Source organism: Rhizobium sp. 01N447_2 (assembly GCF_056399245.1).
Genome location: NZ_JBFTQY010000002.1, coordinates 168,350 through 222,245 on the forward strand (window position 1 = coordinate 168,350; position 53,896 = coordinate 222,245).

General features: G+C 61.2%; 62 protein-coding genes, 1 tRNA gene and 2 pseudogenes (2 of these 65 cut by a window edge). 39 read left to right on the plus strand and 26 right to left on the minus strand.

Annotation, left to right across the window (positions count from 1 at the left end):
• From AC1ECN_RS02155 to truA, 6 genes are all read left to right on the plus strand, one after another.
• On the plus strand, positions 1–400 hold the 3' portion of the coding sequence (locus AC1ECN_RS02155) for a globin-coupled sensor protein (protein WP_130671839.1). 1,097 nt of this gene lie to the left of the window's left edge; the window shows 400 of its 1,497 coding nt (coding positions 1,098–1,497); the start codon falls outside the window, past its left edge; its stop codon occupies positions 398–400.
• Positions 401–497: 97 nt separating this feature from the next.
• Complete coding sequence (def, locus tag AC1ECN_RS02160) at positions 498–1,013, plus strand: peptide deformylase (RefSeq protein WP_020397424.1); 516 nt, start codon at positions 498–500, stop codon at positions 1,011–1,013.
• Between the two features lie 64 nt (positions 1,014–1,077).
• Positions 1,078–1,362: a plasmid stabilization protein gene (locus AC1ECN_RS02165; protein ID WP_018070090.1), complete on the plus strand. Its 285-nt coding sequence runs from the start codon at positions 1,078–1,080 to the stop codon at positions 1,360–1,362.
• Complete coding sequence (locus AC1ECN_RS02170; RefSeq protein ID WP_033179430.1) at positions 1,359–1,781, plus strand: type II toxin-antitoxin system VapC family toxin; 423 nt, start codon at positions 1,359–1,361, stop codon at positions 1,779–1,781. Before AC1ECN_RS02165 ends, AC1ECN_RS02170 begins: the two co-directional genes overlap by 4 nt.
• Before the next feature lie 20 nt (positions 1,782–1,801).
• Positions 1,802–2,737, plus strand: a complete 936-nt coding sequence (fmt, locus tag AC1ECN_RS02175) for a methionyl-tRNA formyltransferase (protein ID WP_130671840.1) — start codon at positions 1,802–1,804, stop codon at positions 2,735–2,737.
• A complete protein-coding gene (gene truA, locus AC1ECN_RS02180) occupies positions 2,737–3,561 on the plus strand; it encodes a tRNA pseudouridine(38-40) synthase TruA (RefSeq protein ID WP_130671841.1) in 825 nt (274 codons plus the stop codon). The genes fmt and truA overlap by 1 nt, the downstream gene beginning before the upstream one ends.
• Here truA and AC1ECN_RS02185 read toward each other — a convergent pair whose 3' ends face one another.
• From AC1ECN_RS02185 to dapD, 3 genes are all read right to left on the minus strand, one after another.
• A complete protein-coding gene (locus tag AC1ECN_RS02185) occupies positions 3,562–4,158 on the minus strand; it encodes a hypothetical protein (protein ID WP_130671842.1) in 597 nt (198 codons plus the stop codon).
• Positions 4,145–5,338 carry a succinyl-diaminopimelate desuccinylase gene (gene dapE / locus AC1ECN_RS02190; RefSeq protein WP_130671843.1) on the minus strand — a complete coding sequence of 398 codons (1,194 nt, stop codon included), beginning with the start codon at positions 5,336–5,338 and terminating at the stop codon, positions 4,145–4,147. Before dapE ends, AC1ECN_RS02185 begins: the two co-directional genes overlap by 14 nt.
• 101 nt (positions 5,339–5,439) lie before the next feature.
• On the minus strand, positions 5,440–6,300 hold the full coding sequence (gene dapD / locus AC1ECN_RS02195; RefSeq protein ID WP_130671844.1) for a 2,3,4,5-tetrahydropyridine-2,6-dicarboxylate N-succinyltransferase: 861 nt from the start codon (positions 6,298–6,300) through the stop codon (positions 5,440–5,442).
• Between the two features lie 194 nt (positions 6,301–6,494).
• Between dapD and AC1ECN_RS02200 the strand changes: the two genes are divergently transcribed.
• A complete protein-coding gene (locus AC1ECN_RS02200; RefSeq protein WP_024323867.1) occupies positions 6,495–7,361 on the plus strand; it encodes an LOG family protein in 867 nt (288 codons plus the stop codon).
• Between the two features lie 90 nt (positions 7,362–7,451).
• Here the strand turns inward: AC1ECN_RS02200 and AC1ECN_RS02205 are convergent, their stop codons facing one another.
• Positions 7,452–8,087 carry an EF-hand domain-containing protein gene (locus tag AC1ECN_RS02205; protein ID WP_130671845.1) on the minus strand — a complete coding sequence of 212 codons (636 nt, stop codon included), beginning with the start codon at positions 8,085–8,087 and terminating at the stop codon, positions 7,452–7,454.
• Between the two features lie 104 nt (positions 8,088–8,191).
• Positions 8,192–8,899: a pyrimidine 5'-nucleotidase gene (locus tag AC1ECN_RS02210; protein ID WP_018068721.1), complete on the minus strand. Its 708-nt coding sequence runs from the start codon at positions 8,897–8,899 to the stop codon at positions 8,192–8,194.
• A 189-nt stretch (positions 8,900–9,088) separates the two neighbouring features.
• Between AC1ECN_RS02210 and bchE the strand changes: the two genes are divergently transcribed.
• Genes bchE through AC1ECN_RS02225 form a run of 3 tightly spaced genes read left to right on the plus strand, consistent with a single transcriptional unit; the run spans position 9,089 to position 12,529 of the window.
• Positions 9,089–10,618: a magnesium-protoporphyrin IX monomethyl ester anaerobic oxidative cyclase gene (bchE, locus tag AC1ECN_RS02215; protein ID WP_130671846.1), complete on the plus strand. Its 1,530-nt coding sequence runs from the start codon at positions 9,089–9,091 to the stop codon at positions 10,616–10,618.
• 55 nt (positions 10,619–10,673) lie between these two features.
• Positions 10,674–11,762, plus strand: a complete 1,089-nt coding sequence (locus AC1ECN_RS02220) for a bifunctional transcriptional activator/DNA repair enzyme AdaA (RefSeq protein WP_477952053.1) — start codon at positions 10,674–10,676, stop codon at positions 11,760–11,762.
• Positions 11,759–12,529, plus strand: a complete 771-nt coding sequence (locus AC1ECN_RS02225; protein WP_027689526.1) for an isocitrate lyase/PEP mutase family protein — start codon at positions 11,759–11,761, stop codon at positions 12,527–12,529. Before AC1ECN_RS02220 ends, AC1ECN_RS02225 begins: the two co-directional genes overlap by 4 nt.
• A gap of 67 nt (positions 12,530–12,596) precedes the next feature.
• On the opposite strand, the gene AC1ECN_RS02230 is transcribed toward AC1ECN_RS02225, so the two are convergent.
• A complete protein-coding gene (locus AC1ECN_RS02230; protein WP_018068725.1) occupies positions 12,597–13,745 on the minus strand; it encodes an alpha-hydroxy acid oxidase in 1,149 nt (382 codons plus the stop codon).
• Positions 13,746–13,813: 68 nt separating this feature from the next.
• Positions 13,814–14,701: an acetylglutamate kinase gene (gene argB, locus AC1ECN_RS02235; protein WP_018068726.1), complete on the minus strand. Its 888-nt coding sequence runs from the start codon at positions 14,699–14,701 to the stop codon at positions 13,814–13,816.
• A 143-nt stretch (positions 14,702–14,844) separates the two neighbouring features.
• Between argB and AC1ECN_RS02240 the strand changes: the two genes are divergently transcribed.
• The 3 genes from AC1ECN_RS02240 to AC1ECN_RS02250 all read left to right on the plus strand — a co-directional run bounded on the left by AC1ECN_RS02240 (position 14,845) and on the right by AC1ECN_RS02250 (position 16,763).
• Positions 14,845–15,384, plus strand: coding sequence for a sigma-70 family RNA polymerase sigma factor (locus tag AC1ECN_RS02240; protein ID WP_018068727.1), 540 nt, complete (start codon positions 14,845–14,847; stop codon positions 15,382–15,384).
• Entirely contained in the window at positions 15,381–16,100 is a 720-nt protein-coding gene (locus tag AC1ECN_RS02245) for an anti-sigma factor (protein WP_024323872.1), read from the plus strand. Before AC1ECN_RS02240 ends, AC1ECN_RS02245 begins: the two co-directional genes overlap by 4 nt.
• Before the next feature lie 108 nt (positions 16,101–16,208).
• Positions 16,209–16,763, plus strand: coding sequence for a fasciclin domain-containing protein (locus AC1ECN_RS02250; protein ID WP_477952057.1), 555 nt, complete (start codon positions 16,209–16,211; stop codon positions 16,761–16,763).
• A gap of 172 nt (positions 16,764–16,935) precedes the next feature.
• Here the strand turns inward: AC1ECN_RS02250 and AC1ECN_RS02255 are convergent, their stop codons facing one another.
• The 7 genes from AC1ECN_RS02255 to rpmH form a co-directional block, all read right to left on the minus strand.
• A complete protein-coding gene (locus AC1ECN_RS02255) occupies positions 16,936–18,012 on the minus strand; it encodes a sensor histidine kinase (RefSeq protein WP_130656308.1) in 1,077 nt (358 codons plus the stop codon).
• Between the two features lie 242 nt (positions 18,013–18,254).
• Entirely contained in the window at positions 18,255–18,479 is a 225-nt protein-coding gene (locus AC1ECN_RS02260) for a hypothetical protein (protein WP_018485371.1), read from the minus strand.
• 132 nt (positions 18,480–18,611) lie between these two features.
• Positions 18,612–18,821 (minus strand): cold-shock protein, encoded by a 210-nt coding sequence (locus AC1ECN_RS02265; protein WP_018244551.1) that lies wholly within the window; start codon positions 18,819–18,821, stop codon positions 18,612–18,614.
• A gap of 267 nt (positions 18,822–19,088) precedes the next feature.
• Positions 19,089–19,742: a ribosome biogenesis GTP-binding protein YihA/YsxC gene (yihA, locus tag AC1ECN_RS02270; RefSeq protein WP_130671848.1), complete on the minus strand. Its 654-nt coding sequence runs from the start codon at positions 19,740–19,742 to the stop codon at positions 19,089–19,091.
• Positions 19,743–19,881: 139 nt separating this feature from the next.
• Positions 19,882–21,675 carry a membrane protein insertase YidC gene (yidC, locus tag AC1ECN_RS02275; RefSeq protein WP_130671849.1) on the minus strand — a complete coding sequence of 598 codons (1,794 nt, stop codon included), beginning with the start codon at positions 21,673–21,675 and terminating at the stop codon, positions 19,882–19,884.
• On the minus strand, positions 21,675–22,076 hold the full coding sequence (rnpA, locus tag AC1ECN_RS02280) for a ribonuclease P protein component (RefSeq protein WP_064245136.1): 402 nt from the start codon (positions 22,074–22,076) through the stop codon (positions 21,675–21,677). Before rnpA ends, yidC begins: the two co-directional genes overlap by 1 nt.
• 21 nt (positions 22,077–22,097) lie before the next feature.
• Complete coding sequence (gene rpmH / locus AC1ECN_RS02285) at positions 22,098–22,232, minus strand: 50S ribosomal protein L34 (RefSeq protein WP_003545006.1); 135 nt, start codon at positions 22,230–22,232, stop codon at positions 22,098–22,100.
• Positions 22,233–22,651: 419 nt separating this feature from the next.
• Here rpmH and AC1ECN_RS02290 point away from each other — a divergent pair, with 419 nt between their 5' ends.
• The 3 genes from AC1ECN_RS02290 (at position 22,652) to AC1ECN_RS02300 (ending at position 26,527) form a co-directional block, all read left to right on the plus strand.
• The gene (locus AC1ECN_RS02290) at positions 22,652–24,649 is read left to right on the plus strand and encodes a methyl-accepting chemotaxis protein (RefSeq protein ID WP_130660792.1); all 1,998 of its coding nucleotides are present in this window, start codon (positions 22,652–22,654) and stop codon (positions 24,647–24,649) included.
• Positions 24,650–24,807: 158 nt separating this feature from the next.
• The gene (locus AC1ECN_RS02295) at positions 24,808–26,328 is read left to right on the plus strand and encodes an ATP-binding protein (protein WP_130656305.1); all 1,521 of its coding nucleotides are present in this window, start codon (positions 24,808–24,810) and stop codon (positions 26,326–26,328) included.
• A 122-nt stretch (positions 26,329–26,450) separates the two neighbouring features.
• Positions 26,451–26,527 (plus strand) — tRNA-Arg (locus AC1ECN_RS02300).
• 86 nt (positions 26,528–26,613) lie between these two features.
• Here the strand turns inward: AC1ECN_RS02300 and AC1ECN_RS02305 are convergent.
• Complete coding sequence (locus AC1ECN_RS02305) at positions 26,614–26,859, minus strand: DUF982 domain-containing protein (protein WP_012755837.1); 246 nt, start codon at positions 26,857–26,859, stop codon at positions 26,614–26,616.
• Positions 26,860–27,028: 169 nt separating this feature from the next.
• Complete coding sequence (locus AC1ECN_RS02310; RefSeq protein WP_130671850.1) at positions 27,029–27,550, minus strand: hypothetical protein; 522 nt, start codon at positions 27,548–27,550, stop codon at positions 27,029–27,031.
• 217 nt (positions 27,551–27,767) lie between these two features.
• Here AC1ECN_RS02310 and AC1ECN_RS02315 point away from each other — a divergent pair, with 217 nt between their 5' ends.
• The 4 genes from AC1ECN_RS02315 (at position 27,768) to AC1ECN_RS02330 (ending at position 29,781) form a co-directional block, all read left to right on the plus strand.
• A complete protein-coding gene (locus tag AC1ECN_RS02315; RefSeq protein WP_130671851.1) occupies positions 27,768–28,568 on the plus strand; it encodes a hypothetical protein in 801 nt (266 codons plus the stop codon).
• Positions 28,565–29,122 carry a tetratricopeptide repeat protein gene (locus AC1ECN_RS02320; RefSeq protein WP_130663977.1) on the plus strand — a complete coding sequence of 186 codons (558 nt, stop codon included), beginning with the start codon at positions 28,565–28,567 and terminating at the stop codon, positions 29,120–29,122. Before AC1ECN_RS02315 ends, AC1ECN_RS02320 begins: the two co-directional genes overlap by 4 nt.
• A gap of 147 nt (positions 29,123–29,269) precedes the next feature.
• Entirely contained in the window at positions 29,270–29,452 is a 183-nt protein-coding gene (locus tag AC1ECN_RS02325; protein WP_017958768.1) for a hypothetical protein, read from the plus strand.
• 32 nt (positions 29,453–29,484) lie between these two features.
• Entirely contained in the window at positions 29,485–29,781 is a 297-nt protein-coding gene (locus AC1ECN_RS02330; RefSeq protein WP_130660799.1) for a hypothetical protein, read from the plus strand.
• 24 nt (positions 29,782–29,805) lie between these two features.
• Here the strand turns inward: AC1ECN_RS02330 and AC1ECN_RS02335 are convergent, their stop codons facing one another.
• Positions 29,806–31,299 carry a hypothetical protein gene (locus AC1ECN_RS02335; protein WP_477952065.1) on the minus strand — a complete coding sequence of 498 codons (1,494 nt, stop codon included), beginning with the start codon at positions 31,297–31,299 and terminating at the stop codon, positions 29,806–29,808.
• A gap of 195 nt (positions 31,300–31,494) precedes the next feature.
• Positions 31,495–31,977, minus strand: a pseudogene (locus AC1ECN_RS02340) (hypothetical protein).
• A gap of 211 nt (positions 31,978–32,188) precedes the next feature.
• On the opposite strand from AC1ECN_RS02340, the gene AC1ECN_RS02345 reads away from it, so the two are divergent.
• Entirely contained in the window at positions 32,189–32,776 is a 588-nt protein-coding gene (locus tag AC1ECN_RS02345) for a hypothetical protein (RefSeq protein WP_130663979.1), read from the plus strand.
• Positions 32,777–32,865: 89 nt separating this feature from the next.
• On the opposite strand, the pseudogene AC1ECN_RS02350 reads toward AC1ECN_RS02345, so the two are convergent.
• Positions 32,866–33,183, minus strand: a pseudogene (locus AC1ECN_RS02350) (class I SAM-dependent methyltransferase); the annotation flags it as partial.
• Between the two features lie 113 nt (positions 33,184–33,296).
• Between AC1ECN_RS02350 and AC1ECN_RS02355 the strand changes: the two are divergent.
• The 6 genes from AC1ECN_RS02355 (at position 33,297) to AC1ECN_RS02380 (ending at position 37,485) form a co-directional block, all read left to right on the plus strand.
• The gene (locus AC1ECN_RS02355) at positions 33,297–33,617 is read left to right on the plus strand and encodes a hypothetical protein (protein WP_130656298.1); all 321 of its coding nucleotides are present in this window, start codon (positions 33,297–33,299) and stop codon (positions 33,615–33,617) included.
• Positions 33,618–33,808: 191 nt separating this feature from the next.
• Positions 33,809–34,180 carry a cell surface protein gene (locus tag AC1ECN_RS02360; RefSeq protein ID WP_130656297.1) on the plus strand — a complete coding sequence of 124 codons (372 nt, stop codon included), beginning with the start codon at positions 33,809–33,811 and terminating at the stop codon, positions 34,178–34,180.
• Between the two features lie 154 nt (positions 34,181–34,334).
• Positions 34,335–34,637 (plus strand): hypothetical protein, encoded by a 303-nt coding sequence (locus AC1ECN_RS02365; protein WP_130671852.1) that lies wholly within the window; start codon positions 34,335–34,337, stop codon positions 34,635–34,637.
• A gap of 331 nt (positions 34,638–34,968) precedes the next feature.
• The gene (locus AC1ECN_RS02370) at positions 34,969–35,640 is read left to right on the plus strand and encodes a class I SAM-dependent methyltransferase (protein WP_018495639.1); all 672 of its coding nucleotides are present in this window, start codon (positions 34,969–34,971) and stop codon (positions 35,638–35,640) included.
• 19 nt (positions 35,641–35,659) lie between these two features.
• Positions 35,660–36,295, plus strand: a complete 636-nt coding sequence (locus tag AC1ECN_RS02375; RefSeq protein WP_018068749.1) for a TetR family transcriptional regulator — start codon at positions 35,660–35,662, stop codon at positions 36,293–36,295.
• 308 nt (positions 36,296–36,603) lie between these two features.
• On the plus strand, positions 36,604–37,485 hold the full coding sequence (locus AC1ECN_RS02380) for an aldo/keto reductase (RefSeq protein WP_477952069.1): 882 nt from the start codon (positions 36,604–36,606) through the stop codon (positions 37,483–37,485).
• A gap of 630 nt (positions 37,486–38,115) precedes the next feature.
• Here AC1ECN_RS02380 and AC1ECN_RS02385 read toward each other — a convergent pair.
• Positions 38,116–38,499, minus strand: coding sequence for a hypothetical protein (locus AC1ECN_RS02385; protein WP_130671853.1), 384 nt, complete (start codon positions 38,497–38,499; stop codon positions 38,116–38,118).
• Positions 38,500–38,698: 199 nt separating this feature from the next.
• Here AC1ECN_RS02385 and AC1ECN_RS02390 point away from each other — a divergent pair, with 199 nt between their 5' ends.
• From AC1ECN_RS02390 to AC1ECN_RS02410, 5 genes are all read left to right on the plus strand, one after another.
• On the plus strand, positions 38,699–39,976 hold the full coding sequence (locus AC1ECN_RS02390) for an alpha/beta hydrolase (protein WP_477952072.1): 1,278 nt from the start codon (positions 38,699–38,701) through the stop codon (positions 39,974–39,976).
• 183 nt (positions 39,977–40,159) lie between these two features.
• Positions 40,160–41,410 (plus strand): NAD(P)/FAD-dependent oxidoreductase, encoded by a 1,251-nt coding sequence (locus AC1ECN_RS02395; RefSeq protein ID WP_075225646.1) that lies wholly within the window; start codon positions 40,160–40,162, stop codon positions 41,408–41,410.
• Between the two features lie 9 nt (positions 41,411–41,419).
• On the plus strand, positions 41,420–42,130 hold the full coding sequence (locus AC1ECN_RS02400; RefSeq protein WP_018068755.1) for an SDR family oxidoreductase: 711 nt from the start codon (positions 41,420–41,422) through the stop codon (positions 42,128–42,130).
• 15 nt (positions 42,131–42,145) lie between these two features.
• Positions 42,146–43,183 carry a 4-hydroxyproline epimerase gene (locus AC1ECN_RS02405; protein ID WP_130660807.1) on the plus strand — a complete coding sequence of 346 codons (1,038 nt, stop codon included), beginning with the start codon at positions 42,146–42,148 and terminating at the stop codon, positions 43,181–43,183.
• Between the two features lie 313 nt (positions 43,184–43,496).
• Complete coding sequence (locus AC1ECN_RS02410) at positions 43,497–43,850, plus strand: ADP-ribosylation/crystallin J1 (RefSeq protein ID WP_130671854.1); 354 nt, start codon at positions 43,497–43,499, stop codon at positions 43,848–43,850.
• Between the two features lie 316 nt (positions 43,851–44,166).
• Here AC1ECN_RS02410 and AC1ECN_RS02415 read toward each other — a convergent pair whose 3' ends face one another.
• Positions 44,167–44,835: a TetR/AcrR family transcriptional regulator gene (locus AC1ECN_RS02415; protein WP_477952075.1), complete on the minus strand. Its 669-nt coding sequence runs from the start codon at positions 44,833–44,835 to the stop codon at positions 44,167–44,169.
• An 81-nt stretch (positions 44,836–44,916) separates the two neighbouring features.
• Between AC1ECN_RS02415 and AC1ECN_RS02420 the strand changes: the two genes are divergently transcribed.
• Positions 44,917–45,657 (plus strand): SDR family NAD(P)-dependent oxidoreductase, encoded by a 741-nt coding sequence (locus AC1ECN_RS02420; RefSeq protein ID WP_024323893.1) that lies wholly within the window; start codon positions 44,917–44,919, stop codon positions 45,655–45,657.
• A gap of 75 nt (positions 45,658–45,732) precedes the next feature.
• Here AC1ECN_RS02420 and AC1ECN_RS02425 read toward each other — a convergent pair whose 3' ends face one another.
• Genes AC1ECN_RS02425 through AC1ECN_RS02435 form a run of 3 tightly spaced genes read right to left on the minus strand, consistent with a single transcriptional unit; the run spans position 45,733 to position 47,046 of the window.
• The gene (locus AC1ECN_RS02425; RefSeq protein WP_024323892.1) at positions 45,733–46,113 is read right to left on the minus strand and encodes a TfoX/Sxy family protein; all 381 of its coding nucleotides are present in this window, start codon (positions 46,111–46,113) and stop codon (positions 45,733–45,735) included.
• Positions 46,106–46,468 (minus strand): nuclear transport factor 2 family protein, encoded by a 363-nt coding sequence (locus AC1ECN_RS02430; protein WP_024323891.1) that lies wholly within the window; start codon positions 46,466–46,468, stop codon positions 46,106–46,108. The genes AC1ECN_RS02425 and AC1ECN_RS02430 overlap by 8 nt, the downstream gene beginning before the upstream one ends.
• The gene (locus AC1ECN_RS02435; RefSeq protein WP_024323890.1) at positions 46,465–47,046 is read right to left on the minus strand and encodes a TetR/AcrR family transcriptional regulator; all 582 of its coding nucleotides are present in this window, start codon (positions 47,044–47,046) and stop codon (positions 46,465–46,467) included. The genes AC1ECN_RS02430 and AC1ECN_RS02435 overlap by 4 nt, the downstream gene beginning before the upstream one ends.
• Positions 47,047–47,202: 156 nt before the next feature.
• Here AC1ECN_RS02435 and AC1ECN_RS02440 point away from each other — a divergent pair, with 156 nt between their 5' ends.
• The 5 genes from AC1ECN_RS02440 to AC1ECN_RS02460 all read left to right on the plus strand — a co-directional run bounded on the left by AC1ECN_RS02440 (position 47,203) and on the right by AC1ECN_RS02460 (position 51,167).
• Positions 47,203–47,364 carry a hypothetical protein gene (locus AC1ECN_RS02440; RefSeq protein ID WP_018068765.1) on the plus strand — a complete coding sequence of 54 codons (162 nt, stop codon included), beginning with the start codon at positions 47,203–47,205 and terminating at the stop codon, positions 47,362–47,364.
• 92 nt (positions 47,365–47,456) lie between these two features.
• Positions 47,457–48,320 (plus strand): alpha/beta fold hydrolase, encoded by an 864-nt coding sequence (locus AC1ECN_RS02445; RefSeq protein WP_018496517.1) that lies wholly within the window; start codon positions 47,457–47,459, stop codon positions 48,318–48,320.
• Positions 48,321–48,351: 31 nt separating this feature from the next.
• Positions 48,352–49,356, plus strand: coding sequence for an NADP-dependent oxidoreductase (locus AC1ECN_RS02450; RefSeq protein WP_130660810.1), 1,005 nt, complete (start codon positions 48,352–48,354; stop codon positions 49,354–49,356).
• Between the two features lie 291 nt (positions 49,357–49,647).
• Complete coding sequence (locus AC1ECN_RS02455; RefSeq protein WP_226306916.1) at positions 49,648–50,046, plus strand: DUF2147 domain-containing protein; 399 nt, start codon at positions 49,648–49,650, stop codon at positions 50,044–50,046.
• 26 nt (positions 50,047–50,072) lie between these two features.
• On the plus strand, positions 50,073–51,167 hold the full coding sequence (locus tag AC1ECN_RS02460; RefSeq protein ID WP_018496514.1) for an alkene reductase: 1,095 nt from the start codon (positions 50,073–50,075) through the stop codon (positions 51,165–51,167).
• A 26-nt stretch (positions 51,168–51,193) separates the two neighbouring features.
• Here the strand turns inward: AC1ECN_RS02460 and AC1ECN_RS02465 are convergent, their stop codons facing one another.
• A complete protein-coding gene (locus AC1ECN_RS02465) occupies positions 51,194–51,775 on the minus strand; it encodes a TetR/AcrR family transcriptional regulator (protein ID WP_477952081.1) in 582 nt (193 codons plus the stop codon).
• Between the two features lie 185 nt (positions 51,776–51,960).
• On the opposite strand from AC1ECN_RS02465, the gene AC1ECN_RS02470 reads away from it, so the two are divergent.
• Positions 51,961–52,863 (plus strand): alpha/beta fold hydrolase, encoded by a 903-nt coding sequence (locus tag AC1ECN_RS02470; RefSeq protein ID WP_075225655.1) that lies wholly within the window; start codon positions 51,961–51,963, stop codon positions 52,861–52,863.
• Positions 52,864–52,941: 78 nt separating this feature from the next.
• Here AC1ECN_RS02470 and AC1ECN_RS02475 read toward each other — a convergent pair whose 3' ends face one another.
• Positions 52,942–53,896 carry the 3' portion of a putative bifunctional diguanylate cyclase/phosphodiesterase gene (locus AC1ECN_RS02475; protein ID WP_130660812.1) on the minus strand. The gene runs 593 nt beyond the window's last position, so the window shows 955 of its 1,548 coding nt (coding positions 594–1,548); its start codon lies beyond the right edge, outside the window; the stop codon is at positions 52,942–52,944.

Consider the following 53,896-nt stretch of genomic DNA (forward strand, 5'->3'; position numbering starts at 1 on the left):
CGCCCAGGAAGTCCGCCAGCTCGCCCAGCGCACCGCGGAAGCGGCCAAGGAGATCAAGAACCTGATCTCTCAGAGTTCGATCCAGGTCAATCAGGGCGTCGGCATCGTCTCCAGCACCGGTGAGGCGCTGAACGATATGATCAGCCGCATCGATATCATCAACCGTTTCGTCGCCGATATCGCCGCCGCCGCCCGCGATCAGGCGACCGGCGTCAACGAGGTCAGCGTCGCCGTCCGCAACATGGGTGTGATCACCCAGCAGAATTCGGACATGGTCGAGCACTCATCGGCGGAAACCCGCCGCCTCAAGGACGAGGTGGAGAGCCTGATCGAGCTGCTGCGGCGCTTCCGGGCCCGGCCGGAGGGCCGTTCCGCCAGTGCTGCCCGCCGGGCGGCCTGAGGCGAATATGGCGAAATTCCAGGCGGCGATGCAAAAAAGCGTATTCCCCGCCTGCCGGATAATTCCATAGTCGGAAAAGATGGGTTATGGGAACGCCATGACCATCAAGCCACTCATCATTCTTCCCGATCCCGTTCTCCGCCAGCTGTCCAAGCCGATCGAGCGGGTGGACTCCGACCTGCAGCGTCTTGCCGACGATATGCTGGAAACCATGTACGACGCGCCGGGCATCGGCCTTGCCGCCATCCAGATCGGCGTGCCGCGCCGCATGCTCGTCATCGACATTTCGCGCGAGGGCGAGGAAAAACAGCCGCAGGTCTTCATCAACCCGGAGATCGTCAAATCCTCCGACGAGCGCTCCGTCTATGAGGAAGGCTGCCTTTCGATTCCGGATTATTATGCCGAGGTCGAGCGCCCGGCCGTTGTCTCGGTCAAATATCTCGACCGCAACGGCAAGGAACAGACCGTGGAAGCCGACGGACTACTCGCCACCTGCCTGCAGCACGAGATCGACCACCTGAACGGCGTGCTGTTCATCGATTACATCTCGCGGCTGAAGCGGGAGATGGTGATCAAGAAATTCACCAAGGCGGCGAAGTCCAAGGCGCTCTGACGCTACGTTGAAAATTCACCGGCGAGGCACTATGATATCACTGATATCATAGTGGAGGCGCCATATGGGTGACTTTCTGATCAGAAACATTTCCGAAGCAATGAAGCGAGACATTGCGGAATCGGCGCAGCGGAGCGGAAACAGCCTTTCCGACGAGGCCAAGGAGCTTTTGCGGGACGCGCTGAAAAGAAAAACCGAAGCAAAGCCCGAGACTTTGTCGGCGTATGAAGCAATACGCGCCGCTTTCGTCAGCGAAAACGCAGTTGACGATGAATTCGCTGCAATCATGGACGAAATCGAGGCCGCGCGGAAAAAGGATTTCGGCCGGCCGTTCGAGGATTTCGAATGATCGTTCTCGATACGAATGTGATTTCCGAGTTCGCCAAGCCATTGCCGAGTGAAAAGGTGAAGGCTTGGATATTGCGGCAGGATGGCTCGAGAATCTGGCTTTGCACGGTTGGCTTGATGGAGCAGATTTACGGAGCCGAAAGGGTTTTCTTGAAGACAGGATCAGACCGCTTCTTTCGCGCGATCGAGAATTTGGTGAAAGGCCAGTTTCGCGATCGTATCGCCGGCTGGGATTTGGAAACGGCTATGGCAACCGGTCGCTTGCGGGCGAAACGCGAAAGCATAGGGCGGCCGATTTCTGTCCAGGATGCCATGATTGCCGCCATCTGCCTTGCAAACGGCGCGACGCTTGCGACCCGCAACACTCGAGATTTCGAGGGGCTTGATCTCAAGCTCGTAAACCCGTTTGAAGACGGTTGATCCTCAATTGGCGAGATAAAATGTCTCTTCGCATCATCTTCATGGGAACCCCGGAGTTCTCAGTTCCGACCCTGCGCCTGCTCGTCGATGCCGGGCACAGGATCGTTGCGGTCTATACGCAGCCGCCGCGGCCGGGCGGGCGGCGCGGGCTCGATCTGCAGAAATCGCCGGTGCATCAGGCGGCCGAACTGCTTGGCCTGCCGGTCTTCACCCCGGTCAATTTCAAGGACCCGGAGGAACGCGAGAGGTTTCGTGGCCTGAATGCCGATGTCGGCGTCGTCGTTGCCTACGGGCTGCTGCTGCCGGAAGCAATTTTGAACGGCACCCGGGATGGCTGTTACAATGGCCATGCCTCGCTGTTGCCGCGCTGGCGTGGCGCGGCCCCCATCCAGCGGGCGATCATGGCTGGCGACGCAAAGACCGGCATGATGGTGATGAAGATGGACAAGGGTCTGGATACCGGCGCCGTCGCACTGACCCGCGAGGTCGAGATCGGCCCGGACATGACTGCTGGCGAGCTGCACGACCGGCTGATGTTGGTCGGCGCCAAGGCGATGGCGGAGGCCATGGTGAAACTCGAGATGAACGACCTGCCGCTGACGCCGCAGCCGGAAGACGGCGTGCTTTATGCCGCCAAGATCGACAAGGCCGAGACGCGCATCGATTTTTCCAGGGATGCCAAGGACGTGCACAATCACATCCGCGGCCTGGCGCCGTTTCCGGGGGCCTGGTTCGAGCTCGAAATCGGCGGCAAGCCGGAGCGGGTGAAGGTGCTGGCGTCCGAACTGGCTGAAGGGCAGGGTGCGGCCGGGCAATTGCTGACAGATGATCTCGTGGTCGCCTGCGGCTCGGGCGCGGTGCGGCCCACCAGGCTGCAGAAGGCCGGCGGCAAGCCGCTGATGGCGGCGGATTTCCTCAGGGGCACGCCGCTTGCGGCGGGCATGAGGCTTAGCTGATGCCGCGTTTCCGCATGACCGTCGAATATGACGGCGGCCCCTATGTCGGCTGGCAGCGGCAGGAGAACGGCCCCTCGGTACAGGGCGCGATCGAAGCCGCAGTGTTTTCCCTGACCGGCGAGACAGTGTCGGTCCGCGGCGCCGGACGCACCGATTCCGGCGTCCACGCCATGGGGCAGGTGATCCATGCCGATCTTTCGAAGGAGTGGTCGCCCTACCAACTGCAGAATGCCTTGAATGCGCATCTGAGGCTTGCCGGCGAGCGCGTCTCCATTCTCGACGTCGAGGCGGCTCCCGATTTTTTCGATGCGCGTTTTTCGGCGCTGCGGCGCCATTACCTCTATCGCATCGTCAGCCGCCGGGCGCCGCTGGCGCTTCAAGCCGGCAAGGCCTGGTGGGTGCCGAAGGTGCTCGACCACGAGGTCATGCACGCTGCCGCCCAGAGGCTGGTCGGCAGGCACGATTTTTCCACCTTCCGCGCCGCCCATTGCCAGGCAAATAGCCCGGTGCGCACGCTCGACCGGCTGGATGTGACGCGCAATGGCGAGCTGATCGAGATCCGCGCCACGGCGCAGAGTTTTCTCCACAACCAGATCCGTTCCTTCGCCGGCACGCTGAAGCTCGCCGGCGAAGGCAAGTGGACGCCTGATGATGTCGAGGCAGCGCTTCAGGCGCGCGACCGCAAGGCCTGCGGCCCGGTGGCGCCGCCGGACGGGCTCTATTTCATGCAGGTGGATTATCCCGATGTCATCATCGACCGCCGCAGACCGGTCACCGATAACGATGACGGCGCCGATGAAAGTGACGATCTGTCGTCGGCTTGATCAGGCAGGATAGATGCCGAGGAAGTGCTGCAGATATTCCGAAAGGATCATCGATGGCACGAGCAGCACCAGTGTGAGCGCTCCGACCATCAGCGCGTGACCGTGGCAGATCATCCGGAGGATGCGCGCCAGCACGAAGACCTGCGCCAGCATGAAGGCGAGCAGCAGCAGCGAGACGAGGCCGACGGAGCCGGGCAGGAAGAACACCAGCGCCAGCAGCAGCCCGTTGATATAGGAGAGCGGCACGCCGAGCCAGTTGATGCTGACGACGACAGGGGCGAAACGCTCGCCCATGCGAAAAGCAAGCAGCAGCAGCCCGGCAAAGACCAGCGGCACAAACCAGTTGGCGAGTTCGACGAGGCCGAGCCTGAAATAGAAGGCAAAGTCGACATCGGCTTCCGGCGGCATCGAGCGCAGGAAGGCCTGTCGCCACCAGAGCCAGGAAATGCCCATCGGCGGCAGGCACCAGGCCATCGCCCAGAACGAGCGGTTGACGCCGCGCTCGGACATGTCGAGGTAGCGGAAGCCGCGCGGATCCAGCCGGATCAGCAGCCAGAGGCCGGCCAGGTAATATTGAACCTCCCTAAAGCCCGGCATTGGCGAACCAGCGGGCGATGAAGGTTTCGTAGATCGCCGTCAGCGTCTCCAGATCGGCGACAGCGACGCGCTCGTCGACCATGTGCATCGTCTGGCCGACGAGGCCGAACTCGACGACCGGGCAATAATCCTTGATGAAGCGCGCATCCGATGTGCCGCCGGTGGTCGAAAGCCGCGGCGATTGGCCGGAAATGCTTTCGACGGCTGAAGACAGCGAGGCGATCAGCGCATTGTTGCGCGTCAGGAAAACATGGCTCGGCCGATCGGCCCAGACGATATCGTATTTCACCGGGTCGCGGCCCGGCCGCAGCGCGCCGTCCCGGGCAGCGGCGTCAAGACGGCGCAGGATTTCGGCACGCAGTGTTTCGACGGTCCAACTGTCGTTGAAGCGGATGTTGAAACTCGCCGACGCCTTGGCCGGAATGACATTGGTCGCCGGGTTGCCGACATCGACCGTGGTCACTTCGAGGTTCGACGGCTGGAAATCGTCGGTGCCGCCGTCAAACGGCGGGTCCATCAGCGCCTGAGTCAGCTGCAGCATGCCGCGCACCGGATTGTCGGCAAGGTGCGGATAGGCGGCATGGCCCTGCACGCCGTGCACGGTGATCCTGCCCGACAGCGAGCCGCGTCGCCCGATCTTGATCATGTCGCCGAGCCTGTCCGGATTGGTTGGCTCCCCGACCAGGCAGGCATCCCAGCGCTCGCCGCGTTCGGCTGCCCATTGCAGCAGTTTGATCGTGCCGTTGATCGCCGGACCTTCTTCGTCGCCGGTAATCAGGAAGGAAATCGAGCCCTTGGGCTGCCCGTTTTTCTCGATATGGCGAGCGACCGCGGCGACGAAACAGGCGATGCCGCCCTTCATGTCGACGGCGCCGCGGCCGAAAAGTTCGCCCTTCGAAATCTCGGCCTCAAAGGGCGGATGCGTCCAGGCGGCTTCGTCGCCGACCGGCACGACATCGGTATGGCCGGCAAACATCAGGTGCGGGCCGTCTTTGCCGAGGCGGGCATAGAGGTTTTCGATGTCAGGTGTTCCCTCTTCGCTCGCCTTCACTCTGTCGACCGTAAAGCCGAGCGGCGCAAGCATTGCCTCCAGCGCCGACAGCGCGCCGCCTTCGGCGGGCGTCACGGACGGGCAGCGAATCAGCGTCTGAAGATTGGCGACGGGGTCGGTAGCGGTCATGGCGGTCGAACTATCCGGCGGGAATGGCAAAGACATGGCAAGGCGGGGCCGCCTCGCGTAAAAAGACGCCGTCTGTTTACCGGATCAACGTCCCGGTGTCATCAATCTCTGAGCAGCTCGTTAATGCCGGTCTTCGAGCGGGTCTTTTCATCGACGCGCTTGACGATGACGGCGCAGTAGAGATGCGGCGCCGGCTGGCCGTTGCCCATCGTCGCATTGCCCGACGGCATCGAGCCGGCGACGACGACGGAATAGGGCGGCACTTCGCCGTAGGTCACCTCGCCAGTGGCGCGGTCGACGATCTTGGTCGACTTGCCGATAAAGACGCCCATGCCGAGCACCGAGCCTTCGCGGATGATGCAGCCTTCGACCACCTCGGAACGGGCGCCGATGAAGCAATTGTCCTCGATGATCGTCGGGCCTGCCTGCATCGGCTCCAAGACGCCGCCAATGCCGACGCCGCCGGAGAGATGCACATGCTTGCCGATCTGCGCGCAGGAGCCGACTGTTGCCCAGGTATCGACCATCGTGCCTTCGCCGACATAGGCGCCGAGATTGACGAAGGAAGGCATCAGGATGGCGTTCGGGGCGATGTAAGCCGAGCGGCGCACGACGCAGTTCGGCACGGCGCGGAAGCCGGCGGCGCGGAAGTGGTTCTCGCCCCAGTTTTCGAATTTCGAAGGAACCTTGTCCCACCAGGTGGAATTGCCCGAGCCGCCCTCGACCACGTCCATGTCGTTGAGGCGGAAGGACAAGAGCACAGCCTTCTTCAGCCACTGATTGACCGTCCAGGCGCCGTCGGAGCTGCGTTCGGCGACGCGGACCTTGCCGGCATCGAGCAAATCGAGCGCTGATTCGACCGCATCGCGAACCTCGCCCTTCGTCGACGTGTTCACATTGTCGCGATTGTCGAAGGCGGCTTCGATGATCTTTTCGAGGGATGCGAGGTCGGTGGCGCTCATGAGAATTCCTTAAACTTCGATCTTTATCGTGGAGACGGCGGGGTCTCCGGAATTGCGGTTGGCGGGGGTCAATCCTGCTCTACAGTATGAACCCGTAGAACGGAATGATTTTTCCGACAAGATCATATCTGGATTCAAGGCGTTATAGCGACATATCCGGTTTCGAAGCCGGCAATACTGAAAGGCATTTCGACATGGCGAAGGGACGAAACGGCGGTTCGCGGCGCAAGGATGGCGTATGGGACCCGCTGAAGAGCAGCTCGACCGACAGGCAGCGCGCCGAAGCCGTGCCGAAGACGCCGCAGACGCTATCGCCTGCCTACCGCCTTGCGTATGTCGACGAGGATTTCCTCTGCCGCGAGGAATTGCGGCCGATCCGCCTGCAGCTGGAGTTGTTGAAGACGGAGATGATGCTGACCGAACGCGGCATCAAATCAACAGTCGTCATGTTCGGCGGCGCCCGCATTCCCGCCCCCGGCCAGAGCGCCTGGGCAGCCCGCAACGATATCCAGCGCGTCAACCTGGAGGCGGCCTCCGTCTACTATGACGAGGCGCGCAAATTCGCCCGGCTCTGCTCGAAATATTCGGCCACCTTGAATTTCCACGAATATGTCATCGTCACCGGCGGCGGCCCCGGGGTGATGGAGGCGGGCAATCGCGGCGCGGCCGACGAGGGCGCACCTTCGATCGGCCTCAACATCGTACTGCCGCACGAGCAGGCGCCGAACGCCTATGTGACGCCGGAACTCAGCTTCAACTTCCACTATTTCGCCATCCGCAAGATGCACTTCATGGTGCGCGCCAAGGCGATCGCGGTCTTTCCCGGTGGCTTCGGCACGCTTGACGAATTCTTCGAATGCCTGACGCTGATCCAGACCGGCCGCATGGAGCGCCTGCCGCTGATCCTCTTCGGGGAGTCGTTCTGGAGGAGGATCATCAATTTCGAGGCATTGGCCGAATTCGGCACGATCGCGCCTGACGACGTCAAGCTGATCAGCTTCGTCGATACGGCAGAAGCGGCATGGAAGATCGTGCAGGATTTCTACGAACACCGCGAGTAAGGGCTCAAGCGCGCGCTTCGGCCGAACGACGCGCATTCATAATTCTCCCGCTCCTTCCCGCGGAGCAGGAATGGAACGGTTCGTCCGGCCTTACAGAAGCGGCCGGTCCGGCATGTCGTCGATCGAGATGACGCCGTCCTTGTTGCGGTCCATTCGCGCAAACAGCTTGTCGAAGGCGGCTTCGGCTTCCTGTTTGGAGATCTGGCCGTTCTGGTCTGTGTCGATCCGTTGCATCATCAGCGAGGCGCGCATGAAGTTGCCGCCATGGCGCATCCAGCGATGTCCGTCACGACCGTCGTGGCCGTCGCGCGGCGGCCGTCCCTGGTCATTGTTGTCGGCGGTTTCAGGCGCCGTGGGTGCGGCGTTCGCATCCTTGTTTTCGCCGGCTTCCTGCTTGCGCTGATCTCTCATCGGCTGCATCTGCGTTTTCCGGTACTCACGGATTTCGCCCGGTGTCAGCGAACCGTCCTTGTTGGTGTCGATCGCAGCGAAGATCTTGTCGATACCGGCGGTCGCCTCGTCCTTGGAGATCTGTCCGTCCTTGTTCGTGTCGAACTGCTTCAGCATGCGGACATAGGTGATTTCGCGGAAGGCAGCAGGCCCCGGACCGTGCATGCCGGGGTGCTGACGCGGCCCGTCACCGGGTGCGGCAAAAACTGCCCCGGCGGCTGCGCCGAAGATGAGGGTGGAGGAAAGCGCTGCCAGTATCAGCTTGTTGCGGTACATCGTGTTTGCCTTTCGTAAGGTGTCCCCTCACGAAAGAAGCTATGGCAGCAGGCCCGAAAGACCCAGTTAAACATCGGTAAGCTGAATGAAAACTTCGTAATGCTTCAGCCGATAATCTTGCGGAGAAAAGCGGCGAGATCGTCGGTGACGAAATCGATATGATCCTCCTCGCCACTGGTCTTTTCCCACCATTCGACGACCGTCTCTTCCAGATTGCGCGGCACGAGCAGTACGGTCTGCATGCCGAGCGCCTTCGGCACCGTCAAGTTGCGCGGCAGATCCTCGAACATCGCCGCCTTGGTGGTTTCGACGCGCTTCAGCGCCGTGAACTTGTCGTAGGTGGCCTGCGCCGGCTTCGGCACGTAGTCGGCGGCGACGATATCGAAGATGTCGTCGAAATGCTCGAGGATGCCGAGCGCCTCCGCCGTCATTTCGGCATGCTTGACGCTGCCATTGGTGAAGATGAATTTGCGCCCCGGCAGCGCCTTGATCGCCTCGCCAAGTTCCGGCTGCGGCGTCAGCGCCGTGTAGTCGATCGCATGCGCCTTTTCGAGGAAATCGTTCGGGTCGATGCCATGATGGATCATCAGGCCCTGCAGCGTCGTGCCATGGTCGAGGTAATATTGCTTCTGCAGCTTGCGCGCCTCTTCCCGCTCCATCTGCAAGAGCGCCGCGACATAGGCGGTCATGTTCTTGTCGATCTGCGCGAAGAGATTGACATGATGCGGATAGAGCGTGTTGTCGAGGTCGAAGACCCAGTCTGTGACGTGCTCGAAATCGGTTTTATCAGGCGTGCGGTCGATCTTGGTCATGGCGGTCTTATGGCACGGCTGCTGTGGGAAACCAAAGGCTTTTGGCTCCCAGCTCAGCCTGACATCGGCTTCCGCAAAAATGCCGTCAGATTTTCACAACTTTAAGAGGATTTTGTCTGAATATTGCCATTGATCGCTGGTGACTTTCTGCCTGCGTCAGACAGGGGGACCCGCAAGGGGTAAAGTCGCATGAAGATCGTTCTGATCAATCCGCCGCATACGGCGATCGGCAGTCGCATTCCCGATGATCACCTTCCACCGCTCGGCCTTCTTTCGGTCGGCGGCCCGCTGATCGACGACGGTCATATCGTCAGTCTCATCGATGCCGAGTTCGGACCGATGACGATAGCGGAGATTGTCAGCCGTGTGGTGGCCAGTGGCCCCGATTTGGTGCTGATCGGCCATTCCGGCTCGACCTCGGCCCATCCCACCGCCCGCGCGATCGCAGAGGCGGTCAAGCACAGCGATGCTGCTATCCGCATTGTTTATGGCGGTGTCTTCCCGACCTATCACTGGCGGGAGGCGATGGCCGAGACCGAGGCATTCGATATCCTCGTGCGCGGCGAAGGCGAGGAAACGATGCGGCGGCTTGCCTGCACCCTGGCGACGGGCCGCCCGCTCGCAACCGTTCCCGGCATCGCCTTTCGCGATGGCGATGGCGAAATCCTGGCAACACAGCCGGCGCAGGCGATCGCCGATCTCGATGCCTATCGCGTCGGCTGGGAGCTGATCGATCATCGCCACTACAGTTATTGGGGCGGCAAGCGCGCTGTCGTCATGCAGTTTTCGCGCGGCTGTCCGCATCTTTGCAACTACTGTGGCCAGCGCGGTTTCTGGACCCGCTGGCGTCACCGCTCGCCGGAACTGTTTGCCCGCGAGATCGCCAGGCTTTATCGCGAAGAGGGTGTGGAACTTATCAATCTCGCCGACGAGAATCCGACCTCCTCGCGAAAGGCCTGGCTCGCTTTTCTCGAAGCGATGATCACCGAGAACGTGCCGGTGCAGATTGTCGGATCGACACGGGCCGATGATATCGTCCGCGATGCCGATATCCTGCACCTCTACCGCAAAGCGGGTGTCGTGCGCTGGTTGATCGGCATGGAAAACACCGACGAGGCAACCTTGACGCTGATCAAGAAGGGTGGAGCCAAGACGACTGACCGGGAGGCGATCCGACTTCTGCGCCAACACGATATCCTCTCCATGGCGACTTGGGTCGTCGGTTTCGAGGAGGAGAAGCTGAGCCATCTCTGGCGCGGCTTCCGGCAATTGCTCTCCTATGATCCCGACCAGATCCAGGCGCTCTATGTGACGCCGCATCGCTGGACGCCCTTCTTCCGCATTGCCCGCGATCGACAGGTCATCGAAACCGATATCCGCAAATGGGACTACAAGCATCAGGTGCTGAAGATGCGGTATCTCACCCCGATCGTGCTGGTCGCCTGCGTCAAGCTCATCGAGGTCGCGGTCCAGGCGCGGCCGAAGGCGCTGCTGCGCATCCTCTTCCATCGCGATCGCCAGCAGCGCCACTCCATGCGCTGGTATACCCAGATGGGTCGCCGCGTCTGGTTTCACGAGATCCTCGAATTTCTCTTCCGCCGCCGCCATCTCAAGGATGGCCCGACGCTCGAGAATTTCTGGGGCGCGCCGCAGGATGCAGAGGAGGAATCGATGCTGCGCCCGCAACGGCATGTGAAAAGCCTCGACGCGGCGGAATAAAATAGACGCCCGATTTTCGGCGGACGGCGCAGGCACGGAATGCTAGAAAGCGGTCATGCTTTTCGAACGCCCCGATGATGATACGCTCTATGACGCCCTGATCGCGCGCAGTGCCGATTATGAGGGTCAGGCCTATGTCTGCGTCAAGACGACAGGTATCTTCTGCCGTCTGACCTGCCCGGCGCGCAAGCCGAGGCGGGAAAATACCATCTTTTTCGACACGATCGCCGCCTGCATGCATTCCGGTTTCCGCCCGTGCCAGCGCTGCAGGCCGCTGGAGCAGCCGGGCAGGGAGCCGATCGTCGACGAACTGCTTGCCGCACTGGACCGCGAGCCGCAGCTGCGCTGGACCGAGGATGAGCTCATGCGCAGGGGCCATGACCCCTCGACGGTGCGCCGCGCCTTCAAACGCGGGCTCGGCGTGACCTTCCACGATATCGTCCGCTATATCCGGCTGGGCGAGGCGGCCCGGCAACTGGCCGATGGCGCGCGCGTCATCGATGCGCAGCTCGAGGCGGGATATGACTCCCCAAGTGGTTTCCGGACGGCTTTTCAGCGGCTCGTCGGCAAAGCGCCGGCGCTGTCGCAGAACCGCGAACTGCTCTCTGCCGACTGGTTCGACACCCCGCTCGGGCCGATGGTAGCGGTTGCCGACAAGACGCATCTCCGCCTTCTCGAATTCCACGACCGTAAGGCATTGCCGACCGAGCTCGAGGCGCTGCAGAAGCGCGTCCGCTCCTCGGTCGCGATCGGCCGCACGCCGGCGATCGACCAGATCGAGGCAGAAATCCGGGATTATTTCGAAGGGCGGCTGACCGTCTTCAGGACGCCGTTGGCCCTTGGTGGCACACCCTTCGAAAAACATGTCTGGGCAAAACTCATGGAGATTCCTGCCGGCCAGACGCRCGCCTATGGCGATCTCGCCAGGGAGATGGAAAGGCCGGAAGTGGTGCGTGCCGTCGGCCGCGCCAACGGCGCCAACCAGCTCGCCATCATCGTGCCCTGCCATCGCATCCTCGGCGTGGATGGTTCGCTGACCGGCTATGGCGGCGGGCTCTGGCGCAAGCAATGGCTGCTGCGGCATGAAGAGAAGATCAGAGCACAAGCACCTAACCAAGCACCTAACATGGAGGAGACGGCATGAACCAGACTGAAAAGGCCGAGCTGTTCGGCACGCTGCACCAGAAGGGCAACCCCGTTGTTCTCTACAATATCTGGGATGCCGGCACGGCGAGGGCGGTTGCCGATGCCGGCGCCAAGGCGCTTGCCACGGGAAGCTGGTCGGTCGCCGCTGCCCATGGTTATGCCGACGGCGAGAAGCTGCCGATGTCGGTGCTGGTCGACACGGCGAAATCCATCACCGCTGTCATCGACCTGCCGCTTTCGGTCGATTTCGAAGGCGCCTATTCGGCCGAGCCTGAGGGTGCGGCCGCCAATGTCGCCAAGCTGGTGGAGGTCGGCGCCGTCGGCATCAATTTCGAGGATCAGGTGGTCGGCGGTGGTGGGCTTTATCCGGCCGAGAGGCAGGCTGCCCGCATCCGCGCCATTCGCGCCATGGCCGAAGGCAAGGGCATCCCCTTCTTCATCAACGCCCGCACCGATCTCTTCCTGGCCGAGAGCGATCTTTCCAAACATGCCGGTCTGGTGGACGAGGCGATCGAGCGCGGCCGGGCCTATGCGGCGGCCGGCGGCAGCGGCTTCTTCGTGCCTGGCTTGATCGATCCCGCCTTGATCGAGAAGATCTGCGCCGCCTCGCCGCTGCCGGTCAACATCATGATGCGGACAGGCGCCCCGGATGTGAAAACGCTGGCAAAGCTCGGCGTCGGCCGCGTCAGTTATGGCCCCGGGCCTTACCGGTCGATGATGGAAAAGCTGAAACAGGAGGCGGCGGCGATTTATAGCCCGCTCTGACGTCGAAAGTCCGAGGGCCGCAGATCTGGTGCGAAAGGCTGCGGCCCGCAATGAAATCCCGTTCCGCTCAGGAACGGAAGCGCAGATTTCGCCGCGTCAGCTGGCTGACCGAGGTGCAGCCCATCAGCTTCATGCCGCGCTCGATCTCGGTGCGCATCGTCTCCAGCGCCCGTTCGACGCCGGGCTGTCCGGCAGCGGCAAGCGGGAAGAGATAGTAGCGCCCGAGCCCGACGGCCTTCGCCCCCAGCGACAGCGCTTTAAGAACATGCGTTCCCCGCTGCACACCGCCATCCATCATCACGTCGATCCGGTCGCCCACGGCGTCGACGATCTCGGCCAGCTGGTCGAATGCGCTGCGCGAGCCGTCGAGCTGGCGCCCGCCATGATTGGAAAGCACGATACCGCTGCAGCCGATCTCGGCCGCGCGCTTGGCGTCTTCGACCGACATGATGCCCTTAAGGCAGAATGGCCCGCCCCATTCGCGCACCATCTCCGCCACGTCGTCCCACGACATCGAGGGGTCCAGCATCTCGGTGAAGTATCGGCTGATCGACAGCGCGCCGCCGTCCATCTTGACGTGGTTTTCGAGCTGCGGCAGCCGGAAGCGCTCATGCGTCAGCCAGTCGATCGCCCAGGAAGGCTTGATCGCGAACTGGGTCATGCCGGCAAGATTGAGCTTGAAGGGAATGGCAAAGCCCGTGCGCTTGTCGCGCTCGCGGTTGCCGCCGGTGATGCTGTCGACCGTCAGCATCATCGCCTGCACGCCGGCATTTTTCGCTCGCGCCATCATCTCGCGGTTGAGGCCGCGGTCCTTGTGGAAATAGAACTGATAGACCTGCGGCCCGTTGCTGATCTGTCTCGCTTCCTCCAGGCTGATCGTGCCGAGCGAGGAGACGCCGAACATCGTGCCGTGTTTTGCTGCCGCCGCCGCGACCGCCCGCTCTCCCTGGTGGTGAAAAAGGCGCTGCAACGCCGTCGGCGAGCAATAGACCGGCATTGCGAGCTTCTGCCCCATGACGGTCACCGACATGTCGACCTCGGCCACACCGCGCAAAACGTCAGGCACCAGATCGCAAGCCTCGAAGGCCGCTGTATTGCGCCGGTACGTCACCTCGTCATCGGCACCGCCGTCGATATAGTCGAATATCGGCCCGGGAAGACGCCGTTTGGCCATGCGCCGGAAATCGTGAAAATTATAGCAGTCTGTCAGGCGCATTTGTTTCCTCGATACCCTGTTCCCGTGTGAGGAAGATCCGCCCTTCGTGGTGAAGGGCGCAGCCTCGCTCAGGGGACGATCAGCGTTCCGACGCCGTGCTCGGTGAAGATCTCGAGCAGGACGGAATGGGCGGTCTTGCCGTTCAGGATGACGACACCCTGCACGCCGGCCTTGATCGCATCGATGCAGGTCTCGACCTTCGGGATCATGCCGCCCGAAATCGTACCGTCGGCGATCAGCGCATGCGCTTCGGCGACGGAAAGCTCCTTGAGGAGCTGGCCGTTCTTGTCGAGCACGCCCGGCACATCGGTGAGGAACAGCAGCCGGGTGGCGTTCAGCGCACCGGCAATGGCGCCGGCGAAGGTATCGGCGTTGATATTGTAGGTGGCGCCGTCGCGGCCAGGCGCCACGGGCGCGATGACCGGGATCATCTCGGAGCGGGCGAGCAGATCGAGCAGCGTGCGGTCGACCTCGACCACTTCGCCGACGAAACCGAGATCGAGCACGCGCTCGATGTTCGAATCCGGATCCTTCACGGTCTTGCGCGCCTTTTCGGCGAAGACCATGTTGCCGTCCTTGCCGCAAAGGCCGATCGCCCATTCGCCGGTCTGGTTGATGAGGGCGACGATTTCCTTGTTGATCGAGCCGGCGAGCACCATTTCGACGATCTCGACCGTCTTCTGGTCGGTGACGCGAAGCCCGCCCTCGAATTTCGATTCGATGCCCATCTTGCTCAGCATGGCGCCGATCTGCGGGCCGCCGCCGTGAACGACGATCGGGTTGACGCCGGATTGCTTCAAGAGTGCGATGTCGCTGGCGAAGGCCTTGCCGAGCTCGGGATTGCCCATCGCGTGGCCACCATATTTCACGACAATCGTCTTGTTCTCGTAACGCTGCATGAAGGGCAGTGCCTTGGCCAGAAGCCGTGCCTGCATTTCGCTTTCGGTTTCGTTCATGGGAACCCCGCAGAATTGTTCGCGGCCTTTTATCGTAAGTTTCTGACAGAGGGAATAATCCAGAGGGCAATAGTTTTTCGTATCTGGCGCGAAGCCGGCGGCCGCTACCGTCCGGCGCACGCAAGCTTGAGATGAGGAACGGCATGCAAGGCGATGAGATTGCAGACCTGATCGGCCGCGTCGCATTGAGCGATCGCAGGGCCTTCGTTGCCCTTTACAACCAGACTGGGCCGAAACTTTTTGCGATCTGCCTGCGTATCTTGAAGGATCGCTCGGAAGCCGAAGAGGTCCTGCAGGAAGTCTATATCAGCATCTGGCAGCGCGCTCGCAGCTTCTCCGTCGCTTCGGGTTCGTCCGCGGCCTGGCTCGCGTCGATTGCCCGCAACCGGTCGATCGACGCGCTGCGGGCGCGCAAGCCCATCGCCGACGAATTGGATACGGTCTATGATCTTGCCGATGCCGGACCAGACCCGGAAAGACAGACGATGACGAAGGATGAAGGAAGGCGGATTGACACCTGCATGGAAGAGTTGGAAGCTGATCGCGCGGTCGCGGTGAAACGGGCTTATGTCGAAGGGCTGAGCTATCAGGAGCTGGCCGATCAGTTTGGTGTCCCGCTGAACACGATGCGGACCTGGCTTAGGCGCAGCCTCTTGAAACTGAGAGAGTGCATGGAACGATGACATCGCCCGACAAAAGCAAGGGAGACCGCTCCCGCGACGAGGTTCTCGCCGGCGAATATGTGCTTGGCGTCCTATCGATGCAGGACCGTCGAGTGGTAGAAGAGCGGATGCGCCACGACCGGCCCTTCGCTGCGATCGTCAGCCGCTGGGAAACCAACCTCTCCGCCTTCAACGACGAGTATGAAGGTGTCGCTCCGAACCGGGAAACCTTCAAGCAGATCGAGGCGCGGCTTTTCGGCGATGGCCAAAAGCCCGCATCCTTTTCGCAAGGGCTATGGAATTCCGCCGTTTTCTGGCGCTCGCTGAGCTTCGCCTGCGTCGTCGTCGCCGTCAGCGCCGTCATCTTCGCCTCCGGCGTGGTGCCGCAGCCGCAGGGACCGGCACCGCTGGTGGCCTCGCTTTCGGGCCAGAACAGCACCGTCAACCTTCTCGCCTCCTACGAGCTGCAGAGCGGCCGGCTGAAGATCGTGCCGGTCGCGGCCGGCAAGCCGGAGGAGAAGTCGCTGGAACTCTGGCTGGTGCCGGGCAGCGGCCTGCCGAAATCGCTCGGCGTCTTCCAGCCGGGCGAGAGCGGTGAACTTGTCATTCCCGCCGATCTGCGCAGCCAGGTCGCCGATGGCGCAACACTTGCCGTTAGCCTCGAACCCTTCGGCGGCTCGCCGACCGGCCAGGCGACCGGCCCGGTGATCGCAAGCGGTCCCCTGCGCCGACCATAAATCATTTTCTCCTGCCTGAAACTCTTCCGCGCGGCCCTCCGTAGTTCGAAATGTCCGGACGACGCTCAGGCATAAAGCCCGCGGATGGTATCCGGTGAGGAGAAAATCATGATCAAGTCCGTATTGCGCGGCTTCGCGCTCGCCACCGCCATGTCCGCTGTCGCCTTCGCCGCCGCGAAAAACCCGGTGGTTGGCGGTGCTGCGATGTTCGATAGCAAGAACATCATCGAGAACGCCGTGAATTCAAAGGATYACACGACGTTGGTCGCAGCCGTCAAGGCCGCCGGCCTGGTCGGCACGCTCGAGGGCAAGGGTCCTTTCACCGTCTTTGCGCCGACCAACGAAGCTTTCGCCGCGCTGCCGAAAGGCACCGTCGATACGCTGCTGAAGCCGGAAAACAAGGCGACGTTGACCAAGGTTCTGACCTGCCACGTCGTTGCCGCCGATGCCATGGCCAAGACCGTTGCCAAGATGATCAAGGATGACGGCGGCGAGCACGACATCAAGACCGTCGGCGGCTGTGTGCTGAAAGCCAAGGAGAGCATGGGTAAGATCACGCTGACCGATGAAAACGGCGGTGTCTCCCATGTAACGATCGCCGACGTCAAACAATCGAACGGCGTCATCCACGTCGTCGACAAGGTGCTGCTGCCGAAGATGTAAGCCCGCTCGTATCGGCAGACGCATTGGGGCGCTCCTTGGGGGCGCCCCAAACACAGATTGATGAGGTGGCTAGCGCATAACCCCGAAAATCGGAATCGATTTTCGGAAAGGATTACGCGCAGATTCAAAGTGATAGAGCGTCCTTAGCGCATCTGAAAAGACGCGCGGCACTCTATTGGGCTGCTTCAACTCTCGGGAAGACGAGGCTGACACTCATGCCGGTGTCAGGGGACGAGGCGACTTCAACTTCGGCGCGGGCATTCTGTTTCAGCGACTGTACGATCATCGCGCTGAGCTTCCCGGGCTGCGGCCAGGTCACATCTTGGGGAAGACCGACCCCGTTATCAGCAACGGTGATCCTGCACCCGGTATCGCTGACGACACAGCGAAGCGTGATTTCTCCGCCATCGCGCCCCACGAAAGCATGCTTCAGCGTATTGGTGAGGAGTTCGTTGATGACGAGGCCGGCCGGCATGGCGACATCGACGGAAACCGGCCAGGTATCGACCTTCATGTTCAGCCGGATCCCTTCCACGGCATGGGCCGCCATCACAGAAGCGGCAATCTGGCTCACATAGGTGCCAAGATCGATCGTTGCGCCCTTCTCTTCGTCCGACAGCGAGCGATAGAGCAGAGCCAAGGCTTCAATCCGCCCGGCAAGGCGTGCAAACCTTTCGCTTTCCTCATTCTGTTGAGCATTGCGCGCCTCCATTCGGATGAGCGCCGTGATCATCTGAAGATTGTTCTTCACGCGATGCTGAAGTTCCCGCAGCAGGACATCTTTCTCCGTCAGCAGTTCGCCGAAGCTCTCAGCGGCCGCCGCCTCATTGCGGGCAGCAAAGGCCACCAAACGGAAAAGCGGGGTGTCATCATCGTCGACGATGGTATTCGACCAGACATCGATAATGACAGTGTTCTCGGATTCGGCCACGAGTGAGAAGGTACCAATATACTCTTCCGCAGAGGTCACAGCGGCTGTGAGCGGCACCTCTCCGGAGACTGCGGTAGACTTCAATTCAATGTCCGTCCAGGGCCTTCCCTGAACCTCGGTTGCCTCAAGCGCTGTCAGCCGTTCGAATTCGAGGTTGACGTAAATCAGCGGCTCGTCGCCACCGAGTTCGGAGACAGCCACCGCGAATGGCACATGATCGAGAAAGTGTCGAAACCGGTCGTCATCAAGGGCTTCGGCAAGATGGGGCAAGTTGCCGACGCCTTCCGGCGAAATCGGCTGGTCTTTGCTATCGGTCATCAAATATTACTCGTGGACGCGGCTGCTCCCGCACAGCAGGAGAATTAGCGTTGCTTTAAAAGCCGCGGGGACGCAAGCGCAATCAGCGCCGGCCAGTTCATGCGTTCGCAGTCTCTGCCATTGACGCTTCCTTGGTGCGGGTGAATGCCGGGACGCCTTCGGCCATGCTGCAGCGCGCGATCTGCAAGCCCGTCGCTTCAGGCGAGGTTTAAATTTCGAGCCTTGTCGATCGGGTTGTGATCTCAGCGGGCCCTGGCGCGTTTCGCAATGAGGGCAGAGGTGGCCGACACCCGGTTACTCTGTTCTCTCGCAAGCCGGGCCTCCCGAAGCCGCAACGTCTTTGCCTGTTGCGACTGGGCGTCGGATTCGAGCTCCTCGGCCGCCTGGTTCTTCGCGAAGAACTGGGTCTGGACGTTGCCGAAGGCGATCTCCGCCCGCTGCCGAGATTTGCTGTATGTCTCTGTCATATTGGCTCCGATATGGGAGGGCTCGACGCGCGAGCGAAAACAAAAAGGCCAGGCAAATCGCCTGGCCTTGAATGGATAACGTGCTTCCGGCAGTGCCAGTACATCCGTGGTCAAAGGGAAGCAGATACCGATTTAAGCGTTCTGGAGATTGCAAGCGGACATCTTGCCCGACTTGTTATCACGCTCGAGGTCGAAGCCGATCTTCTGGCCTTCGACGAGGTCGCGCATTCCGGCGCGCTCGACGGCGGAGATGTGAACGAAGGCGTCGTCGCCGCCATTATCAGGCTGAATGAAGCCGAAGCCTTTGGTGGAATTGAACCATTTAACTGTGCCAGTGGCCATGATGATGAACCCTTTCGTAGCAATATTGAAGAACCGCAACGCCAAGGCGATGCGGATGGTGATAGCGATTTTTGAAAGGAAGTTCGTTCAGAGCGCGGTGCCAATCGCGCGATAACCAAGCCAGCAAGCAAAATTCGATGCTCGCTATCTAGCTCATCAAAGCCGCTTCGTCAACCTTTAGTTTTCAACTGGAAACAGATTCAACTTTTGGATGTCGCGGAGGCCTTTACACCAGACAAGTCGCCGCGTCCGGGGCGCGTACGCCCTCTACTTCCAGCGAGCGATACCGACGGTTTCGGCGATCGCCTGGCGCAGTTCGTCCAGCCCGTCGCCCTTTTCGGACGAGGTGGACAGCACGCCGGGATAGGCGGCCGGGCGCCTGCGGATCTTTTCCGCCGTTTCGGCAAGCAGTTTCGGCACACCGGCCGCTTTGATCTTGTCGGTCTTGGTGAGCACGATCTGGTAGGAGACCGCGGCCTTGTCGAGCAGATCAAGCACGTCATCGTCGTTCTTCTTGATGCCGTGGCGGCTGTCGATCAGCACATAGACGCGCTTCAGCGTCGCGCGGCCGCGCAGATAATCGAAGACGAGCTTGGTCCACTTGTCGACCTGCTCCTTCGGTGCCTGCGCGTAACCATAGCCCGGCATGTCGACGATCGCCGTTGGTGGCAGGTCGCCGCCTTCGCCGGAATAGCCGTCCGGAACGAAATAATTGAGTTCCTGCGTGCGTCCCGGCGTGTTCGAGGTGCGCGCCAGACCCTTCTGGCCGACCAGCGCATTGATCAGCGAGGATTTGCCGACATTCGAGCGACCGGCAAAGGCCACTTCCAACGGCCCTTCCGGCGGCAGGAAATTCAGGGACGGTACGCCGCGGATGAAGATCCATGGGTGGCCGAAGAGCGGCTTTTCGATGTCGGACATGCGGGCTCGGCAATCTCTGGGTTCGGTCTTTTACCGGGCTTCATGGTTTTACGGGCGGATGTCAAGCTTCGAGGCCGTTTGCAGGCTTCTTCGTCCGCTGCCTGGAAAAGAAAAAGCCCCGCCGGAGCGGGGCTTGGCGTCATTTCGACGGCGCCGTTTTTCGTCGGAACAGACCCTTCAGATTGTCGAAGAGTTCGACCTTKACGCCGTGGCGCTTCATGATCACCGACTGCTGCGCCACCGAGAGCGTGTTGTTCCAGGCCCAGTAGATGACCAGGCCGGCCGGGAAGCTTGCCAGCATGAACATGAACACCAGCGGCATCCAGGTGAAGATCATCGCCTGCGTCGGATCGGGCGGCGTCGGGTTCATGCGCATCTGCAGGAACATGGTGACGCCCATGATCAGCGGCCAGACGCCGAGATGCAGAATGGTCGGCGCCTCGAAGGGCAAAAGGCCGAACAGATTGACGATCGTCGTCGGATCGGGCGCCGAAAGGTCCTTGATCCAGCCGAAGAACGGCGCGTGCCGCATTTCGATGGTGATGTAGATCACCTTGTAGAGCGAGAAGAAGATCGGGATCTGCAGCGCCACCGGCCAGCAGCCGGCGATCGGATTGATCTTTTCTTCCTTGTAGAGCTGCATCGTTGCCTGCTGCAGCCCCATGCGGTCATCGGCGAATTTCGCCTTCAGCTCCTCCATCTTCGGCTGCATGCGCTTCATGTTCGCCATCGAAGCGTACTGCTTGCTGGCGAGCGGGAAGAACAGGAGCTTGACGACGATGGTGGTGCACAGGATCGCCACGCCGAAATTGCCGAAGAAGCGATAGAAGAAGTCCATCAGCTTGAACATCGGCTTGGTGATGAAATAGAACCAGCCCCAGTCGATCAGCCGGTCGAACTTCGGGATCGAGTAGCTGGCCTCATAGCCGTCGATAACAGGCACTTCCTTGGCGCCGGCGAAGACGAGGTTCTTGAGTTCGATCGATTGGCCCGGCGCGACGGTGAAGGCATCGTCCTTGTAATCGGCCTGATAGCGCGGCTGGCCATCGGCAAAGTGGGAGAAGCGCGCCTCATAGGCGGCACTTTGCGGCGGAACGATCGTCGCCGCCCAGTATTTGTCGGTAATGCCAAGCCAGCCGCCGGTGGATTTCGCCGGCATCACGGCTTCCTTTTCGGCGGCGCTATATTTGGTTTCGATCAGGCCGTCATCGCCGATGACGCCGATGAAGCCTTCATGCAGCACGTAGACGGAGGGCGTCGTCGGCTTGTTGTAGCGCGTCACGCGGCCGTAGGAAGACAGCGAAGCAGGCGCCTGGCCGGCATTGCTGATCTTGTCGGCGACGGTGAACATGTAGCGTTCGTCGACGGAAATCGTGCGGGTGAACGTCAGGCCCTTGTCGTTGGTATAGGTCAGCGTCACCGGCGTCTTTTCGGTGAGCTTGGCGCCTTCAGGCGCGGTCCAGAGCGTCGAGGCGCCGGGAGCGTCGCCCGTCGCGTCGCTGCCGATATAGCCGAGCTCGGTGAAATAGCCGTCCTTGGTCTCGGCCGGGCTGAACAGCGTGATGGTCGGGCTCGAGTCGTCGACGGTCTCGTGATAGCCCTTGAGCTTCAGATCGTCGAGGCGGGCGCCGGCAAGGTTGATCGAGCCGGAAAGTGCCGGTGTGTCGATGACGACGCGCGGGGTCTTTGCCAGCGCCTGCTCCAGCGTCGCCGTCGCGACCGCCTGGCCGGAAGGTGCCGTACCGCTCGGCTGGGCCGGCGTCTCGCCGCCGGCTGCCGGCTGCTGCACCTGCTCGGTCTGCTGCTGCGCCTTCTGGGCTTCCTGCGTCTTGCGCTGGGCCTCGATGCGCGGATTCATATAGAGAAACTGCCAGCCGAGGACGATCAGCACCGAGAGAGCGATCGCAATGAAGTAATTGCGGTTGTTTTCCATCATACGTTCCTGGGGCGTCCGTCTCCGGAGCGCCGGTGTTTCGGCCTGGTTTCCACGCGGGATTTCAGTTCCGCGGCCAATTCCTGGAAGGACGCGTCAAGCACGTCCCTGCGCGCGACAACCACATAGTCGTGTCCGGGCTGCATTGCAAACCCCGCATGAAGCCGCACCGCCTCTTTCAGGCGGCGGCGCATGCGGTTCCGTTCGACCGCGTTGCCATGTTTTTTGGTGACTGTAAAACCGACGCGTGCCTGGCTGTCGGGTTCCTTCCGGTCGAGGACTTCGAGAAGGAAGAGGCCGCCCCGGCGTTTTTCGCCCTCGCGCGCGGCAAGAAACTGCGGGCGGCTCTTCAGCCGCCCGACAGTGTGTTTCTTCTCACTGGTCGTCAATTCGCCCGCCATCTCTTACCGGGCAACCCGGCCTTACGCCGACAGACGATTGCGGCCCTGCGCGCGGCGGGCTGCGATGACCTTGCGGCCACCCTTCGTGGACATGCGCGCACGGAAACCGTGGCGACGCTTGCGAACAAGCTTGGATGGTTGGTAGGTACGCTTCATTTATTTTAAACACCGCGGAGTGCGGCCCTTCTTGAATTTGCATAATGCAAGGAGCGTTGTTTTTCGAACGGGCGGGCCATGAAAGGCTTGAGTGACCGAACGTGCGCGGGCTTATAAGGATGAAGCCCGTAAAAGTCAATTATGTCGGATAATTTCACTCTGCGCTGCCGGCCTCGAAAGTAATTTCGCACTCTGGTGTTAAGAAATGAGGCCTGCCCTGAGTGGTTGTAGTTTTGCACCGAGGCAGGTCGATTGCCCCGGTTTTCAGGCGGTTACGCCTTCCGGCCGCATTCGGCATGGATCATTTCCGAAGCCATAATCGTAAATATTAGAAATCTAACTTTAATAAATTTCGCCGATATTCAACGTATCGACTGGGAATTTGCTTTCCAGGCAGTGGCGTAGCTAGGAGCATTGCATTGAAGATCCGGGGCAAAATTAATCTGCTGGTTTGCGTGATGGGCGCGGTCGCACTTCTGATCGGCGCAACGGCATTGTCCGCCATGCACGAATACAGTCGCAACCTGACGGCTTACGAGCAGGCCGCCGCCCGCGCCTATGCCGGCGAACGCCTCAACCGTTTCGTCACGGCTGTGGTCATGGAGGCGCGCGGCATCTATGCCGCCAAAACGATCAAGGACACGCCGAACTTTGCCAAGGGCCTGATGGCCGACCTCGACGAGATCGACAAGGTCATCTCGGGTTGGGCGCCGCTCGTTCCCGAGAGCGAGAAGGCCGATTTTGCCAAGCTTGTCGCCCGCGCCGCGGAATTCCGCACCTTCCGCACGGAAACGGCCCGCCTCGGCACGGAAGTCGGCCCCGAAGCCGCCGGCCAACAAGGCAACAATGACGCCAACCGCGCCAACCGCAAGGCGTTCCAGGCGGAAATCGATGCCGTCGTCGCCACCGACAAGGCAGCACTGGAAACCGTCAATGCCGAGATCGAGAGCTTCCGCTCCTGGGTGCTGATGCTCGTGCTCAGCATCACCGGCATCGGCATCGCGGTCGGCATCGGCATGGGCTTCTATATCGGCACCAGCCATCTCAGCCGCCCGATCAAGCGCGTCACCCATGCGATCAAGGAAGTCGCCGACGGCAATTTCGACGCCGAGGTTCCCTTCGCCGGCCGTCCGGACGAAATCGGCGAAATGGCCGCCGCGGTTGCGGTGTTCAAGGCGAACGGCCTTGCCGTCAAGCGCCTGAACGCCCAGGAAGCGGCGATGCGTGCCAAGAGCGACGACCTGCAGTCGAGCATGTCAGTCGTCGTGGCTGCGGCTGCGGCCGGCGATTTCGGCCACCGCATCAGCAAGGACTACGAGGACGACAACCTCAACCAGTTCGCCGGCAACATCAACACGCTGCTGTCGAGCGTCGATGCCGGCATCGGTGAGACCCGCCGCGTCGTCGCAAGCCTTGCCGAAGGCGACCTCACCCAGACGATGAGCGGCAACTTCCAGGGAGCCTTCGCCGAGCTGCAGCAGAACGTCAACAATACCTTCGTCACCCTGCAGGCGACGATGCGCGAAGTGCGTGAGACGACGGAAGCGATGAACGGCAACACCGCCGAGCTGCGCAATGCCAGCGATGACCTGTCGAAGCGCACCGAGCAGCAGGCGGCCGCCCTCGAACAGACTTCGGCAGCCCTCGACGAGATCACCGCCGTCGTCCAGAATTCCACCGAGCGGGCCCATGAAGCCACCATCATGGTGTCCGAAGCCAAGGAGAATGCCGGCCGCTCCGGCGTCGTCGTGCGCAATGCCGTCGAGGCCATGGGCCGCATCGAGCAGGCCTCGCGCGAAATCAGCCAGATCATCAACGTCATCGATGAGATCGCCTTCCAGACCAACTTGCTGGCGCTGAATGCCGGTGTCGAGGCGGCACGCGCCGGCGATGCCGGAAAGGGCTTCGCGGTGGTGGCGCAGGAAGTGCGCGAACTCGCCCAGCGTTCGGCAACGGCTGCCAAGGACATCAAGGCGCTGATCACCAAGTCGGGCAACGAGGTGCAGGTTGGCGTCAAGCTGGTCCAGGCGACCGGMGAGGCGTTGGCCGAAATCGGCACCCGCGTTATCGCCATCAACGACCATATCCATTCGATCGCGACGGCTGCGACCGAACAGTCGACCGGCCTCAAGGAAGTCAATACCGCCGTCAATCAGATGGACCAGGTGACACAGCAGAACGCTGCGATGGTGGAAGAGACCTCTGCCGCCACGCACAGGCTCTCGGCCGAAGCCGGTGGACTAGTGCGCCTCATCGCCCGCTTCAAATTGTCCGATGATGCGCCGGCACCCGTGGCGCTCGTCCGCAACGAGCCGCAAAGACCGGTTGCCTCGCCCGCCCGCCGTGCGATCGCCAAGGTCGCCCGCGCCTTCGGCGGTAATGCGGCCGCAGCCGAGCAGAGCTGGGAAGAGTTCTAAGCTTTACTGACCACGCGCCATTTTAACGCCGCCTCCGGGCGGCGTTTTCTTGTGGCGACATGACGCTGCTCGCAAAGATTTGAAAGCGGAGCGTATTGGTCTAATATGGAGCTCAACGGTAAGGGCGGCTGACGTGCTGCCGATCGGGCGAGACGACAATGCCGACAAGAGACCAGGGCGATAATCCTTCGGCGGAAGACCCGGCGGCCGGCGAGGCCGCAAGGGCGCCGTGCCCGTCTGCCGGCCTGTTCGGCGGCATTTCCGGCAAGCTGCTCTGGCTCACCGTCTTCTTTATCATGCTCGCCGAAATCCTGATCTTCTTTCCCTCGGTCGCCAGCATGCGCATACGGTGGCTGGAGGATCGGCTGAATACGGCCGCCGCCGCCGCCATCGTCATCGATGGGCTGCAGCCGGTCGAGCTGCCCCGCGCGCTGCAGAAGGAGACGCTGGAGGCGACCGGCACCAAGGCGATCGTGCTGCGCAAGGACGGCACCTCGCGGCTGCTGGCGACGACCGATATGCCGACCTCCGTCGACGAATCCTACGATCTGACCGACGTGCCGCCGGTAACGGCGATCCGCGATGCGCTCGACACGCTGGTCTTCGGCGGCGGCAGGATGATCCGCGTCTATGGTCCCGTCGGCGACACCAACACCGGCGTCGAGGTGGTGATGAAGGACCGGCAGTTGCGCAGGGCGATGTTCGTCTATTCCCGCAATGTCCTGTTGCTGTCGGTGCTGATCTCGCTGTTCACGGCGACGCTGATCTTCTTTGCGATCAACCGCATCCTCATCGGCCCGATCCGCCGGCTGACCGGCAGCATGCAGCAATTCTCCTCCGATCCTGACAACCCGGCCCATATTTATATCGGCGATGGCGGCCGCGACGAACTGGCGGTCGCCGGCCGCAACCTCACCTCAATGCAGATGGAGCTGCAAAAGACGCTGAAGCAGCAGAAGAACCTTGCCGCTCTGGGCCTCGCCGTTTCCAAGATCAATCACGACATGCGCAATATCCTGGCCTCCGCGCAGCTGATGTCGGACCGGCTGGTCGACGTCGATGATCCGATGGTCAAGAGCTTCGCTCCGAAGCTGCTGCGCACCATCGACCGCGCCGTCGGTTATACCACCGAGGTGCTGTCCTACGGCAAGGCGAGCGAATCCGCACCGCGCCGTCGCCATATCCTGCTTCTGGAGCTCACCCAGGAGGTCAAGGATATACTGGCGATCGATCCGCAAAGCGGCATCGAATTCGTCGAGCAGATCGGCGCCGATCTCAAGGTCGATGCCGATGGCGAACAGCTTTTCCGGGTCATCCACAATCTCTGCCGCAACGCGCTGCAGGCACTGACCGCGCCGAGCGAGGGCGCGCCYGGCGCCTTGAGGCGCATCACCGTCGCCGCCCAGCGCGTCGGCAGCGTCGTCAGCATCACGGTGGATGATACCGGCCCCGGCATGCCGCTGAAGGCGCGCCAGAACCTCTTTGCCGCCTTCCGCGGCTCCGCCCGTTCCGGCGGCACCGGCCTAGGCCTTACCATCGCCCGCGAGCTGGTGCTCGCCCATGGCGGCACCATCGCCCTGGTGGAAAAACCGACGGTCGGCACGCAGTTCCGCATCGAGATCCCCGATCGCCCGGTTTCGCTGGAGGATTACCGCAGCCGGACGCACATTGAAAAGTGACGGGGTTTCGCAAGGCGCGGCTGCTGGCAGACAAAGACGCGATTTTTTCAGAAATGCTCTTGCATTGTCCCGAAGGACGTTTTAGAGGATCGCCACGCAAGCGGCACCGCCGCATTTTGCACGCACCCGTAGCTCAGCTGGATAGAGCACCAGACTACGAATCTGGGGGTCAGGAGTTCGAATCTCTTCGGGTGCGCCATTCTTCCCAATTACTTAGCCCAGAGCCGCAGGCTCACGGTATGACCGGGTGCGCACGGGCGGCATCATGTGCCAAAGCCCCTGGCCTCATTCCTTGATCGGGATTCCGGCTTCGATTGCAGCGTCGATGAACGCCTGTCGCGCCTCTTCCCGGTTCCGTTTTCCCGACATCACATCCGCGCAAACCGCACAGGCCCTATCCAAGGCGGGGCCCTCTTCGGTCGGCCAGTCCTCAACCAGCGCCCACGTTGCGGCCTGGGTCGTCTGGATCACCACCCACTGATCCGGGCCTTCAAGAGCGAGCGTTACCGGCTTCTTCCAAATGGTTTGCATGATCTCAGGATCTCCGCTGCGTGCTTTCTGTAGGCTGCTCACATAACGCGGTTCATCCAGTGTGGCGAGTGCGGTATGAACGAGATGCTTTTCTCGATCAGCGAACTGCTGGGATGTGCATTTCGAAAAGGGTTTCGTGCCGCCGTTTTGCGCGCTTATGCGACGCCTCTTAGAACTCCTGAACGAATTCGCATGCCAGCAATGTCTTGCCGGGCAAGGCATTACCTTGGCGGGCAACGATGGAGACCTTTCCGGGGCCGGCCATTCCGGGTTCGGGCTGCAGATCCGCCGGCAGCGCGCGCGAATAGCCCTTGGTGGATGTGCCGAGCAGGTCCGAGGTCTCCGCCTTCAAACCGTATTTTGCGGCCAGATCGTCGGCGCGTTCGCCTTCGACCAAAATTCCAACCGCGTTGCTTGCAAAGAAAACCTCGGTCGACTTAAAGCCGTCGCGGTCTATCTGGTTCGGGAGTTTGTAGATCGCCGCACCCAAAGACGACGTGTCCGGCTTGGCCAAAGCTTCCACGACATCATAGATCTTCATTGCCGATGTCATCGTATAGGGTGGCTTGCAAAGGGCTGCGTCAAAGAACTTGTCATTGGCCGAATCGGCCAGAACCTGTCCGGCCTGAAATGCCGCAAAAGCGACGCACGCGGAGAAGGCGGCGTAACGAATGGATTGAGCGTTGTGCATGGAATAGTCCTGAGAATGCTGTAGCGGGTTGGTATTCGTTGCAATGCATCCGGATGCTTAGGGGATTCGAAGCAATAGTGCTACCTTAAGTTTAGCCTCTCGACATTTTCGGAAGGGCTGCCAAATGTTTAGCGGGGGTGGCGGTCGATGGCGAATGGGACCAATCCGACGCGTCCGGATCAGAGTCTGGACAGTTTTCGCGGAGACGGAAATTTAAATGACGTCACTCACCCAGGCGCAAATCGCCGAATTTCAGGGCATCGCAAGCAATGCTCCATCGATTTCACCAAACAATCCAAAGTCTCTTCTCAAGGCCACGGCTAACCTGCTGGATGAAGACGATCTGCGGAGCATCGCGCGCGCTGACTACGGCAACGACACCGATGAACATCTGGCCGGGCTCGTTGACATCGTCCGGCTGTGCGAATTGCCCTCGCCATTGAAATGGCATCCCCGCGAGGTTCTGGAACTGACCCGCTGGTCTGAACCCGAACAACAGGATCCCGGTATGGCGGCGAGACTATCCAGGCAATGCGCGTTCGCTTGCACAGTTCTCCTCGTCTCCTATGGCGATCCGCGCAACGCGGGTGCCTCTTATGGCAGCAACCAGACACTCATAAGCTTGGTCGGCAGCCTGGAAGCGCTCGGGTTGGACGTCGAGGATGAGGTTCTGTCGCTGTTGTCCTGGCTTATTCCGCGCCTGCCCGAACATGAAGCGGGAGAAATCCCCTTCTTCGGACTGGCCATGCTGTGGTTCGCGCTCGGCCGCCGGCACCAATGGAACGACGCAGCACTTCTCGGTCTCTGCGAGTGGATCATGGTCACCGAGGAGGCAGCCAGGCGCCGCAAATCCATCGGCGTGGGCGCAAGTGGATCGTGGCTGGTTTCGGGAACTGGCTATGACACCCATATCGACCGGTGGCAGAAATTGGGGCGGAGGCTGGTGGATCGGCTCGACATGCGTCACGGCCCGGACGTCAGAGAGGCTGTCCAGCTGATCGGAGCAATGCTGGCATGACTGCGTCCAATGAGGAGATAGCCCAGCAATTGTACAAACAGAAGCGTTATCAGGAAGCCTTGCCTCTGCTGGAGGAGGGCGCAAATGCCGGATCTGCCTGGGCTCATGGAGTGCTTGGTTGGATGTATTGGTATGGCCACGCTGTTCGAAAGGATAGAGATCGATCGCTTCACCACTACCAGCTGGCCCATGACGGCGGAGACGACTCCGCCGCACATCCTCTTGGGCTCAGCCATTTCGAAGCGGGACGCCCCGAACTTGCGCTGGAATGGTTCCGGAAAGACCGCCATCGCCCGATATCGTCGCTCTATTGGCAATACAGGACGATCGAGGCGCATCCCCATTTGGCGAAGCATGCCGGCGAAGCCGACGACATTCTGTTGGAGGCAGCCGATAGCGGCCACCTGTTTGCGAAACGCGATGTGGCTTTTCGAATGATGAAAGGGCACAAGCGCTTCGGGACACGACGCCAGGGTTTGTTTCTATGGTTGGGTATCTATCCCGATCTGTTCCGTCTGGGCCTTGCTGATTTGTATGATGAGCGGCTTCGCTAAAGCATGTTGCGCAAAACTGTGCAGCGGTTTTGCGACCACGACATGCGCAAACCAAAGACCTAAAGCGCGTCAAGCGAATCTGAAAGATCGCGACGCGCTTTAGCGGAAACCGAGATATCGCAGCGCCGATCCGAAGGCAGGAAAGTCATGATCGCAGCCTATATCGATGAAATCATCATGTTTTGCGCCGGCCTCTGGATGACGTCCGTGGGCTTTGGTTATCTGCCATATCCAGGCAAGCCGGCCAGCCGGCCGCCGTTGGTTCGCCATTTCAAGTGGATGGGTCCCTTGCTGCTCGCGATCGCCATCGTTCTGGCCGCTGCCTCCTAGAGCCGCGTGCGTGCTCATGCTCGAGTGAAGCAATGACCAATATGTTGGCCTGCCCGTCCTGCGGATTGGACAAAACAGAATCGATCGTCCACGGCGGTTCCTACATTCTCCGATGCGCCGCCTGCGGCGAAACGATTGTTACGACATCGTTCATGGCAATGCTCGACTCGGATCATGAGTGCTCAGCCTTTATCGATCCGGGTCCCGGAAAACCTCCTCCGCCAGAGACGCTCGTCGCGCGTGGACCGCTCCGGCAGATCGCAACGGCAATCAGTGCCGCGGCGAGTGACGGAACTCTGATACGTCTGATCCCTGAAGCGAAGGATTGAAGTCCGCCTACACAGCTGGCGCCCTTATGGGCGTAACCGGACGAGAATCTTGACCCCGGGAACCTTCAACTGTTCCGCCAGCGCTTCCAGATCTTTCCTATCCGTTCCCGCCAGAACGATGCGACCATCCATGATCGGCTCCCTCATCCAGGGTTCCACGACGACCTTGTCGTTGATCAGCATCTGCGTTTGTCGTCCCAATACCGCCTGGGTGAAATCGCGGAATTCGGCGGCGCTTTCCGGGGTGAGCATGATATTCAGCCCGTGGTCGTAGGACACGGGAGACAGGCTTACCTCCGCACTCTTCACCTCAAGCGAGACGGGCGCGATCTCCTTGGCCCTGTCATCGTCCGTCGCAACGGTCGTATCCTGCGATGCCGTTGGCGGGGCAGGCGGTGTCGAAAGCTCATCCAGGATGCCCGGCCCGGCCTTGGCCGATGGCAGCGGCTCGATATGCAAAACGGGCGTCTGCAAGTCTTTTGCCGTCAGCACGGCGGGAAGCGGCAAGCTGGCCGGCATATCCTCACGTTGGATATGGGTGTATGTGCGCAACGTCGTCCCTCCTGCCTCAACGGTTACGATCTCCGACGCTTCGAGCGTCGAACCATCGTTCAGGGACACCAYGAGTTCGACGCTTCGGCTCTTGCTGGCGCGTTTGACGGAAGCCAGCTGATCGGCAGTGAGGCTCTTTGCCCGCTCGGCAAAGCCCGTCATCAAATTTGCGATCGCCGGCTGCTGCGACTGGCTGAACGCTGCGGCGTCGGCTTCCTCCGACAGCGAAAGGGTTGCGGTGCGTGCGGTTGCGTCGGTGGATTTCAGAGTCCAGGTCGATGTCACCGGAACACTGACGCCGCCATAATCTTCGTCTCGCGAGGTCGCCGAGGCCTGACCAATCTCCATGGTCTCTGCTTGATAGGATAGCCCTGTGGCGAGCAGTTGCGCCTCCGGCACCAAGGCGGCGACAATCTGAAGAGGGTTTGCCTCCAGCTTGGCAATGATGTCATAGAGCCCGCTTTCCCGCGCCGCAGAGGCGCCGGCTGCGGGGACTCCACCCGGTCCATTGGCCGCCATCTCCCGCATGTGCGCCATGATCTGATCGACACCGGAGAGGTCGCGCGGGTTGCCGTTCAGGTCGGTTTCGAGTTCGAGCGCAGCGGTGCCATAGGCCGTGAGGGAATTGCGATAGAGCAGGTTCATCTGATAGCTATCGGCAAGGCCCACAATGTCTTCCGGCAAGTCGGCGCTGAGGGACCAGCGGACCCGCATGCCGTCTTCATCCAGCGACAGAACCGTCATACGCTGGCGAAACGCGCCGCGCATCGTCATGGCCGAGGCGCCTGGCTTGTCGAACCAGAACGACATATCGGTCTCGGTCGCTTTTTGAACGCGGTAGCTGCGCTCGACGCCCGGCGCCGGCGCGTAGCCCGGGATATCGATGCCGCCGGCGGACCATGCCGGATGGGAGAGTGTGAGGCACAGGCAAAACCAGGCAAATCTCTTCCAGTGCGGTGATGTCATGCGGGCAGGGCCTCCGAACATTGAAGGTTGTGGCGCGCCGTCCGGCCGCCGGCCGCGAGCATGGGTAGTGCCGACGCTGCGATAATCGTTTTGCGCGAAACTGCTTCAGGTTTTCAAGATCGAGATCGGGAGATCAAGGATAAGCACTTCTCGTCGGCCGCTCCAATCTCTGCCCCAAGACAGCGAAGCGAAAAACTATTGAGCGGTCGGGTGGTCTCTCAAATCGTCTTCCCTTTCTTTCTTCCCGAACGAAGATGAGTAATAGCCACTGCAAATCAGATATGAGCACTCATCCGGGTCGCCCATTTCCTATCCTGGCAGGCAGAGCACGACGCGTTGGAACTTGGCGTTGCAAAGTCCGTGGTTTGCTAAGAGCCGCGGCTCGTTTCCGAAATACGTGCTTATGGCTTTCTGACGAGTCCACGCAGGCACAGCTTTCCAATCAGCGGCGCCGCCCTCATTGGCGATCGCACAGAGCGACCAATTGGATATCATGATCGGCTGATCGCAGGGAAAGGCTTGGACGGCGCTTGCCAGCAAGATCGAAACCAATGCCGGCAATCGCCGGATGCAAACGACCACGCTCTTCTCCCCCATACCGCTTATTCGCATCGCGCTTCTACCCCTGAGATTCATTGCAGGGATCCTAGCAGAAGGGACTGGATAATAGAAGATCATAACTAAGAATATTTTCCTAGTTCATGGATCGTTCTTGCGCTAGGTTTGCCGCCATTGCAACCACGGACTGTTAGATGTTGAGCAAATTTTTTCTCCGAGATGAGGTGATGATGCGGACGAGCTCCGGCCGTCACGCGCTGCATGAACGGAGTTCCCGCAACAGGCTCCGGCGGGCGGGCGGATATCGATCGACAACACGGGCGAGGGGCTGATGGCGGAATTCAACCCTCGCGACAAAAGCCGAACCAGTCAGGGAAAGACGCGGGCGATGGTGCGCAAGCATACTGCTCCGCCGGGCGCGGCGGATGACGGTAGCCTTCGCTGGCAATGGTTCACCATTCAGTTGCTGGAATCTGCGGCCTTCACGACATTGAGTGCGAACGCCTGCCGCGCCTTCTTCCGCATCGTCATCGAGCACACGTCGCACGCCGCCCTGGAAAACGGCAAGCTGATCGTGACCCATCCTCAGTTCGTGTCCTACGGCGTGACCGGCGAATATGTGGCCGATGCGATCGACGAGCTCGAATATAAGGGGCTGATAAAAGTTCGCCGCGGCCGGGCAGGCAGCGGTGTCGCGCATCCCAACCGGTTCACGCTGACTTTTGTCGGTGACCATGAAGGCACGCCACCCACCGACGAGTGGAAGCGATGCACGGCGGAAAGGTGCCGGAAATGGTCCGAGACCGACCGCAAGATTGCTGCCGACAAACGCGGGCGCGTCGGCCGGAAGAAAAAAATCCCACTTCGGAATCCCGAAATCCCCCCGCTTCGGGATTCCGAAATCCGCCGCGCTTCGTGAGCTGTGCAGCTGAAGAAACGTTGAATGAATTCAATGCCCCAACCAATTTCGGGATTCCGAAGTGCTATATAGATCTTGGTGGGGTGTCCCTAACGAAGGCACTTTGCCACGATCAGGAACTCCGTCTCCCGCCCCCCGATCTTTCCGGCCGAAACCGTGCGAAGCAGAAGGCCGAAAGCTTCATAGAGCCAATAAAGTGGGGGAATTCGGTCCTTGAGCGCGTGCACCTGTGTCGACACATACTCGCCGACGAAGACGACATCCATGCCGAGTTCCTTCAATGTCCCGGCAATCTCCGAATGGGATGCCTCTGCGGCGTGCTCGACGCGAAATGGGGCATAACCCGGCTTTCCGGCGTTTTTCTGTCTGAGAACGTAGCGATAGAACAAGGCGTGGGTCCACCAGGGCGCGGCGCCGTCCGGTCGGAATTGGCAGGCAAACCGTCAGCCTAGTTTCGCGCAACCTTCCTGATGTATCCGCAGGTCTGATGATCTTTGAGGCGCTTCAGCCGGAGGAATGCATGTCGGTGGGAATTTTTCGGGCTCTGGCTGCCCTGGCGATGATGACGGGCCTTGCCGGCTGCATCGACCATGCCAATGATCCCGTGCTCCTGGCGGTCGGCGTGCCGGTCAATCCGCCCGCTGTCGCGCACGGCCTTTGCATGACCGACGGCAACGCCATGTATGACGAGGCGAGGAAGCAGTATCAGCTGCGCGCCCAACTGACCGGATATGCTCAAGCCGATGAGCTTGAGGCCGAAACGATAGCGCGCGCGGCCGCCCATCGCCAATATGTCGCCTGCCTCTCCGGCCAGGGCTACCGGACATTATACGCGAATTGAGAACAGAGAATTCGCGTTTCCTCACAAACGCCGTTTGAGCCCTCTTTCTGATCGCGACTTTTCACGTTTTTTGGCTATTTGGTCACGCCGGATCGCCTGCAATCACGAGTTTTGGAAGTTGCGTGCTGCGGCGGAACTCCGCAGTTGGGAAGCGCATTCCCCGGAGATAAATCCAGTAAGGAGGGTTTATCATGAAGATGCTCAGTCTCACCCCTTCCACCGCCGCCCTCGGCGCCCTTCTCGCCCTCGCGTCTATTGTCCCCGCGCGAGCCGCACCCGTCCAGACGGTTTCCCCGCCAACTGTCTCGGACGTGAAAATGGTGCAATATAAACCACATGCCGGGTCTTGGCATGGTTATCAGGGCTTCCGCACCGAGCGCCCCGGCACCCGCCGCCACTCCGATGGCTACTGGTATCCGCTTGCCGCTTTCGGCGTCGAGGCCGGCACCACGGGCTCCATCGTCCGCCCGCCGGTGAACAGGCCGGCAGCTCCGGAAATGTGCAACCCTACGTTTTCCGGATCGATCGGTCCCGGCAGCATGCCGTGTGATAACGGCTATTGAGCCGGCAAATGAAGGAGGCGGCGAGGAGCCGCCTTTTTCTCGATCGGGCCGCCGCTCACATATCCGTGACCTCTTATTTGACATCGTAGTATGTGACAGATCGCCTTCCTAACTCCGGGACGTAAATTCCCTGAATCTTCCCAAGGAGACGATGATGACCACGACTTTCAAGAACGGCCTGGTGGCCGCTGCCTTCGGCGCAATCCTCGGCCTCTCGGCCTTCTCGGCCACGGCAGCTCCCCTCCAGTCGAGTGCAACGGAGCAGGGTGCAGCCACGCGTCCGGTTGCCCAACAAGAAACCACGGTGCAGCACGACCGGCGCACGACCGGTTCGATCGGCGATCGCGCCTCGGAAACCTCGGGTTCGACACATTATATGATGAACCCGAAGAAGCCGCTCAACATGGATTGCAAGCTCGGCTTCAACCCGACCAGCAGCTCCAGCTGCAATTACTGACGAGGCGCTCGGCCGTTCCCATCGCGAGCGACCCCGTCTGAGCTGAAGGGCGGCCTCCGAGCCGCCCTCAGTGTGTTGGCAAACCCCGCTCTTCCCTCGGCGCCATCCTCGGCCTTGTCAGCCGGATACGACATGTCCTTTCCCAACTGTCGTTCGTACGATGTTGCATCGAATGCAAAAATGCAATAAGTACAGAATCAGGCAAACTGTTGACAGTGGTGTTGCGAAAAGCCGCAGCCAAGAGCGATTGACGCCTCTGCCTTGGAATTGCCATGCTCGCCGCGATGGTCGCATTTCGTAATCAATCGAATTTCAGACAGGTGGGATAATCATGACTGCAAAGTCCGCACGCGCCGATTTCCTGCATTTTTTCCGCTCCTGGATCAGCAATCCGCTTCGGGTGGCGGCCATCGCGCCGTCGGGGGATTCGCTTGCCAGGATCATGACCAGTGAAATTGCCGCACTCGACGGTCCGATCATCGAGCTCGGCCCGGGAACCGGCGTCTTTACCCGGGCGCTGCTGGCGCGCGGGGTGAGCGAAGCCGATCTGACCCTGATCGAGTATGGCCCGGAGTTCATCACCTCGCTGCAGGCGCGTTTCCCCACGGCGCGTGTATTGCAGATGGATGCCGCCCATCTCGCCCATGCCGATATTTTCGAAGGCGAGCCGGTCGGCGCTGTTGTCAGCGGCCTGCCGCTGCTCTCCATGCCGCCCCGCAAGATCGCCTCGATCATGGCCGGCGCCTTCGCCTATATGCGGCCGGGCGGGGCCGTCTATCAGTTTACCTATGGTCCCCGCTGCCCGGTGCCGCGGCCGATCCTCGACCGTCTCGACCTGAAGGCGGTGCGCATCGGCGGGACGGTGCGCAACCTGCCGCCGGCGTCTGTCTACCGGATTTCGCGCAGCAAACCGCTGGAACTRTCGCGCGAGCGCATCGGCTATCGCGAGAGCGAGACTGACATCGACGACGTCGCCGCCTTTTCCAACGAAACCGGCGGCTGAACGATGATGCCGGGCCGGAATGGCTGAAAACAAGCGGACGGAGACGACCGAAGGCAGGCGGGAACGCAAGCGGCGGCAGACGCGCGAGCGCATCGAGCAGGCGGCCATGACCCTCTTTCTGCAACGCGGCTTCGATGCCACGACGATCGAGGACATTACCGAGGCGGCCGATGTCTCCAAGCGCAGTTTCTTCGATTATTTCCCCTCCAAGGAAGAGGTGGTTTTCGCCTGGCAGGATGCCTTCGCCGATCGCCTGATGGCGGCGGTCGCGGCAAGGCCGGCGGCAGAATCCTCGGTCGCGGCGGTCGAGGTGGCGATCACCGCAACCGTCATCGCCTCCGTCGAGGAGCCTGGCCTGGCGCTTGGTGAACTCATCCATCGCACGCCGGCGCTGAAGGCCCGCGATCAGCTGAAATACGCCAGGCTCGAACAGAAGCTCGCCGAGGCGCTGCTTCTGCGCAAGGGAAATGATCCAGAGCAGCGCTCGCGCATGCGCCTCCTTGCGGCGATCGTCATCGGCGCGCTGCGCGTCGGCGGCGAACTCTGGCAGCAGCGCCCGCCGGGCGCCTCGCTTGAGGATTTCGCCCGGGAGATTTTCGCCGACCTCTGGAAGATGCTGGCGGAATTCGGCGACGAGGCAAAGACCAGGCTGTGACGCAGGCCGCCTGAGGATCAGTGCACTCTCCCGAGGCGTCGGTTCGATGTCGATGTTTCCGCTCATCCCTGTCATCAGGGCCCTTTCATCGGAACTGGGCCGTCCTATATGTGCAAGCGTCGCAGCAGCCACATTCTGCTGATCCCCGCGAGGGGCGGATCATCACCATGGCGGGCATCGCTTTCGATCAGGGCAGACATTCGCGTTCGAAGGTATCTCCGAAAGCTTCGGCATCCATGCCGCGGCTGTTGAACCGCCTCCGACCGTTCCACCGATTTCAATGATTGATTGATAAGAGAGGAAAGACCATGTCCAGTTACAACGCAGCGAAGTCAGGCACCTTCAAGATCGGCGGCGATATCGAGATCAACCGCCTCGGTTTCGGCGCCATGCGCGTCACCGGCAAGGGCATCTGGGGCGAGCCCGCCGATCATGCCGAATCCATCCGCACGCTGAAGCGCTTGCCGGAACTCGGCGTCAACTTCATCGATACGGCCGATTCCTACGGCCCCGATGTCTCGGAATGGCTGATCAAKGAAGCGCTGCATCCCTATGGCGGCAAGTCGGTCATCGCCACCAAGGGCGGCCTGACCCGCCACGGTCCCGATATCTGGCTGCCTGTGGGACGTCCGGAATATCTGATCCAGCAAGTGCATAAGAGCCTGCGCAATCTCGGCGTCGAGCAGATCGATCTCTGGCAGTTGCATAGGATCGACCCGAAGGTGCCGGCCAAGGAGCAATTCGATGCGATCAAATCGCTGCTCGACAGCGGCCTCATCCGCCATGCAGGTCTGAGCGAAGTGTCCGTTGCCGACATCGAGGCGGCTTCGAAGCATTTCAAGGTCGCGACCGTCCAGAACCGCTACAATCTCGTCGATCGCACCAGCGAGGACGTGCTCGACTATTGCGCCAAGCACAATATCGGCTTCATCCCGTGGTATCCGCTCGCCGCCGGCGATCTCGCCAAGCCCGGCTCGCTGCTCGATACGATCGCCAAAAATCACAATGCCGCGCCAAGCCAGATCGCGCTCGCCTGGGTGCTGAAGCGCAGCCCGGTCATGCTGCCGATCCCCGGCACCTCCAAGGTCAAGCATCTCGAGGAAAATGTCGCAGCCGTCGACATCACCCTCTCGAACGAGGAATTCTCCGCCCTCGACGGCGAAGGCAGGAAGGTCTTCAAGGCTGCTTGACGAGGCGGGGCACGGAGAGGTCGCGGCATGTCCTCTTCTCCCCTCGGGGAGAAGGTGCCGGCAGGCGGATGAGGGGGCCACACGGCATCACCCCCCTCATCATTCCTATCCCGCCACGCGTTGTAGGAAAGACCGGCTTCGCCGGCCCCTCATCCGCCCTACGGGCACCTTCTCCTCGCTGGGGAGAAGAGGGAGTCGAGATGTTGCGGTATGTCCCTTCGCTCCGTTTACGCGGCCGAAGGACGGGTCGAGATCTGTGGTTCGACCCGGCGGCGTGCCGGCAGGCGGATGAGGGGGCCAGCCCATTGGCGATCCGAGAGGGCCGCAATTTTCGGCATAATTTTGACCATCCGGTCAAACATGCTGCAAAATGAGGCGGCGACCTGTTATTTTGAGGGCAAGCCTTGCATGCAGTGCATTGCTGCATTGCGGTATTTTCGCTATTCCGAATCAAGAGAATTGGCTATTACTATCTTCGTAAGCAGCGCACTCCTCCTCCCAGCGCTCTTACATCGGACTGACAACACTCCTCCTCCCAGTTGTCAGTCAGGATCAAGAGCCCGGCGCACCTCCTCCCGCGTCGGGCTTTTTTCTTTCCCTGCAAGTCTCATTTCCCTTAAGTCAAATCGATCAATTGCCGATCCGGGCAACACCGGTCCTGCCATTGTCGCGGGTCCATTTAATCGTGTTGGCGCCGGCGCGTTCGAGTTCGAAGCACATCGGCTTGCCCTTGTTCCAGCTCTGGAATTTCTGGCAGAGGCGGTTGGCGTCGATCCACCATTGGCCGGTATCGCTTGGCTTGACATAGCGGCCAAGACCGATTGCGTGACCGTTGCCGTCGACCGTGCCGGAGGAGCGGAAGATCAGCGGCAGTTCACCGCCGAGCGGTATGGAGAGGTAGACCGTCTTGCCGATGATGTCGCGGCGGATATCGGCTTCGCCGAGCGTCTCCGTCAAGCCGACCGAAGGCATCAGCATCAATGTCGATAAGCATGTGATCGCGAGCGACTTCATGACCGTGATCCATCGATTGAATCTGATCGGAAAAGAACGCCGGGGGCGGCCGAAAGTTTCAGGAGCATTTCCAGCAAAAGCGTGCAGCTGTTTTCACAGGAACGCTCTTGTTCATTTCCCGCGGTTTGACTCGGCAAGCCTCGTCGGACTATTTGAACGGGCGCCGCCTGTCCGGTGCGTGAACCGATTGGAGTTGGTCATGATCGGCAAAAGACGCGCCCCGCGCGCGGCCCTGACAGGTCTTCTGGTAGCAATGATGGCGCTTTCCGGCTGCGGCGGCAGGCCGGTCGGTGTCATGCAGGCGGCCGGCACCGCGGCCCCCGGCACGTCGAAGGTCGATCTACTCGTCGCCACGACGCGCGCTGCCGACGATAATCCCGCCGTGCTTTTCTCCGGCGAACGCGGCACCGGGCTCGCCGTCAATGCCRTCGATGTCTCGATCCCGCCGGAAGCCAATCGCAAGGTCGGCCAGGTGCAATGGCCAAGCCGCCTGCCGGCCGATCCGCTGCGCGATTTCGTCACCGTTTCTGTCGATCCCCTGGAAGGCGAGCGGGCCGGCGAGACCTGGCTGAAGTCCCATATGCCGAAGAGCCGTCGCGTACTCGTCTTCGTCCACGGCTTCAACAATCGTTATGAGGATGCCGTCTACCGCTTCGCGCAGATCGTCCACGATTCGCATGCCGATGTCGCGCCCGTCGTCTTCACCTGGCCGTCGCGCGGCAGCATCTTCGATTATAATTACGACAAGGAAAGCACCAACTATTCCCGCGACGCGCTGGAGGAGCTGCTGACCCGCACCGCCGCCAATCCCGCCGTCAGCGACGTCACCATCATGGCCCATTCGATGGGCACCTGGCTCACCGTCGAAGCGCTGCGGCAGATGGCGATCCGCAACGGTCACGTCGCTCCGAAGATCAACAATGTCATCCTTGCCTCGCCGGATCTCGATGTCGATGTCTTCGGCCGCCAGTTCGCCAGCCTCGGCAAGGACAGGCCGCACTTCACCATCTTCGTTTCGCAGGATGACCGGGCTCTGGCGCTGTCGCGGCGCATCTCCGGCAATGTCGACCGGCTCGGCCAGATCGATCCCTCCGTCGAACCCTATCGCAGCAAGCTCGAGGCGGCCGGCATCACCGTGCTCGACCTCACCAAGCTCAAGGGCGGCGATCGGCTGAACCACGGCAAATTCGCCGAAAGCCCCGAAGTGGTGAAGCTGATCGGCGACCGGCTAATTGCCGGCCAGACGATCACCGATTCCAATGTCGGCCTCGGCGAGGCCGTCGGCGCCGTGGCGATGGGCGCTGCCCAGACCGCCGGAAGTGCCGTCAGCGTCGCCGTCAGCACGCCGATTGCGATCTTCGATCCGCGCACCCGGCGCAACTACGATGCCCAGCTGAAGCGTCTCGGCCAGTCGATGAACAACACCGTCGGTTCGGTCGGCGACAGCGTCGGCGCCGGCCTGCCGGAAAGCCAGTAAAAATTCCACAGAGCAATTCCAGCAAAAGTGCACAGCGGTTTTGCGTTTCGGAATTGCGAAAAAACAAAGAGATAGAGAATTCCCTTGTTTCGGAAAAAACGGAAATTCTCTAGGCATCGCATCTTGATGTGATATATCAGGTTCACGACGGCACTTCTGTCTGCCGTGCGATGGGTTGATGGCATGGCGGATGAGACGAAGAAGAGTGTGGCGGTCGTCGGCGCAGGCGTGATCGGCGCCTCGATCGCTTTCGAGCTGCAGCGGCGCGGCCTTGATGTGACGCTGATCGACAAGGGCGAGCCGGGCCGCGGCACCTCTTTCGGCAATATGGCAAGCATTGCGCTTGATTTTGCCGCCGGTTCCGGCCCCTCGACCTGGAAGAAGATCCCCGGCTGGCTGCTCGATCCCGAAGGCCCGGTCTGGCTGCGGCCCTCCTATGCCGCCAGGATGCTGCCCTGGTTCCTGCGCTTCCTCGCTGCCGGCCGGCCCTCGCGCCTTAGAGAGATCGAGGATGCCGGCATGCGCCTGTCGAACCGGGCGCTCGGCGATTTCAAAGAGATGCTCGAGGCGATCGGCGCGCCCGAGTTGATGACCGAGGAAGGTTGTCTCGCGATCTACGAGACCGAGGCGGAATTTGCCGCAGATCGTGGCCATCTCGCCATGATGCAGCGCTACGGTCTCGACTTCGAAGTCTTGAGTAACGGCGCCATCCAATATTACGAACCCACTTTGTCACCGGCGATCGCCAAGGCCGTGCTGCTCCCCGACAACAAGTCGATCCGCGATCCCTACAAGCTCGTCGTCAAACTCACCGACGCCGCAAAGGCGGCGGGCACGACCTTCGTCTCCGGCACCGTGCGGAATATCGAGCGCAGGGGCGATGGCACCGCCGTCGTTCTCCTCGAGGATGGCAGGCGTATCGAGGCGGGTTCGGTGGTGCTTGCCGCCGGCGTCCACACCCGCTTCCTTGCCGAAAAGCTCGGCGAGCCGATCCCGCTCGAAACCGAGCGCGGCTATCACACGCAGATCATGAAGCCCGGCATCTCGATGCGCTATTCGGTGATCTGGCCGCATCGCGCCTTCATGGTGACGCCGACGGCGGGCGGCATTCGTGTCGGCGGCAATGTCGAGCTCGCCGGCCTTGACGCCGCGCCAGATTTCCGCCGTCCGCGGGTGCTGGTGCGCCATGCCCAGCGCGCGCTGCCCGGCTTGAAGGTCGAGGAGACGACGGAATGGATGGGGCACCGTCCGGCCCTGCCCGATACGATCCCGATCATTTCGCCCTCGTCGAAAATGCCTGGCGTTTTCTATGCGACCGGCCACGGCCATCTCGGCCTGACCTTTTCGGCGACGACAGCGCTGGTGATCGCCGATATGGTGACCGGGCTCAAACCATCCCTCGACATGACCCCGTTCCGCATAGACCGATATTAGGAGGTCCCGATGTCCGAAACCACCAAACCCGTAGCGCTGATCACCGGCGGCGGCCGCGGCATGGGCGAGGCGATCGCCCGCGAGCTCTCGGCGCAGGGCTATCAGCTGGCGCTGATGTCGCCGTCCGAAAGCTGTGAAAAGCTGGCGGCCGAACTCGGCGGCGTCGCCTCGCGCGGCGTGGCCGAAAAGGCCGAGGATCTGAAGGCGATCTTCGACCTGACGATGAAGACCTATGGCCGCATCGATGCCGTCGTCAACCTGAGCGGCCATCCGCCGAAGGGTGACCTGCTCGATATTTCGGACGAGAACTGGACGCTCGGTTCCGACATGATGATCCTGTCGCTGGTGCGCATGGCCCGCCTGGTGACGCCGGTCATGCTGAAACAGGGCAAGGGCGCCTTCGTCAACATCACCACTTTTGCGGCTTATGAGCCCTCGCTGGTCTTCCCGGTTTCCTGCACCTACCGCGCCGCCGCCGGCGCCTTCACCAAGCTTTATTCCGATCGTTATGCGGCCGACAATATCCGCATGAACTGCATCCTGCCCGGTTATATCGATAGCCTCAACCACAAGCCGGAGACCGCCGAGAAGGTCCCGATGAAGCGCATCGGACATGTGGAGGAGATCGCCAAGACCGCGGCCTTCCTGCTCTCCGAAGGCGCGGGTTATATCACCGGCCAGAATATTCGCGTCGATGGCGGCGTCACCCGTCACGTCTGATCTGGAGTTTTCGATATGAGATGGAAGCGCACGATCCAGCTGCTGGATGTCCATGCCGAAGGCGAGATCGGCCGCGTCGCGATCGGCGGCGTGCCGAAGATCCCCGGCGATACTATCGCCGCCCAGCTGCATTGGCTGAACACCGATCCGAAGGGTGACGAACTGCGCCGCTTCCTTTGCCTGGAGCCGCGCGGCGCGCCCATCGGCTCGGTCAACCTGCTGCTGCCGGCACGACACCCGGAGGCCGACGCCGCCTTCATCATCCTGCAGCCCGACCAGGCGCATGCGAGTTCCGGCTCGAACTCGATCTGCGTCACCACGGCGCTTCTCGAATCCGGCATCGTCGAGATGAAGGAGCCGGAGACGATCGTCACGCTCGAAACCGCCGCCGGCCTCGTCAAGGCAACGGCGACCTGCCGCGACGGGCGCTGCGAGAAGGTCAGGCTGACCATGGTGCCCTCCTTCGTGCATGAGCTCGATGTCGCAATCGACACGCCGCATTGGGGAAAGATCAAGGCCGATATCTGCTATGGCGGCATCTTCTATGCGCTTGTTGATGTCGGCCAGATCGGTCTGACGATCGAGAAGGCCAATGCCGCCGGCCTTGTCCAGGCCGGCATGATCCTCAAGGAGCTGATCAACCGCGACATCAAGGTCGTCCATCCCGAGATCCCGGCAATCTCGGGCGTCGCCTATGTCATGTTCCGCGACACCGAAGCCGATGGCACCGTGCGCACCTGCACCACCATGTGGCCGGGCCGGGCCGACCGTTCGCCCTGCGGCACCGGCAACTCCGCCAATCTCGCGACGCTCTATGCCCGCGGCAAGGCCAAGGTCGGCGACGTCTTCACCTCGAAATCGATCATCGGCTCCGAATTCGAAGTCGGCCTCCAGGCAGTGACCGAGGTGGCCGGCCGCCCCGCCGTCATCCCCACCATCACCGGCCGCGGCTTCACCTTCGGCCTGACCCAGGTAGCGCTCGACCCCTTTGACCCGCATCCGAACGGTTTTGCGCTGACGGATGTCTGGGGGCCATCGGCTGGGGAGATTTGAACGTTCGGGATATGATGCCGGAAGTGCGAAGCAGTTTCCTGACGGCTTGCGCTGATGACTGCCCCTCACCCTAACCCTCTCCCCGTAGACGGAGCGAGGGGACGTGCCCCGCGAGAGGCTGGCGAGGAACGGAGAGGGCGCGGCATATCCCCTTCGCCCCGTTTACGGGGAGAAGGTGGCGGCAGCCGGATGAGGGGCGCAGCACGCGCTGGAGCACGGCATTGGTTTGCCTGTCTCTGAAGATCGCCGGTTTTGAATGACGCCCGAAGATAGGCTCGCTGAGAGACTGTCGGATTACCGCAGAGAGACGAAGATGAGCGAAGATATCGAAACGATTACCCTGTGGCGTCCGATCGGGCCTGAGGAACTGGCGCTTATTCGCGATCTCGACATGCGCGGATTTCCGCCGCGCTTGCCCGATCAGCCGATCTTCTATCCCGTGCTGTCGGAAGATTATGCGGTCAAGATCGCGCGCGACTGGAATGTGCCCAGGAGCGGGTCGGGCTTCGTCACGAAGTTTGACGTGAGAAAGGATTACCTCGACGGCCATGCGGTTCAGGAAGCGGGTGGCCGGGCGCATCTCGAATATTGGATACCTGCCGAGGAGATGGATCAGTTCAACGCGGCGATCGTCGGAACCATTGAGGTCACGAAGACCTTCCCGTAACCGCTTCCCGCCGGGTCGTCCTGACGGGACGGTTCGCGCGAATGGCTGCCCCTCACCCTGACCCTCTCCCCGTAAAAACGGGGAGAGGGGACGTGCCATGCAAGAGGCCAATGGGGAACGGAAAGGTCGCGGCATATCCCCTTCTCCCCGCTTGCGGGGGTCCGAAGGACGGGTCGAGACCCGTGGCTCGACCCAGGCAAAGGTGGCGGCAGCCGGATGAGGGGCAGCGGCACGCGTCGGCGATCCTACGAAGCTTCCGCGACTGACTGACCAAAGGTGACACAGGAGCATCCGTGTAACAATATTCGAAACGCGATCAGCGCCGCCTGCGCTCAGCATCCCCGGTTCGAGTATCCCAACCCAGCATGGCCAGCTCGGCGACTGCCTCCAGTTCGCCGCGGGTCGCTCCGTCGCGGGCCAGGATCGACATGCCATTTTGAACGGTCTGGACGAAGCGAGCGAGCGCATGGACGTCGGTCGAGACTGGAATTTCGCCTTCTGATATCGCTTGGTTCAGGCGCGCCTTCAGACGGTCGAGCGTGACGCCGCGGGCGGCGCGCACCAGTTCGCCGAGTTCCACATGGCCCTCGCTGCCGACCGAAGAGAGCGCCACCATGCAGCCGCGGGGAATATCCGCGACACAGCCGGTCAAGGCAGCGRCTGAATCCATCAGAAACGACCTCACCGCCTCACGGGCTGCGCCCGCGGAAAAGAAGCCTGCCCAGACGAGCGCCTCGTTGTTGTCGCGATAGTGGCGCAGCGCCTCGGCATAGAGCGCCTCCTTCGAGCCGAATGCCGCGTAAAGGCTCGGCGATCCGATCCCCATCGCCTCGGTGAGGTCGGCGATCGAGGTCGCCTCGAAGCCCTTGATCCAGAACAGGCGGGTCKCCTGCGCCAAGGCTGCTTCCCGATCGAACGCCCGCGGCCGCCCGCGACTGCGGGCAGGGGTTTCATCGAGGTTCGACATCTCATCCGATTTCTGCATCGATCATTATATAAACCCATTGACACCCCATCGCAACGTGCCTAGCTATTTATGTGTCGATCACTACAGAAAGAGAAGATCATGACAGAACTGGCTGGAAAGCGTGCCCTCGTCACAGGTGGCTCGCGTGGCATTGGCGCCGCCATCGCATTGGCGCTTGCCGACAAAGGCGCTGATGTCGCCATCACCTATGAGCGTTCGGCCGATCGCGCCGCCGAGGTCGTCCGGGCGATCGAGGGCAAGGGCCGCAAAGCGCTTGCCATCCAGGCCGACAGCGCCGATCCGGCGGCCGTGAAGCGCTCGGTCGACGAGGCCGCCCAGGCACTTGGCGGTCTCGACATTCTCGTCAACAATGCCGCAATCGCGCTTTACGGCGCGATCGCCGACGTCAGCGTCGAGCAGATCGATGCGCTGCTTGATGTCAATGTACGATCGCCCTTGCTCGCTTCGCAGGCCGCCATTCCCTATCTGCAGGCAGGAGGCCGCGTCATCACGATCGGCTCGGTCGGCGCCGAACGCATCGTCGGCGACACCGGCACGGTCTATTTCATGACAAAATCCGCGCTCCATTCGTTTACCCGCGGCCTCGCGCGGGAACTCGGATCTCGCGATATCACCGTAAACCTCGTCCAGCCGGGTTCGACCGACACCGAGATGAATCCCGCCGACGGCGACTTTGCCGACTTCCAGCGTGCCTTGATCCCACTTGGCCGCTACGGCAAGCCGGAAGATGTGGCGGCCGCTGTGGCTTTCCTCGCAAGCCCTGCTGCAAGGCACATCACCGGAACCATCCTCACGGTGGATGGCGGCTTGAACACCTGAATCGGGAGATGTTGCTTCCGGCCCTCAAAAGAGCGGGGGACCGACAGATGTCGGCCCCTCTTTCTCACCGATGCGCTAGCCGGACGGAGTGACGGCCAGGATCGTGTCGGAGAGCCTGTGGCTGGGCGTGGGGGTCGCGTGCAATGCGCGCTCCGCGTAGCTGTGCAGCAGCGCGGGATCGTCGATCACACGTGCAGGAACGGCGTAGTAGCGGCGAACCGTAACCTCCCTGCCGGCGGCACGATAGCTGAACGGTTCGCAGCCATCTGCCTCGAACTCCGCGCGCATCGCTTCGTCGACGCGGAGATACAAAGTGCCCTTCATGACGAACCCGAACTGCGCGCCGTTTCGGACCAGGGCGGAGCCGCCGAAGAAGCGCCTGATATCGATGCAGCCGGCTGGGGCGATCTGGCTCGCAAAGTCGAGCGCCAGCCCGCGTGTCGCCTCGCTACTCATGGTGCTGCTCCGCCAGAGGATCGAAGAAGCCGGTGATCGCACCGAGCCGGCCATCGGAAATCACCCCGAAGCTCGTGCCGGTCTGCAAGACCCTCTCGTCTTCGTGGCGCAGTGCCCAGCGCGCCAGTGAGCGATCATTATGATGGAGGACGCTCAATATCTTGAACCGGCCTCCCGGCATGCTCTCCTTGAAGCCGGCCATATAAGCCGAGAGACCGGCGCGCCCCGCGATCGTTCCATTCGGGTCGCAATAGGTCACCTCATCCGCGAGGCAAGCCAGCATTTCCGGCTCGCGAGCGTCAGCATCCAGCGACCAGATGGCCGCATATCGATCCCATAGGGCCTCAGGTGTCATAACAGTGTCTCCAGTTGATTGAATTCGTCTTCTATCGCCTGCCGCAGGCCGGCCTTGTCTTCGCCGCCGCGAATGAGCACGAGGAGGCCCTGATAGAAGGCCAGAAGGCGGATGGCTGTCCTGTTCGCCTTGGCTCCATCGGCGTCCCGAGCGAAGGTCGGCGCCTCGGTGAGCCTTAAGCGGAATGTGGTGCGAAGGAGGCCGAGCGCTGCCTCGACACGGGGATGCGGATTGACGCCGCCGCCAAATTCCACCGCCATATTGGTGATCAGGCAGCCGAGGGCGCCATCGTCGGGCTCATGCAGGAGCGACAGGAACAATTCGCGCAGCCCTTGAAGCCCGCTTCCGGGCGGCGCAAACCGCTCGATGCGTCCCTCCAGCACCGTCCGGTGGTAATGTCCGAACGCCGCGTCGAAGAGGCCGGCCTTGTCGCCGAAGGCGTGATAGATGCTTCCGCCTTTGAGCCCCGTTGCCTCCTCGAGGTCCCGGATCGACGCACCTTGATAGCCGTGCTTGCGAAAGATCTGCATCGCCCCCTTCAGCACTGCCTCCTCGTCGAATTCCCGCGTTCGGCCCATCGTCACTCCGATTCTTTATCGCTTGTTCTAGAATGACCGATCAAGAATACAAACGCAACGGCCTCCCATGATTTTCCGAGAAAATTCTCGCCTGGTCGAGCTCGGGCATGCCCGGCGAGCGCGGGACTGACATGTACCGAAGAGCGTCTCGGGCTCATGACGAAGTTTGAAGTGAGAATAGATTATCTCGACGCCGATGATGTTCGCACCCTTCCTGGCAGCAATAATGCGGGTTCTAGCCTGAGGGAGATGGCGGTTGAATCGGCTAAAAAATTCCGCTTGACAACTTTGATGATGAATATCATTAATCAACTATGATGATAGTTGTCATTAAAAAGTTGAACAATCGAAGCTGGCTGCTTTCCCTCCGACCCAAGCCTGCCGGTTCGGGTGGGATAATGGAGTAAACGATGAACACGTCTGTGAGATATCTTCGGTCTGCCACGTGTTATGCCGAGGCTCCCAATCTCTGGATCAATGTTGGGGAAACACCTTTTGCCTATCGCGACCTTGGCCTTCAGGGTGGCGTGCCGGTCATTCTTCTCAACCATTGGGGCGCGGTGCTGGACAATTTCGATCCCCGCATTGTCGATGGTCTTGCCACCAGGCATCACGTAATCGCCACCAATTACAGGGGTATCGGCGCCTCAGGCGGTAAGGCTCCTTTGACCATCGACGAGATGGCGCGCGACATGATCGCGTTGATCCGGGCGCTTGGGTTTAAAAAAGTCGATCTGCTTGGGTTTTCTCTCGGGGGATTTGTCGCGCAGGACATCACACTGAAGGCCCCCGATCTCGTGCGCAAACTCATTTTGACCGGAACAGGCCCGGCCGGCGGCAAAGGCATCGAGAAGGTCGGAGCAGTGTCCTGGCCGCTGATGATCAAAGGTCTGCTGACGTTGCGCGACCCAAAAACCTATCTGTTCTTCACGTCCACTGCCAATGGTCGCCGGGCCGCGAAAGCCTTTCTGGATCGGCTGAAAGAGCGGAAGGCGGGAAGGGACAAGGGGCCTGCTCCAAGGGCCTTCCTGCGGCAACTCAAGGCGATCAAAGCCTGGGGGCGGCAGGCGCCTCAGGATCTCGGCCGGATCAATGTCCCGGTCCTGATCGCCAATGGCGACAATGATATTATGGTCCCGACCGTCAACAGCGCCGATCTGGCCCGCCGCATCCCCGGGGCGGAGCTGGTTATCTACCAGGACGCCGGGCATGGCGGGATTTTCCAGAACTATGCCGATTTCGTGCCGAAGGCCTTGTCCTTCCTTGGCGCCTGACGCCGCAATAAAATTCGAATTGGAGAGGCCCGTGAAGGCATTCGTCGTTGATAAGTACAAGAAGAAGGGCGCTCTGCGTCTGGCCAACCTGCCTGAACCGGAATTGCAGGACAATGATCTCCTCGTCCGGATCCAGGCCACGGCCGTAAACCTCCTGGACTCCAAGGTCCGGGATGGAGAGTTCAAGCTTATTCTTCCCTATCGTCCACCCTTTATCCTGGGGCACGACGTTGCCGGAACGGTTGTAAAAATTGGACCAGGCGTCCGGCGCTTCAAGGTGGGCGACGAGGTCTACGCTCGGCCACGCGACCATCGGATTGGCACATTCGCAGAATTCATTGCCATTGATCAATCCGATGTAGCGCTGAAGCCGAACAACCTCAGCATGACGGAAGCGGCGTCCATCCCGCTGGTGGGGCTGACTGCGTGGCAGGCGCTGGTCGAAGTGGGCAAGGTGAAACCCGGCCAGAAGGTCTTCATTCAGGCCGGTTCCGGCGGGGTCGGGACTTTCGCCATTCAGCTCGCCAAGCATCTTGGCGCGACCGTTGCGACGACGACGAGCGCTGGCAATGCCGAGTTGGCCAGAAGCCTCGGGGCGGATGTGGTGATCGACTACAAGACACAGGATTTCGAGAAGGTCTTGTCGGGTTGCGATCTCGTTCTGAACAGTCAGGATCCAAAGACGCTCGAAAAATCTCTGGGCGTGCTGAAGCCGGGCGGCCAGCTCATTTCCATTTCCGGTCCGCCCGATCCTGCATTCGCCGGGGAACTCGGCCTGAATCTGTTTCTGAAACTGGTGCTGCGCCTGCTGAGCCGAGGCGTTCGGAAAAAGGCCAAGCGCCTTGGCATCCGCTACTCGTTCCTGTTCATGCGCGCCGAAGGGCAGCAATTGGGTCAAATCACCGCGCTGATCGAATCGGGCGCGATCCGACCGGTCGTCGACAAGGTGTTCCCGTTTGAGAAGACCGGGGATGCGCTGGCCTATGTCGAGACCGGGCGCGCGAAGGGCAAGGTGGTCATCACGGTCGCCGACTAAAGCATGTCGCGCAAAAGTGTGCAGCGGTTTTGCGACAACGACATGCGTAAAAACAAAGACCTAAAGCGCAACAAGCGAATCTGACAGATCGCGATGCGCTTTAGAACCCGCAGAGATCTCAGCGACTCTTCATGACCTCTGCGACGCTGGCGGCATCGAAACCCTTCGCCCGGAACAGCCGTCTTTACGCCTATCCGCCGACACACGCGTTCAACGCAATTCAAGGAGCTGACAGCATTGCATATATTGAGACGGTCCACCGTTTTCGCACTCGCCGCCGTTGCGGCGCTCATGTCATCGGCGGCATGGGCTGACAACACCTCGCCCGTTGGCTTGTGGCGGAATGTCGATGACGTCAGCGGCAAACCGAGGGCCTTGGTCCGGATTACGGAATCGAATGGTGCCTTGCAGGGCAGGATCGAAAAAGTCTTTCTCGCCGCGAACGAAAGCCCGACCTGCGCGAAATGCGAAGGCGCACTCAAGGACGCGCCGGTCGTGGGCTTGGTCATCCTGAGCGGCCTGAAGAAGGACGGCGACGACTATACCGGTGGCCAGATTCTCGATCCGGACAATGGCAAAGTCTACAGCAGCAAAATCCACCTGACCGATGAAGGCAAGAAACTGACCGTGCGCGGCTTCATTGGCGTGTCATTGCTCGGGCGCTCACAGGTCTGGGAACGTCAGGAATAATTTCTAACCCTTGGTGAAAGTAAAACATGACCAGCAACACACTCTTTGAGCCTTCCGTCCTCGGCTCTCTCACACTCTCCAACCGGATCGTCATGGCGCCATTGACGCGCAACAGAGCGGGCGCCGGGTTTGTGCCGGGCGATCTCATTGCCGAATATTATGCGCAACGGGCCTCGGCAGGCCTGATCATCTCGGAGGCGACCCAGATTTCGCAGCAGGGTCAAGGCTACCAGGACACGCCCGGCATCTACACAGAGGCGCAGGTCGACGGCTGGCGTAAGGTGACCGACGCGGTGCATGCCAAGGGCGGCCGCATCTTCCTGCAACTCTGGCATGTCGGTCGGGTATCGCATGTCGACCTGCAGCCGGATGGGCAGCACCCGGTGGCGCCTTCCGCCATCAGGGCCGAAACCAAGACGTTTGTGAACAACGCATTCGTGGATGTGTCAGCACCTCGGGCGCTCGAACCGGGCGAGATCCCCGGCATTATCGCGGATTTCCGTCGCGCCGCCGCCAATGCGATTGCCGCCGGTTTCGATGGTGTCGAAGTTCATGGCGCCAACGGCTACCTGCTCGACCAGTTCGCCAGGGATGGAGCGAACACCCGCACCGACGCCTATGGCGGGTCGATCGAAAACCGCGCCCGGCTGACGCTGGAGGTGACGGCCGCGGTCATCGAGGAAGTTGGAGCGGAGCGAACCGGCGTTCGGATTTCGCCGGTGTCGCCGGCCAATGGGATCTCCGCAACCGACCCGCAGGCGCAGTTCAACTACATCGTCGAGCAGCTCGACGAGATGGGCATTGCCTACCTCCATGTCGTCGAAGGCGCGACGGGCGGGCCGCGCGATGTTGCACCCTTCGACTATGAGGCGCTTCGCCGCAGGTTCAAGAACACTTACATCGCCAACAACGGCTACGATCTGGAACTCGCAACGACCAGGCTGGAGCAGGGACTGGCGGATTTGTTTGCCTTCGGCAGGCCGTTCATCGCCAACCCGGATTTTGTCGAACGCCTGAAGGCCGGTGCACCGCTGGCCAATCTCGATATGGCGACGCTCTATGGCGGAGGTGCTGCGGGCTACACCGACTATCCCGCCATGGCCGCGCCGGTCGACGCCTGATTGCATAGGGCCGCGCATGCGCGGCCCTATTGCTTGCGCGCGTGATTTTCGATGGCGTCACGGCAGTTGACCCGGCAGGCATCCAGGATTTCATCCGCCAGGGAGGAATTGTCCGGGCAGGCTCTTGAAAGGACGATGGCGCCCACGGCCTGAGCAAGGAGGCTGATCGTCAGCGCACGCGATCCGGCGCCAGAGGCGTGATCTCGCGCCATGTCGCCCTCGAATGTGCTCAGGAGGTTCTCGATTCCTGCAGCAAAAGCCGATCTCGTCTCATCCGGCTGCCGTRCTGCTTCGCAACTCAGCGCCGCAGCGGAGCATCCCTGGCCGCGAGCATCCCGGTGCTCCCGCGAGATATAGGCTTCGATGGCGGCAAGCGCATCATATCCTGCGTAGCGTTCCGCGGTCTCGCCGAAACCCCTGGCGGTCGCCGCTGCGATCAGCTCCTCCTTGGATCGGAAGTGGTTGTAGAAGCCGCCATGAGTGAGCCCGGCACGCTCCATCAGTTCCGCCACCGCCACGCCATCGAACCCGCGCTCGCGAAACAGTTCGGAAGCGATGGTAATAATCCGCTCGTAGTTTTCCTGCTTTTTTTCCTTGGTGATCCGCACTTCGCAGCCCTTTCGACGGCCATGCCCAAACTATGATGTCGTGCGTCATTATAGCTTGACTTATTGATGACGTATATCATTAATAATGTCAACCAATGTAAGGATTACATCAAGGTAAGACGCCACCTCACGGCATCCAACCCGCTGTAGAGACGTCACAATCGTCGCGAAACGGGGAGGGAAGTATGTTTGAGGGTTTTGAAAGCGGCCGGATTGCCGTCGACGGCGTGGAGATCGCTTATGTCGCTGCGGGTGCGGGGGAGCCGCTGCTGATGCTGCATGGCTTTCCGCAGACCAAGGCACTCTGGGCACGGATCGCACCAGAGCTGGTCGCGCTTGGCTATCGGGTGATCTGTGCAGATTTGCGCGGCTATGGCGCCTCCGACAAACCACCGGCTCGCGCTGATCTGACCAATTACAGCTTCCGCGCCATGGCAGCCGATCAGCTCGGTTTGATGAAAACGCTTGGACATGAGCGGTTTCACCTCGTGGGTCACGACCGCGGTGCCCGGGTGGCGCACAGGCTGGCTCTCGACCATCCTGCGGCTGTGGCCAGCGTCACTCTGATGGACATCGTGCCGACGGCGGTGATGCTGGGCGACCTGCGCCGCGAGGTCGCTCAAAGCTACTGGCACTGGTTCTTCCTCGCTCAACCCGCGCCCTTTCCGGAGCGAATGATCGAAGCCAATCCCGATCTCTTTTACGAAACCTGCCTGCTTGGATGGGGCGCGGCGGGCCTGCGGGATTTCGACGTCGAACAGCTCGCGGCCTACCGGGCTTCATGGCATGATGCCAAGGCGATTGCCGGCGGCTGCAACGATTACCGTGCGGCGCTGGCCGTCGATCTCGCCCACGATCTGGCGGAGCAAGGGAGACGTATATCGGCGCCTGCGCTGATCCTCTACGGCGCCTCCGGCGCGATGGCCAAACACTATGATCTCCCAGCCACCTGGGCGGATCGCTGCACGACCATCGACGCTCGCGCTGTACCAGGCGGGCATTTTTTCCCAGACTCCGCGCCGGTCGAAGTTACAGAACAAGTGGCTGCGTTTCTTGGGCGTCATCCCTTTACTCCTGTGTCGGAGTAAAGTCCGGACGATTGCACCGGCACGCCGTCACCCTAAGCCCGTGTCGGCTCTGAATCAGAACCGACACGCCGCGGCCCATCAACGGCGTTGCAAAACTCTGGCGCTGATGTGATCTGTGGCAAGCTCCGCGGCCGGCGCTGGCCTACCAAGCAGATATCCTTGGCCGATGTCGCAACCCAGATCCTGAAGCCGCTGAAGTTGACTCTCTTGTTCGATACCCTCGGCGGTTATCGTCACGCCAAGTCCGACGCCCAGAGCGATGATGGCCTTGATCACCTTGTCCTGCTTGTCATTGGTTTCGAATGAAGAGACGAAACTCCTGTCGATCTTGATCTTGTCGAACCGGTAGTTGGAGAGTTGTGAGAGGCTGGAATAGCCTGTTCCAAAATCGTCGAGAGCAATCCTGACCCCAGCGTTCACCAGATCGTCGAGGACGATTCGTGCAGTGACGGCGTCTTGGATGATGGCGCTCTCCGTCACCTCAAGCTCGACCCTGTGCGCCGGCAGACCGACATCACCCAATATCTTGAGAATTCGCAGCCCCAGCAACCGATCGCTCAGCTGGATCGGCGAAAGGTTGAATGACAGGACGAGCTCACTTGGCCAGGAAAGCGCATCGGTGCAGGCGTGGCGAAGCAATTGGTCCGTCAATTCGACGATCAGCCCGGCTTCCTCTGCCACAGGAATGAATTCGTTCGGCGGGATGAATTCGCCGGAGGCGATCTTCCAGCGTGCCAGCGCCTCAAAGCCGATAATCTTGTTCGTCTTCAGGTCCACGAGCGGTTGATAGTAGGGAACGATCTCAGCCTTCCTGATGGCGGCTCTTAGATCGGCTTCCACCCGAATCCGTTTCGCCAACTCATCCTGCATCGAAGGGACGAAGGGCTTCACCAGATTGCGCGCCTGCTTTTTGGCGACATACATCGCACAGTCCGAATGTCGGATGACCTGGCTTAGGTCATCGCCGTTCTCCGGATAAAGTGCGAAGCCGACACTGGCGCCGAGGTCGACGGCGACGTTATTGAATGTGAAG

Bases quoted from the DNA above. Each gene is read 5' to 3' on its own strand.
- dapE (WP_130671843.1), bottom strand. From the start codon at position 5,338: ATGACCGCTACCGACCCCGTCGCCAATCTTCAGACGCTGATTCGCTGC.
- AC1ECN_RS02445 (WP_018496517.1), top strand. From the start codon at position 47,457: ATGAACACGTCTGTGAGATATCTTCGGTCTGCCACGTGTTATGCCGAG.
- AC1ECN_RS02240 (WP_018068727.1), top strand. From the start codon at position 14,845: ATGCAAGGCGATGAGATTGCAGACCTGATCGGCCGCGTCGCATTGAGC.
- AC1ECN_RS02260 (WP_018485371.1), bottom strand. From the start codon at position 18,479: ATGACAGAGACATACAGCAAATCTCGGCAGCGGGCGGAGATCGCCTTC.
- rnpA (WP_064245136.1), bottom strand. From the start codon at position 22,076: ATGGCGGGCGAATTGACGACCAGTGAGAAGAAACACACTGTCGGGCGG.
- AC1ECN_RS02225 (WP_027689526.1), top strand. From the start codon at position 11,759: ATGAACCAGACTGAAAAGGCCGAGCTGTTCGGCACGCTGCACCAGAAG.
- yihA (WP_130671848.1), bottom strand. From the start codon at position 19,742: ATGTCCGACATCGAAAAGCCGCTCTTCGGCCACCCATGGATCTTCATC.
- AC1ECN_RS02420 (WP_024323893.1), top strand. From the start codon at position 44,917: ATGACAGAACTGGCTGGAAAGCGTGCCCTCGTCACAGGTGGCTCGCGT.
- AC1ECN_RS02405 (WP_130660807.1), top strand. From the start codon at position 42,146: ATGAGATGGAAGCGCACGATCCAGCTGCTGGATGTCCATGCCGAAGGC.
- AC1ECN_RS02365 (WP_130671852.1), top strand. From the start codon at position 34,335: ATGACCACGACTTTCAAGAACGGCCTGGTGGCCGCTGCCTTCGGCGCA.
- AC1ECN_RS02205 (WP_130671845.1), bottom strand. From the start codon at position 8,087: ATGTACCGCAACAAGCTGATACTGGCAGCGCTTTCCTCCACCCTCATC.
- AC1ECN_RS02185 (WP_130671842.1), bottom strand. From the start codon at position 4,158: ATGCCGGGCTTTAGGGAGGTTCAATATTACCTGGCCGGCCTCTGGCTG.
- AC1ECN_RS02230 (WP_018068725.1), bottom strand. From the start codon at position 13,745: ATGCGCCTGACAGACTGCTATAATTTTCACGATTTCCGGCGCATGGCC.
- dapD (WP_130671844.1), bottom strand. From the start codon at position 6,300: ATGAGCGCCACCGACCTCGCATCCCTCGAAAAGATCATCGAAGCCGCC.
- bchE (WP_130671846.1), top strand. From the start codon at position 9,089: ATGAAGATCGTTCTGATCAATCCGCCGCATACGGCGATCGGCAGTCGC.
- fmt (WP_130671840.1), top strand. From the start codon at position 1,802: ATGTCTCTTCGCATCATCTTCATGGGAACCCCGGAGTTCTCAGTTCCG.
- AC1ECN_RS02265 (WP_018244551.1), bottom strand. From the start codon at position 18,821: ATGGCCACTGGCACAGTTAAATGGTTCAATTCCACCAAAGGCTTCGGC.
- AC1ECN_RS02245 (WP_024323872.1), top strand. From the start codon at position 15,381: ATGACATCGCCCGACAAAAGCAAGGGAGACCGCTCCCGCGACGAGGTT.
- AC1ECN_RS02345 (WP_130663979.1), top strand. From the start codon at position 32,189: ATGGCGGAATTCAACCCTCGCGACAAAAGCCGAACCAGTCAGGGAAAG.
- AC1ECN_RS02400 (WP_018068755.1), top strand. From the start codon at position 41,420: ATGTCCGAAACCACCAAACCCGTAGCGCTGATCACCGGCGGCGGCCGC.
- AC1ECN_RS02170 (WP_033179430.1), top strand. From the start codon at position 1,359: ATGATCGTTCTCGATACGAATGTGATTTCCGAGTTCGCCAAGCCATTG.
- AC1ECN_RS02425 (WP_024323892.1), bottom strand. From the start codon at position 46,113: ATGAGTAGCGAGGCGACACGCGGGCTGGCGCTCGACTTTGCGAGCCAG.
- AC1ECN_RS02210 (WP_018068721.1), bottom strand. From the start codon at position 8,899: ATGACCAAGATCGACCGCACGCCTGATAAAACCGATTTCGAGCACGTC.
- AC1ECN_RS02455 (WP_226306916.1), top strand. From the start codon at position 49,648: ATGTCATCGGCGGCATGGGCTGACAACACCTCGCCCGTTGGCTTGTGG.
- AC1ECN_RS02470 (WP_075225655.1), top strand. From the start codon at position 51,961: ATGTTTGAGGGTTTTGAAAGCGGCCGGATTGCCGTCGACGGCGTGGAG.
- AC1ECN_RS02375 (WP_018068749.1), top strand. From the start codon at position 35,660: ATGGCTGAAAACAAGCGGACGGAGACGACCGAAGGCAGGCGGGAACGC.
- AC1ECN_RS02320 (WP_130663977.1), top strand. From the start codon at position 28,565: ATGACTGCGTCCAATGAGGAGATAGCCCAGCAATTGTACAAACAGAAG.
- AC1ECN_RS02385 (WP_130671853.1), bottom strand. From the start codon at position 38,499: ATGAAGTCGCTCGCGATCACATGCTTATCGACATTGATGCTGATGCCT.
- AC1ECN_RS02460 (WP_018496514.1), top strand. From the start codon at position 50,073: ATGACCAGCAACACACTCTTTGAGCCTTCCGTCCTCGGCTCTCTCACA.
- AC1ECN_RS02325 (WP_017958768.1), top strand. From the start codon at position 29,270: ATGATCGCAGCCTATATCGATGAAATCATCATGTTTTGCGCCGGCCTC.
- AC1ECN_RS02395 (WP_075225646.1), top strand. From the start codon at position 40,160: ATGGCGGATGAGACGAAGAAGAGTGTGGCGGTCGTCGGCGCAGGCGTG.
- AC1ECN_RS02435 (WP_024323890.1), bottom strand. From the start codon at position 47,046: ATGGGCCGAACGCGGGAATTCGACGAGGAGGCAGTGCTGAAGGGGGCG.
- AC1ECN_RS02165 (WP_018070090.1), top strand. From the start codon at position 1,078: ATGGGTGACTTTCTGATCAGAAACATTTCCGAAGCAATGAAGCGAGAC.
- AC1ECN_RS02310 (WP_130671850.1), bottom strand. From the start codon at position 27,550: ATGCACAACGCTCAATCCATTCGTTACGCCGCCTTCTCCGCGTGCGTC.
- rpmH (WP_003545006.1), bottom strand. From the start codon at position 22,232: ATGAAGCGTACCTACCAACCATCCAAGCTTGTTCGCAAGCGTCGCCAC.
- AC1ECN_RS02200 (WP_024323867.1), top strand. From the start codon at position 6,495: ATGGCGAAGGGACGAAACGGCGGTTCGCGGCGCAAGGATGGCGTATGG.
- AC1ECN_RS02430 (WP_024323891.1), bottom strand. From the start codon at position 46,468: ATGACACCTGAGGCCCTATGGGATCGATATGCGGCCATCTGGTCGCTG.
- AC1ECN_RS02410 (WP_130671854.1), top strand. From the start codon at position 43,497: ATGAGCGAAGATATCGAAACGATTACCCTGTGGCGTCCGATCGGGCCT.
- AC1ECN_RS02440 (WP_018068765.1), top strand. From the start codon at position 47,203: ATGACGAAGTTTGAAGTGAGAATAGATTATCTCGACGCCGATGATGTT.
- AC1ECN_RS02355 (WP_130656298.1), top strand. From the start codon at position 33,297: ATGTCGGTGGGAATTTTTCGGGCTCTGGCTGCCCTGGCGATGATGACG.
- argB (WP_018068726.1), bottom strand. From the start codon at position 14,701: ATGAACGAAACCGAAAGCGAAATGCAGGCACGGCTTCTGGCCAAGGCA.
- AC1ECN_RS02255 (WP_130656308.1), bottom strand. From the start codon at position 18,012: ATGACCGATAGCAAAGACCAGCCGATTTCGCCGGAAGGCGTCGGCAAC.
- AC1ECN_RS02330 (WP_130660799.1), top strand. From the start codon at position 29,485: ATGACCAATATGTTGGCCTGCCCGTCCTGCGGATTGGACAAAACAGAA.
- AC1ECN_RS02360 (WP_130656297.1), top strand. From the start codon at position 33,809: ATGAAGATGCTCAGTCTCACCCCTTCCACCGCCGCCCTCGGCGCCCTT.
- def (WP_020397424.1), top strand. From the start codon at position 498: ATGACCATCAAGCCACTCATCATTCTTCCCGATCCCGTTCTCCGCCAG.
- truA (WP_130671841.1), top strand. From the start codon at position 2,737: ATGCCGCGTTTCCGCATGACCGTCGAATATGACGGCGGCCCCTATGTC.
- AC1ECN_RS02305 (WP_012755837.1), bottom strand. From the start codon at position 26,859: ATGCAAACCATTTGGAAGAAGCCGGTAACGCTCGCTCTTGAAGGCCCG.
- AC1ECN_RS02315 (WP_130671851.1), top strand. From the start codon at position 27,768: ATGACGTCACTCACCCAGGCGCAAATCGCCGAATTTCAGGGCATCGCA.